The sequence below is a fragment of the uncultured Shewanella sp. genome (assembly GCF_947495455.1).
Lineage (GTDB): Bacteria > Pseudomonadota > Gammaproteobacteria > Enterobacterales > Shewanellaceae > Shewanella.
In genome coordinates this window covers 1-56243 of record NZ_CANLZC010000001.1, presented here as the reverse complement: position 1 = coordinate 56243, position 56243 = coordinate 1, and the positions used below count along the sequence as shown (strand labels likewise).

The following is a 56243-nucleotide window of genomic DNA, read 5'->3' as shown; positions in this document are numbered from 1 at the left end:
GATATACGCCAATGCCACCTCATTTTTAGCCGCATATTGAGCAAGCCAGCGTTTAAACGAGCCGATAGAGGGCAATTCCCAGTTAAATTCAGCCGCCTTGACTAGCGCCATTTCCCGCACTTTTTTGGGCTGATTCAATAAATGGGGCTTAGCTGTGATCAGCGCATTGATAAACTCATTTAACCTGTGCTGAGTGTCTATTTTGTTGGTGTTGGGACTCTTTCTTTTATCAACCAGTCCCATGATCCCCTCTTTCTTATAAGCCGCTTGCCAGCGGTAAAGAACAGGGCGAGTTACTTTGGAAATAATCGGATAAATTTCAGCTACACTGCTTAACTCATTATGATTAAAAGCATTAATAAATGCCTCAATTCCTAGCTTTTTATTTCCTGCGGCTTCGTAAGGTATTAAATAAGAGCCTAAAGCCTGTACTACTTTCTCCTTAGCTTTAGCCTTGTTTTGAACACTTTCAGACAGGCCCATGAAGCGCTGCATAGCCGTGGTTTTAGCCGCAAAAGCGTTTTTTCTTTCTTGCTCTCGAATTGCACCGTCTTTTTGTACGAGATGAGCGATTGATACATTTGTTTCTAAATTGATATCATTAGTACAATTAACAATCATGAATGATTGAGTTTCAGCAGGTAATGATTCTATATAGTATTCTTTTCCTCCACCTTTCCCCTGCCGCTGTCTACTTTTCCAATTTTCTTTTGATGCTTTATAACGCACCCCCTGCACTGTATTAGGCATATGTGGTTTACCCAATAATTCGCTCGGGGTAAACCAGTTATGATTCATTGCTTTCCCCCAACAAATCGAAATCTATAGTTTTACTTAATTCTTCAATGATTTGACGTGATAGTGGACGTTTAGGTTTTCGCTTTTTAGAAGGCGCAAAGGTCTGAATAATATCGAGTACAGTCCTTGGGTGGTATCCATGCTCTATTGACCATTTTCGACTATTTGAGCCTTGCGCCCTGAGAGCTGCATGAATGTGATCTGGATCATGTATTTTCATTTTACTATTCCATGTTAATATATGTAACTTACGCAATGCGCAACTAACCATTTGCGCGTCTTATTGGAAAGGTTACGATCTTATTAGACGGATTTCAAGTTTTGACTGAGATTATTTAACCTAAAAAGATAATTAAAAACTAACTAACTGATAAAAAAGTAAAATAGGCAATCAGATAAGTGAATAAAAAAACTGGAAAGCAGGTATCGACGTCACAAAAAGAAGTCGAAAACTTCAATTTACGTCTAAAAGAACTGATAGGCGATCAAAGTATCAGCTCTTTTGGTCAATTAATTGATGCATCTGAGGGCGGTATCAGAAAGTGGCTAAATAAGACATCTAAGCCATCTTTTGACAAAGTAGTTAGAATTGCAGATGAATGTAAAGTAAATCTTGAATGGCTCGCAACGGGAAAAGGTGAAAAATACAATAATAACAAATCATTAGAATACTGTGATGAATACGCCTATATTCCTGTATATAATGTGACAGTCAGTACTGGCCATGGCATTTATAGCAAAGATGAAAGTATTACTCGTCACCTCGCATTCCGAAAACGTTGGCTCCAATTTAGAAATTTAACACCCTCTGATCTGGCAGTTGTCTATGCCAGCGGAGATTCAATGGAACCTACAATACATTCTAACAATTCATTGTTAGTCGCCACTAATCAAACATCACTTAAAGATGGGTGTATTTATGTGTTAAGAATAAACGATGACCTTTTTGCTAAGCGTCTACAAAAAGGGCTTGATGGTTCTGTTATTTTAATCAGTGACAATAAAGAGTATGAAAAACAAAGAATTGAAAAAGATAAAATAGAATTACTGAATATTATTGGAAAAGTCGTTTGGATTGGAAAGGATCTAAATTAGATATAGCGCCAACTTGGATGGCATTAGATTTTAAACTCAAATAAGGTATTAAGATTTTGATCGTACATACCAACATCTCGACGCAAAATCGGCGCTTTTCGTCCAGTATTAAAAGTCGATTTTAAATGAAAATAGTCACGCTGTCCGCACCTTTTTTCATTACCTACTGTTTTATTTACTCTTTTTCTCATGAGATAACCCGCTCGCTCTAAATTTCTTAAGTAAGCATTAATGCTTTTAATCGATGCGGATGTGGTTAATTCGATTTGTAAATTGGTGAAATGCCGATGAACACGTATCGCGTTCCAAATAGTTTGCTGACCAGGGGCTGATTGATTGGTTATTTGATTATAATTCCCCTTGCCGACTCTAGCCTTGGACGCATCCACGACACGATATACATAGGGTCGCCGATGAAATCCTAACCCATCGATAATCGCCACAGCTTCTTGTTTAACGAGTTTATTGATAAAAGTGCGGCATTGTTCCAATGGCATACTTGACTCATTGGCTATCTCAGAGACTTCAAAAGCATCTCTTTCAAGCATCAAATTCCATGCGATTTGAGTTTTGGATAATTCAGGCATATAAATACATCATATTTAAAACATGAATGAATTATGGCATTAACAACTATTCTTACAACTTCGGCTAATTTCAATAAATCTCATTTCATCCGATCTCTTTGGCAATATGAGGATAATCTGTCTCATTTCATCCGATCTCAACAAAGAATATGAAATTTTAATCTTCACAGCTTCAAACCCGCATTCACACTGGAAAATCTCAGCAAATTTCATCTAATCTCGCTTATTCTCGGTTTCTCATTTCATGTGGTCGGTTACAAGAGTTCGCATGAAATGATGTAGCGGATCGCCCAACTTTGGAAAAGAAAACGGCTAACTCTGGAAATTTCATTTTTACTAAGTTTAACAATTAAGTTGTATTTTTTCATATAGTTAAAATAAATACTAAAGCAAAAACCTTTATATTTACTTTCTAGTTAGTATTGCCTCCTTATTGGTTTTAATGACTTTATCTTATTGATTTATAGTTATATTACCTAACTAGAAAGTAAATCTTCCAACTAGAAAGTAGCTTTCTAGTTAGCGTACTTAAACTAGAAAGTAAATTTTTCTCTTTGTTATAAATTTAAACACACCTCCTTGATTAATTTACCATCAAAAGCCGTTTAATGTGAGTTAAACGGCTTTTTAAATCGTCATTAAATCATCTTCAAATCGTGATTAAACAAGTTAAATCGTGGTTATCTCCGTGCTTTCTGTGGCTGTGCTGTACTCGTCTAAGGTTTTAAGGTAAGAATACGCCGCCTCTCTGGGGGTCATGTCTATGTATAACTCATCCTGTAGCTGATCGCGCGGTTTGGGAAAATAAATCGGCGGGTTTGGGAATTGATACTTTAACAGTTAATCTTTATTTTTTATTGACTATTCAATTAGATAGCTTAGGTTTATTACTCTACAACACTCAAAATAGTTTATATTCTCAGCGGTTGCTTTATGTCCTCCATGTAAAATAACACATTGATATAAAACAAAAATAAAGAATATACACCAAGGTAGTGAGAATATGAACTCGGTTAATATTCTCCTTTAGAGAAAATAAACCAAATTTATTTTAATTACCTTCAAAAAATACAAACACCTTATCTTTTCACTGTTCAATTTACCATCAAAAGCCGTTTAATGTGAGTTAAACGGCTTTTTAAATCGTCATTAAATCATCTTCAAATCGTGATTAAACAAGTTAAATCGTGGTGATCTCCGTGCTTTCTGTGGCTGTGCTGTACTCGTCTAAAGTTTTAAGGTAAGAATACGCTGCCTCTCTGGGGGTCATGTCTGTGTATAACTCATCCTCTAGTCTGATTTGATAGATATGAATGTTATAGCCGTCACGCACTTGGTCTATGGGTGGCCTGTCCTCGCCGATGGCTTGCTCGCTGACAAACACACTTAACTGAAAGGTACAAATGTGTGCACCGCCTTCGACTATCGCCAGCTCATTGCTATTGTCTAGGGTTTCACTCAATGACAAATTATTGCTGGTTGATAACTGACTGATGACTAAACAGGGATTATTAACGGTTATTCCGCTGGCCATGTCGATGCTGGGCATATTTAGCGCCATGTTGCTCTCCTTTTATTGCTCTATTGCTATGATGGTTAAATATTGTTTTGTGACGTCCGTATCGCTGTGGTGACGGGCATAGCTGGTCACTTTTATTCTGTAGGTAAAGTCTTCGGTGCTTGAGCTAGTGTCAGTATAAGTGGTTGAGCCGCTGCATGATTCCGATGTCGCGTATTGACTAAACTCAGGCATATAAGTAGAACCACTGGTACCGTTAAAGGTGCCACTGGTGCGCGTTGACCAACTGCCAGTGCCTAAACGGCGCTGTAACTGCCAGCCCAGTTTTGGGGTGGTCACACTGCCTGAATTGGAACGCCCCGCCCCTGACATGTCATAAGAGAACACCACAGATTTAGTGCGGCCGGATGTGGAAAACGGCCCCACAGTGAGCGGATATGAGTTCACTGTATAGCGAGTTTTAACGCTGGTTGTGCCCTCGTTTTTCAATGTGCCTGACGACAAAGTGCCACCAAAGTGACAGTTGCCTCTGTCGTCCTTGTAATTAATGGCGTTAGATTTTTTAAGGGCGTTCCAGTTCGGGTTTGAGCCGCTCATGAGCTTAGGGCCATACCATTGAATAAGATCGTCAGGGCCGAATGGCGTGGCGGCGGTGACTTCCATGTGGGTGCTACCGATTAAACGAATTTCCCCACCTTCCAATATGGGACTCGTTATTTTTTCACCCGCTTTGATGTGCTCACCAAGGATGGCCCCCGCGGCAATACTGTTGGCTGTGAGGCCGCCGAATACGGCTAAGCGGACTTGCAGGCTATTAAATAAGCCTTCGTTGGCCAGTAGTTTATTAATGAGGGCACTGTCGGCCTGAATTTCATTGGCGGTTAAGCCGCCAAAGGCGGCTAATTTCACTTTTAACGCATTAAATAAGCCTTCGTTGGCCAGTAATTGATTGGCGGAGATCACTCCGCTACCTATTTCAGTGACCGACGGGTTCACCCAATAATCAGTGGTTTGTGTGCCGTCATTAGAATAATTGAGCATACGCAGGCGCACTTGGGTGGTATCGGCTTTTAACTGAATAATATAGGAGACATTTTGCGTGTCAGGTACAGTGACAGGGTCTACATTGGCGCCGATAATATAGGTTTTCATGACTCGCCACTGGCCCGTGCTGATATCTCCCCCCCAAAAATAGGGGTTATTGGTTTCAGAATGAAGCATACGGGTGCTGGCATAATACCGTACTACAGTATCATAACTCTCTGTGCCACCTCTGGCATGTATGCCCAAATAGCGACTCCCCGTGCTACCGCCCGATGCTCGGTATACACTGATATTCACCTCATAGACTTTATTGTGATCTATATCAAAATAATCCGAATACCTAATCGTGTTTCCAGATGAGACAATTTTTGCGCCTTTTACAGACCGTCCTAAATAATTCACCGATACCAAATCACTGTTAGCAAACGACCAGCCCTCACAATGGTCTGTCATGGTGAAATTATTCACTAAGTTCCTAGCCGTCACATGGAGCTTTTCAGTGGTAATGGCATTGGCGGCGATGGCCTCGGCGGCTAGGCCACCAAACATGGCTAATTGCGCTTGTAATGTTAAAAAGAGGCCATTTTCGGCAATCAGCTTTTCAATTAACGCATTATTAACGTACAACTGCTCAGCCGCAATCGCATTGGACTCAACCATTCCTGCACGAACAAGGTTAGTCGAGACACAATCCCATTCCATGGCCACTGAAATGCGATAGGTGCTGTTATGCCAAGTCGCGACCACAGGCGCAGCGCTGCCATTAACGATAATGCGCGGATGATTTGATACTGAGCCTAAGGCTGAAATTAATGTCCATTGCCACGCCGATCCCGTCCATGACAACACGCCCACGGTTTTAGTCACAGTCCCCGTTCCCACTGTCACTAAAGTCACTGAATATTGTGCCTTCACATTACTAGTATCGGGGTAAAGGGTGGGCAGACTGCTGCCGTCATGAAAAAGCAAAGGATCATGGTTCGTTAAAGACGCACGATACTCTCGCGTCCATTTTTTGGTCATATGATACGTATTTACATTTGCGGCCGCTTCCGCGACATCCGCTTTCTCTGTGGCATCCTGCGCCGCAGCATTAATGGCCGCTTGTTTCGCCGCTTCCGCCTTAGCTGTGGCATCGGCAATGGCTCGCTGTTCAGCTGCATCCACTTTGCCATCGGCATGGGCTTTTGCTGTGGTTTCGGCCAAATTGGCTTTGGCAAGCGCATAGCTTTCAGCCGCACTTTGCGCAGCATTAGCCTTAGCGGCAGCATCTAACGCCGCAGTATCAATGGCGGCTTGTTTAGCTGCGTCGGCCTTGGCGGTGGCATCGGCAATGGCTCGGGCTTCTTCTGCATCCACTCTGCCGTCGGCATGGGCCTTGGCTGTGGTCTCTGCCAAGTTGGCTTTGGCAAGCGCATAACTTTCAGCCGCACTTTGAGCCACTTGAGCTTTGGCCTCGGCATCTAACGCGGCGGCATTAATAGCGGCTTGTTTGGCTGCTTCGGCCTTGGCCGTCGCATCGGCAATGGCGCGGGCTTCTTCGGCGTCCACTCTGCCGTCGGCATGGGCTTTTGCCGTGGTTTCAGCAAGGGCCGCTTTGGCAAGCGCATATTCTTGCGCCTCTATTTTGGCCGTCTCCGCCTTTGCGCTCGCATCATCCTTAGCAGTACTTATCGCCGCTTGTTTGGCCGCATCGGCTTTTGCGGTGGCATCGGCTATTGCTCGGGCTTCTTCGGCATCCACTTTGCCGTCGGCATGGGCCTTAGCAGTAGTTTCAGCAAGGGCCGCTTTGGCCAGTGCATATTCTTGCGCCTCTATTTTGGCCGTCTCCGCCTTTGCGCTCGCATCATCCTTAGCAGTGCTTATCGCCGCTTGTTTCGCCGCTTCTGCCTTAGCTGTGGCATCGGCAATGGCGCGGGCTTCTTCGGCGTCCACTCTGCCGTCGGCGTGGGCTTTAGCTGTGATTTCAGCCAGATTGGCTTTGGCAAGGGCATAACTTTCAGCCGCACTTTGCGCCGCTTGGGCTTTCGCTTGCGAGCCGCTGACGGTTTCCATACCTATGTCAATGAGATCCCCTTGTGCCGTCATCTCATAAAAGCTCAGCTCGTCAATATCGGCGATGCCTGTGCCATTACGATAATTGACGATAGCCACCAAGCGCACATACACAGTGCCCACTCTGAAATTATCGTGTGCATCGCCAATGCCTGTGATGCTACCTTCAAATGTGCAAAAACCATCACTTTCATGGATCACACTGGATATGCCGCAATACCTATGAGTGCCTGCGCCACCTGAAATAAATGCATAGTTCGCATCCAGTGTCACGACACCCGCATAGATTTTACTTTGATCACTGTCTTGATGCTGGCGCACGGTAAATTTCACTTTATAACGTTTGGCCGTATCCACAGGAAAGGTGCCAATGGTGAACACATATTGCTCTCCCGTTAAGCGCAGGACATTGCCCCCATATTGCCCAGCCTTTATCACTTGCGCGGTGTCAGACTCAGGGATCGACACTAACTCATTAGCAGGCCCCACAAACCCATGGCTATAGCCCGTTAAGCCGGACTCCATATAAAAGTCGGCTTGAGTGCGCATATAGGCCACATTGCTTAAAAGCGGGTTATCTAGGGCCGCTTGATAAACCGCGTCGGCTTTTGTGGTGGCATCCAGTGCCGCAGCGGCTATGGCCTGTGCTTTGGCGGCCTCAGCTTTTGCCGTGGCATCTTCAATGGCTCGCTGCTCTTCGGCATCCACTTTGCCGTCGGCGTGAGCTTTTGCTGTGGTCTCAGCCAAGTTGGCTTTGGCTTGTGCATAACTTTCGGCGGCAGTCTGCGCAGCCTGAGCTTTGGCCTCAGCATCCAGCGCGGCAGCATCGATGGCTGCTTGTTTCGCCGCATCGGCCTTGGCGGTGGCATCTTCAATGGCCCGCTGCTCTTCGGCATCCACTCTGCCGTCGGCATGGGCCTTGGCGGTGGTTTCGGCAAGGGTCGCTTTCGCCTGTGCATAGCTTTCTGCTGCCGTTTGTGCAGCCTGAGCTTTGGCCGCAGCATCCAGCGCGGCGGCATTAATGGCGGCTTGTTTGGCTGCTTCGGCCTTGGCGGTGGCATCTTCAATGGCGCGCTGCTCTTCGGCATCCACTCTGCCGTCAGCATAAGCGGCGGCGGTGGTTTCAACCAGATTGGCCTTAGCTAAGGCATAACTTTCGGCGGCGGCTTGGGCAGCACTGGCTTTTAATTGAGCCATATCACTGCCGATAATGTTATCGGTCACAACATGCTGCACGTTATCAAACTCGCTCACTTGTGATACCTGCCAACCTGCTTGCCACCGTGTGATCTCATAACTGGAATAACCCGCTTGCACATCACGCACGGCTACTTTTGGATAATAAAACAGACTGTTAGCGTCCCCTATCCAAATGCAGCATTTTTCCCCATCGTCACCAAAGCGCACCGCATGATCACTTTGACTGTCGCCAATAATTTTGGCCGTGTGCTGTTTCCATGTTGGCGTGGCCCCATAGTTATAACCTGCTACATATAAAGAAAAACTTTTACCTTCTCGGTAATCGTATACATCCACATAAAAGCTCAGCATGGTACTGCTGTACCACACAGGCAGAGTGATCTTAATGGCTCCCAGAGCATTATATTCACGCAGGCTATAAGTCCCCCCTTGGGGCCGTGCAATACGAGTGACGTTATTTTCCGTCACGTTATTGCTTAATAGCGGATCGCCTTTAGCGGTTTCAAGCGCCGTATTCACAGCATTAGTTTCCGCGGTTTGGGCTTTAAGCAGCGCGCCTGCGGGGGTTTCGCCACCCAGCTCAAAGGCACTAATGCCTTGATTAAGTAATTGCTGAGCATTGAGTAAGTTATTAGATAAATTGCTGTTATTGAGCGCCGCTTGCAGAGCTAACAAGTCATCACTGCCATCGGGCAAGCGCCCGGCCATAATATTATCCAGCTGGGTTTCTTCTTCGGGGGTAAATACCGGGGGGATCTCGGTTTGGATTTTACTCCAGGTATAATCCTGCCAATTGCCTGACGCCGTCGGCGTTTCTTTATCTGTGGCTATGCCCATCCAGGGCTTATTTTCACCTTGACTCTCATTGGTCGTAAAGCCTGTGCCTTGGTTATCATCGGCCCAAGCAAACCAAGAATAACTTTTAAAACTGTCGCCCAAGAGCGCCACTAACGAGGTATTATCAGAGCTGGTTTGCACGTTTCGCGGGCCAAAGTAACTGCTCACGCCATAATTATTCTTGCTGCGCGCCCAGACAAAATAGCCAGTATTAGGGTGCAAACTGGGCCAGATGATTTCTTTTCCTGAGCCTATATAGGCGGCCCCTGCAAAATCATTGCTAATCGAACCCAACAACTCAAAGGTGGTGGTGTTAGCAATGAGTACCGCCGTTTGGGGTTTAAGCACTAGCTCCAGCGCCCCTGCGATCACTTCTATGCCGACTACGGGCGGCGGCGCATCGCTGCCGATACTCAGCTCGGCAGGCACATTGGAGCGATTGGAAAACAAATTCACCGCCCACACTTTGCAGGTATAGGTACCCACGTCCAGCTTAGGCACATAATGCTGACTGATATCTGGGCTTGCTTGATACACTAGCCTGTCGCTTGTGTCGGTAATTTCTAATCGATAGCGATAACTGCTATTGCCGCCGGGTGCACTCCAGCTTAACAGCCCTTGCCAGTTGGCATCATCCCCCATGGCCTCCCAGCTTAAATTCGCCACTGTGGGCACATTACTGGCATTGGGTAAGTTTAGCGGCGGCGTGAGTTTACGGGCGGTATAACTGCCCTTGTCATAATCAAATAAATCCGGGTGAGTCTCTTTAAGCACCACCTTAATAGGCTTGCCAAAATCAAAGGCCCAATCCACCACTGAATAGGCTTTGTTAATGCCTAAGCGAGGCAAGTTCACATTAACCACTTTGCCCACGGCCAGCCCAAGGCCTATCATGTTGAGGCTCAAGGTTAACTGCTGGCCTGCACGGTTTAGCTCTAAATAGAGTTTCGCCAGTCGCTGAGCGGTATAGATAGACTGAGTAAAGGCTAAATCGATATCATGATCGATATACTCGCCGTTATCTTGAGCTTGATAATAAGACGACTCATAAGGCGGAAAATCTGTGGGCTGAAAATGATTATCAGGATCCACAAAAGTGCCGCGCACCGCATTACACAAAGAGGCTCTAGGAGTAAAGGAGCGAATAGACACCTCACCCGCTAAATCATCCTCGGTAATATCCATCACCGCAGGCCCTTGATACACGCCCGCATATAAGTGGTATTGGCCGCTCACATAGGTTTGCATGCCTGCGCCCGCCAGCAGTAATTTATCTAAAATCGATGCCGGGGTCATGGACTGAGTAAAAGTGCCGTTGCAAGTATAACGGGCCTCGCAATTGCCTTCGTCGTCATACTCTACTAACTCATCGCTGTCATTGGCCGCCAGCGCATAAGCCGTTAAATTTATCTCGCTGATATCCGCGCCAATGCCCGATTCAAACAAAGTAAAATCCAGCACACACAAGGCCCAGTTATTCGACCACTCCCAGGTGCTGCTATCATGCCAGCGATGACTCCCCATGCCGCCCACCGTACTGTCTTTGCGGGGATCATACACAGGCTTACCCCGCACTATGGCCTTAACGTTAGGCACACCACTGGAGAAGACTTCTTGATCATGTTTTAAGCGCACCGCCAGATACGTGATCCCACGGCCCACATGGCGCTCAGTCCAGTTGACACACTCATTCACTAAATCCGCATCGGCGCTCAATTGATTGCCTAAATGCACATTAATGCGCGCATGATCAACAAAGGGCGCTCGCACCACATTATTTTCAAACGCCAGCTCATCATTAAAATAAATGGCGTCTACCGCCTCGCATTCATGGCTCGCCAGCGGCAGCACAAGGTGCAAATATTCGTTATCGTTCCCCGTTTCTTCACTAAACACGATAGGGCCAGACACCATGGCGCGGCCATAAATACTGCGGCGCGCCTCGGTGCTGGAGCGCAGCATTTGCTGCTGTTGCATGGCCTCGTTTTCAAAATCATCGGGCATGGAGGGCATCATGGCCTCACGCAGGTATTTGCCTACGCCGATTTCCCACCAAGCATCTATGCCTACCGCATCAAAAACCAGCTTGCCCAGCGGCGTGCCATCAACAAGCGCATCGACGACTTTACCCATGACGACCTCCTAAGCGTGATTGAACCAGCGGTGATGCAAGATGCAATGACCATCCCCATTGAATACTGCTTGCGGGTAAACTCACTACCCCCTTTTGACTTAAGCCCCACACGCCATCGCCCCCTGCAATGCCAAGCGCGCTCTTTTGAGGATCTTGAGTATGTAGCTCTTGCGTATTTTGAAGCTCTTGAGTATGAGGCCCTTGAGTATGTGGCTCTTGAGTAAAATCAGGTTTAATAAGCACGACATCGCCGCGGCGGCATAACAGGGGCGGCACATGTGGCCCTAACAGGGCATCAAACAACGCCGTTAAATCATCAAACCCAGCCGCTTTAACTGCTCGCATTGCGCCTAATGCATTAGTGTATTGGCCGCGATAGTCAGCGCCAATATCCCCTAAATCCGCCCTGTCACCCCGCGCCAAAATCCAGTCAGCAATAAACAAACAGCAATCATGCTCACCCCAGTGAAAGTCACGGTGTCGATGTTCATCAATAAAGGCGATTAATCTATGGGGTAATGGATGACTTATATTGATACTCATACTCGATTCACCCTACGCCCGCTGCTACTGCTGCCACTGCCGCCCCCGCTTGAGGTGGTGGATTTGCCACCCGGCACGCCCCATTGCAACTCTCGCTCTGTGCTTTCACTGACAAACTCAAAAAAATCATCCGCCGACTCACGGGCTTGATGATCCGCATGGGTATAACGGCCATTGCGAGCATTTTTCCAATCCACGCCGCGAGAGTTAATTTCAAGCTTAATACTGGCCTTAGCGCCGTCACTCACTGTCATCACATCCATGCGGCCTTGAAATAAAATATCGGCGGCCTGAACCCGCCCAGTAGTCATATTTAAAGCGGCTAAATAAATCACTCCGCTACGGTTTTGATACTCTTCGGTCAGCGCCGTAGAGACCAATGAGGGCGGAATGCCTGATAACGTTAAACTCAATTTATTGGGCTGCACTTTGCCGTTTTGGGTCACATTACCGATTTTGCCTAATGCGCCGACGCCCAAATAAATCTGGCCGTCATATTCCACTTGGCCCACACCGCTGTGCACGCACACATCCCCTGAGACAAAATCAAGTTTGGTTAATAGCAAGCCGCTAATATGGGCCTGTCTTAAATAGGTTTTCATGGTCTCGGTGGCAAAGTTAATCATGTGCTCACATCCTCTATAAATTCCAAACTAAAGCTGGATAACACACGGCTTTTGGTTGAACGCCGCAGGCCTTGATTGTCATCTTTTAACTGCATAACAGCGCACGGGCTTTGCACAATAATGGGGCTGCCATCGGCAGGGGCGCGCCTAAGTGCGGCTTGAAAATTCAGTACACATTCACCATCACTGCTCGCGGTGGCGTCAGAGGTTAAAATCACTAATTGCTCACCAATTTGACAATAATCGCCTGCTTGCAAAAAAGTGCCTGACTCAACCCCATCAATCGCCAATTGATTGCCTGTTTGGTTACTGCCTTTCACAAACGGCGTGCCGCGTCCATGGCCCCTAGGCGTACTAAAGGCATGATCAAAGAGTTTTACCCGCCCCGCCATGCCCTGCATGTTTGACACAAAGGCATGCAAGGTTTGGCCTTGAGCACGAGTCAGATTGGCAAACTGCAATTTGGCGTGCCAGTAGGCACCGGGCAAACTTAAGGTTTGTGTTTGATTGCTATAAGGGTTAGTAAACACTTTAGTGCGATGCACTAAGCGCCAGTCACACGATGTAGGGTAAATTCCCTCGGGAAAGGTCAACAAAAAAAAGCCCTCGCTGCTACTGAGTGAGGGCTTAGTGTGGCGTGATTTTATCGCCTTAAGGATATGAAAGGTTTCGGGACTCTCGAACGCTTACTCTCGAACGCTTATAAAGAAAAAGCCGCGTTCAAGAGACAATGGCGCTCACGCGCCGAAAAGCAACATAAATGAAAGAGCACTAGCCCCCCCTTTGCTAGCCCCTTTGCGCCTGCCATACATCGCCGCGATTGTTGAGATCGTCAATGACTGCCGCCTTGGTCATGGCCACCAGTTGCGGCAATACATCATTGAGGTTTTCAGCTTCGGCTTCATTTGATACCACTATGGTATTGTTTTGCTGCATATTCATACCACGAGCGCCGCTACCTCGGCTACTGGCTTGCATGGCGTTCATCATCACGGCGTGCTGCTTACGCGTGTATATGGTCTCGCCGCCGTCCAGTAAATAGGTGCCTTCTCTGGGGATAGTGCCGCCGCCATGAAACTGGCCAATAATAGAAGGTAATAGCGCCATGCCCGCCACCATGGCCGCCATGCCCACGATAGCCGCAGTACCAAAAGACGCGATAGATGAGGTGGCCGCCGCGGGGGCCATGGACGCCGCCATAGAGGCCCCAGTGGTGGCTGCTGTGCTTTGGGCCACCGCCGCATTGGTTTGCATTATGCCTCTGTCTAGTGCTGCCGCTGCCAGCTTTTGCACCCCGTATTCTACTAACATTTTCACCACAGCCTTAGCCGCCCCTCTGGCCGCTTGCTGAACCCCATCACTGAGGCTCTTGGCTTCAAACATGGCGTCTGCGGTGGCGCTACCCACGCCCGCGCTAAATTGCTGGAAAGTGGTCGTCCACATCTCTTTATAATCCAGCGTCAACTCGCCGTTGATTTCACGGATCGCATCACTGTGACGCTGGGCTTCATCTTCGATCCGCTGGTGAATCTCCATGCGTTTGGCCAGATCATCCTCTGGCGTTATGGCTAATTCATTATTCAAAATCGCCATATTGTCTTGGTGTTTTTGATTTTCGGCGCGGGTCGGACTTAATTCATTACTGAGCCGTTCATAATCACTCTCTATTGCATATTCATCCCGCAATGCGGCCATGAGTTCGCGGCGCTTTTCCAGCGGCACATTGGCCTGCTCAAAATAAGTTTTGAGTAAACGTTCTTTATCGGCTAATTCGTTAGCCGCTGTGGTCACAGGATCGATAGCAGAGAGTAATTGCAAAATGCTGTCTTTTTGATCTTGAATTGCATCGGCGGCGGTTTTACTGGCATCTGCGGCTTTTTTTGTGGCGTCTATCTCTTTGGCGGTTTGCAAAATCTTGGCATTCACCACAGGATCTAACTCTTTTAATTTGCCGTGCTCAATTTCATAACGCACTTTGGCCGCTTCGCTCACATCACCGAAAAGGGCTTTTTGTTTGGTCAGGCTTTCAAGTAAGGTTTTTTGCTCATTATTGATCACGCCCGCTTGAGGTTGGCTCGTTTTTGTTTGAGTCTCTGCTTGCTTGGCTTTTAACGCCGCTAAATCATCATTGGCTTTTTTTAACTTAGCATTGACTTCATTGATTTCTTTGAGCTGGGCTTTGGCCGCCTCGCCTTGCTCTGCGACCAATGCTTTAATCCCATAATATTCGGCTTGATAAATTGAAGTGAATTGTGTCGGCTGATAACTTTGATCTAATAAATCTTTTTTTTGTTCCTCAAGCTTGGCTATTTTTGCCATTTGCTGCTCAATCACATTATCCAGTTTACGGCTGGCAATTTTTTCGGTGCGGCCTAAGAGTGAGTCCACTTCATCATCTAATCCAGCAATATCAGCTTTAGCATCCCGTGCACTGAGCGCTAATGAACCTAATGCCGCCGCGCCCATGAGTAATAATCCCGCTGGGCCGCCCGCCAGTGACATGGCTCGATTAAGCGCACGAGTGGCTAAGGTGGTGCGGGCCGTGGCGGCGGTAACGGCATTTCGCGCCGCCACTAAGCGCTGCTCGGCCACCACAGCTTGGCCGGATGTGAGCACTGCCCCCCGCTGTATGGTCGCTCTCTGTAATTCGGCTTGGGCCGTAGTGAGGGCGGCAGCCTGCGCGGCCCGTTCGGCATTAGCTTTTGTGATGAGACTCGCAGTATGAGTGATCGCCGCTTGAGTGGCGCGAGTGAGGGCCATCACAAGGCCTACTTGCATGAGTTGAATGAGGTTTTCGGCATTTTCCCCCGCCCACGCCATGCTGTCTGTCATAGCACTTAATATACCGCTAGCACTGGCATTAATGGGCTGCTCAAAGGCCACTAACATTTGCTCATAACTGTTTTTCATGTCACGGGTCTGCGCGCTGATATTCTCCGCTGTGGCCGCCGCTGCACCGTCATATTCTTTTAATGCCTCAATTAACGTCGTGCGTAAAAAGGTACTGGTGACTTTGCCCTCAAGCACCATTTGCCTAAAGCCACCCGCACTGAGACCTGCGGCCTTATCCATTTTATTGAGCAAGCCCGGCAGTGGCTCAACTAACTGATTAAGTTCTTCGGCTCGTACCACAGGAGAGGCCAGCCCTTGCGATAAGCCATACATGGCTTGGCTTAGCTGCACACTGCTGGCCCCTAGCGCCGATTGGGCGTTGCTCATGCCCTCTGTAATGCTACGGGCTTGTTTCTGAGTCACTAAGCCTGAATCCTGCAAATTAAGCATAGAGGCGTAACTGCCCGCTAATACGGTGAGTTCTTTGTGATGTTCCTTAGATAACTCAATTAAATATTGCTCGTTATCGGCATAAGCCGCAGCGGAGCCTGACAGCTGGGTTAAGCGAGTGCGCACATCTTGAAACGCGGCTAAATCACTGGCCATTTTTTGACTGAGATTAATGGCAGATAAGCCCGCAAAAGCGCTTCCTACATACACACCAAGGCGCTTGAGTGACAAGCCTGTTTGGTTACTTTGGCGCTCAACTCGGGATAGCCCTTGGCTGGCATTGCTGCCGCTGGCGCTTGTGGCATTGAGCTTAGTATTCAGCTTAGCCACCGCCTTTTCACTGCCGTTGACGGTGGAGATTAATTGACGGCCATCGGCGGTGAGGGTCAGGGCTATCTGTAAATCACTCATGGCGTTTCCTTTTCCTTGTTCACGTTATATAAACCTGCGCTCAGGGCTGTTTATGTGCTCAAGGCTGCACTTTATATAAGCCTGCGCTCAAGGCTGTTTCATTAACTGCTCATTAGCTTTTCATTAATGAGGCCCGTCACGGTATGGCCGATGAGGCGTAGCTTTTGATAATCTGTTGAGTCAACCTGTCGGCCCGACATGGCCACATCTGCTTGCACTGCCACCACGTCTAATCCTTCACAAATCGTTATTTGATTGTGGCTGTAACGCATGAGATCTTGCACTTGTAGCCACCAGATAAGGGCGGTTTCATGCTCTGACCAAAAGGCAATGGGATCATGTTTAGCCGGTATATCGGGGGTGATATTCAAAAGGCGCATCTCATCATCCATGGCCTGCTGCTCTTGGGGATTGAGCCTAGCATGCTGCACGTCATATAAAGCGCGCACCCCCTCTATGAGTTTTTTCTTGCCGCCTCACCGCTGTTGGCTTGACGATAGGCTGTCACTAGAGCCTCAGTAAAGGGCACATGCTGATACAAGGCGGCGCGATTATCAGGCGTATCAGTTAGGGGCGAGCCATCGGCGGCTTGAATGCCGCTAAAACCTGTCATAATGCGGTCAAACACAGCTGCATCGCCTTGCTGCATGGTTTTGATGTATTCATCATTGGGCAGTAGCACTAAGTCAAGATAAATCTCATGTTCAATCACTTGCCCGCCATCGCCAGCTATTTTAATCACGGCGGGCCACTGCTTAACATGGCGCTTAGGCGTAAAAATAAAGGCGGGCTTATTGGTGTTCCCGTCAGTTGTGTTCCCGTGGGTGGTATTAGTGGTTTGGCTCATAATCTTAAGACTCTTAATAAAGGGGTTAAAACAAGTTTAAATTCGGTTTAACTGGCATTTAAATCGGGCTATTTCGTACAGGTTATTTCGTACAAGCTATTTCGTAATCAATAAATCGCTATTGCCGATGGGGCGAATAGGGATTTCATAAGTTAAAATGCCGTCTTGATCGCCATATTCGGCGCGGCCCAATTGCAGTTCATTGCAACTAAAACTAATGGTATTGCCCGCCACGCCATGGGTCAGTTCAAACTCAAGGATTTTCGTATTGGCCGCGAAAGGGTCAAAATCAGTGAGACTCGCTGCTTCCAGCACGATTTTACCGCTGGGGGCATAATCAGAAATAATCACTTCCTCATGGCCCACGTATTCTATGTATTGCACTTCATTGCCTTGGTCATACTCAAAGCTAATGAGCTTGGCGGCACGACCATCCAGCATACACGCCGTATTAGCCGCGCCGACTTTAAGCGGTGTTTGCCAGGCGGCAAAGTTAGTGGCAGGAATGGCCGCTGCGGTAATGGCCACAAACAGCCCAGTAAAGGTAAAGCTGATTGTGGGAAAGGATTTCGCTTTTGCCTCAACTTTCACGTTACCTCGCGCGCCAGTGAGTGCATGCAAAGCGCCATCTAAGTAAAAATAAAAGGTCACACTGTCACTGCTATCATCATGAATATTGCGCTCAATTTGCCCTGAGCCTGTACTGCTTTGACGCAAACAGGCACTGAGTAAATTATCATAGGGGGCATGGGTGGTGGCCTCACCACTGCCCGCCCAATCAAGGCCAAATTCCAGCGTCACATAGGTCTCGGTGGCGATTTCGGCGCTGTTACCCAGCACGCCGTTATCGTAATCCAGGGCTGTATTTTCCCCCGCCAAGGGCATAATTTTCATCTCACGGCCTAATACGCTGGTTGCGGTTTCCCCCGCGTCGATGGCATCCATGCCGTATTGGGTCTCTTTGGCAAACACCAGCGCTTTTTTTCTAAATTTACGCATGTCTTTCTCCTTTTATTGCGCTGCTTGCGCAGTATATTCGGTCATGAATTTATCCAGCCATGCCACATGGCCCGCATTAATTTTGAGTAAGCCGCCCCCATTGAGCCATAAGGGTTCATAGTCATGGGCAAGGCTTGCATCACTATCATCGAGCGGCACAAAGCCAAATAAGCGTGCTCTAACGACTGCACGCAAAGGCGCGAGGCTTGGGCAAGCGCCGTTGCGTTTTGACATTAAACAAATGACCCCAATCTCCGCTTGCACGCTTTGCAGCGCCGGGCCTGAGCCGCGCACATCCGGCTTGGCCTGCTCCGTCAGCTCAATGACATACAGTTTGGGAAAGCGCTTATTTGACTTATCATCTAGCTCTGATAAATCCAGCAAGCCCTCAACGGTTAACCAAGGATTTTTGCCTGTAGCATCCAAACTGGCATCACTGAGGCGGCTAATAATGGAGGCTATCATTAGAGAAAACCTGTTGATTTATCGCGAGCAAACACGCTGCCCGCGCTAGTGATCTCGGGCAAGTCATCGGCTTGCACTTCTCCCTCATCGCTTAACCCTAAGCTCACTTTGCCCGATGCCAGCAGCTCCAAAAAGCGCATAGCATGCTTATGGCGATTGCTCACTTGCTCACTCACCTGCTCGTCATAAAGCTGATAGCGGGCAAGATCACAGCAAATGGGCACAAGTACTTGAGGGATTGAGGCCAGCGGCAGCGCATAACGCCCCGCCAAATAGCCGTCAATGGTGGCGCTGGCATCACTGAGCGCCCCCTCAAGTACTGCCTGCACTAGCTCACCTGCCTGCCCATCTTTGTCGGTGAGTTCGATTAACTCTTGCTCACCAAAGCGGGCTGTCATTTGCTCAGCACTGGCATACATCATTTAAGCGTCCTTTTCTTCTGTTTGAGCCTGATTGTCTTGGTAGGCTTGCCACATGGCGTCACGTTCGCTGGCGCTGACACTGCGATTTAAGCGCTTTTCAAGCTCCGCCGCCTGCGGCTTGCCGCTAACAGTGAAGTGATCTTTATTGTCAAGACTCAGTGAGGCAATGGCCGAAAACACCTGCGCGCTGTCATCTTGAGCATTGTCATCTTGCTCATTGGTACTCTTGACTGGCGTGTTATCAGGCGCTTGTTTAGGGATTAGCTCGGCTGCACTTGCTGTATTGTCCACGGCCCCGCTCTGCGCTTGGCCGTTATCGGCAAGGGCCGACACCCCAGCTTTTGACAGTAGCTTGAGGCGAGGATCGGCCTCAATTTGCGCCAGCTGGGCCTTATCCAGCTTAGGCAATGCATTCTCACCTTTGGTAAAGGCAATGCCCGCTCGACGGTAGCCGTCGTGAGCCAGATTAAGGATCTTAGTACTCTTGTTAGTACAGGTATTAGCACTGGTATTAGCACTGATATTAGTATCCATGTGTTTCTCTCCATACTCTGCATAACTTGCTCATTCGTGATTGGTTAAATGCTTGCTCATTCCGTTACAGCTCAGGCACAACTAAAAGCTCAAACTTGCCCTTAAGCTCGTTATTCACTGTGGTGCCGTTTTCATCGATAAAGTCACGGGTGAGCAATTTCGTGGCTTGCTTTTCGTCATCCGTAGATACAACTAATAAATTCGGCTTGACTTTGAGCTTCTTGCCACCGTCGCGAGTAAAGGCTTTCATGGCAGAATTGGCGGCCCATACATTAGTGGCATTGAGTTCAATCTTGCCTGCAAATGCTAGCTGCCAAAAGCCAAAGCCAGACTCACAACGCAAATCTGCGCCAAACTGAAACTCGTTTTTAACCCAGGTTGCAGGATCCGTGGGATTAAACAGAGTATTGAGTGCCAGCTTGCGCCGCTCTTGAAAAATCAGCGGCTTAAGTGGGCGGGTGGTGTCCATCAAATACCAAGGCTTACCCGTGTAGGCATCATCCACTAACACATTAGAGACAGAGCTATCTGTGCCTGTGCCGTCATGCTTACTATTCACCGGATGATCCGTATCAAAGAAGTTTTGCCCGTCATAACAGGCGGTGGTGAATCCATTAGCCAGTAATTCATACACCAGCTCGTTAGGGAACTCTTGCCCTTCTTGGGCCAGTGCCTGCACCATAGGCGCATAAATGCCTAGCGTGTCGTCTTCCACATCATCGCGATTAATACCGATAGTGTTCTCGAACGTGCGGTTAGTGATGCTGTAACCGTGCTCTTTGATGGAGTTAATCACCCTATCGCCAATCCACTCACGAAAGGACGGCATACTGCCCAGCCAGCCATAGGTATTGGATTTAGTATTAGACGGCACCACAGTGGCTATTTTTTTATAGCTAGGCTCAGTATTCACTAAGGCGTTTTGAAACTCACTGCGCACCATAGTGCGCAGAGCTTGCAAACTTGCTGCATTAATAATGGCCATTATTTGTCATCCTTTTTCGCTGCTTTAAATTCGTCGTGTGACATGCCCCAGGCGTCCGCCATTTGCAACTCTTCGCTGGATAGGGCCGCCCCTTGCATATCTCCGCTGGACAGCGCAGGCGGGGTCACGGTTGTGGTCTGCTTGGTAGTAAGCGCCGCAATAGGCTGGCGACTATCAAGGTGAGCGCTTAACGCTGCCATGCCTTGCTGCTTGCCCAACTGCAATAAATAGTCTTCTTCACAGGCCAACACTTTGCCTGCATCCAGCGCGTCTTTAACCGCTTGCTCAATAGTGAGCTGGCCATTTTCGGCGCTGAGGCTCACTAGCTTTTCACGCAAGGCATTAAAGGTGGCGATGGGCACATATTGGGTTAAATCCACTGGAGCGCCTGCGGCTTGAGCTTGAGCCGCTTGATTTTGAGCCGCTTGAGTTTGTGCACTCAGGGCCGCCACTTGGGTTTTCAATGGCTCCACCTCAGCCGCTTGCGTCACTAAGCTATCCAATGCACTGAGGGCGGCGGTGGCCTGCTCATCGGTCAGGGCGGCATTGGGATCGCCAATGTCTATGCCCAGTTTCATGAGTAGCTTTTTTAGGGTTTCATTCACGGGAATATCTCCTTTTTGAGGGGTTGGATCAGTTGAATACGTTAAATGATGTATACGGGGGCTTATTTGTGCACTGAGGCTAGCAAGGGGCAACATGCCATCAACGCCCGGTCTGTTAGTGAGCGCGCCGCTATGAATGTACTGGGGGCGGCCCGTGTCAGTGTCATAACTAAACACCAGGGAAAAATATTTGTATTCTCGGGCAGTGAGATGAGCCTGTGCCTTATCGTTAAAGTCCGGCTTAATAAACAGGCCTTGGCCGGGCCGATATTGAATATCTTTGATATTAAAAAAACCTGCGGCGGGGGCGGGTTGGCCGTTCTTTTCTTTATGTAAGGTTTGGTGCTCATAATCAATCACCAAGTCCCCGGCTTGATGGGGCGTGTTGGCTTGCATGGCCGCAAAGGCGATGGCATCCATTAACCATTTGCCAGAGGCCACATCACGAGGGCGGCCATCCACAGCATTAAAGTAACCATCCGGCAGGGCTTGAATATAGCCGTCATCATTGGGCTTAAGGGCAAAGGTTAAACTACTGGTGAGGGCGGCAAGTTGAAACATAGACACAGGGCAATTGAGAGAACATATGGCTATGGTGCAAAAAATAGGAAAGCAAGCGGATCTGAAACGTTTCAGGACTCCCGTTCACGAGTAAAAGCGTTTCGTGATCGGGAGAAGGACGCTGACGCGTCAAGAGCAAAAACTAACGCGGCTTAAAACAACATTAGTACAGCATGATCAAAATAAGTGAAAAGAGAGTCAGGGTCAAACCATGCAATAGTGTTTAAACCCTGTTTAAATCGTCCTGTATGCCACGAACGGCGATTAAGGTATACCATTGCATGATTTAGGCTCATTCGCGACTTAAAATGCGTTTTACTTAAACCTTCATAATACCTTACTTAAATGCTGATTGAGCATGCCCATGATCTCCACCCGCTCAAAGGGGGCCAGCCCTAAAAATGGCCGCGCTACGATATTGGCTTCATCGCGGCCCAGTTGATGGGTGGCGGCGTATTCAAGCGGGCTGCCCAAGCGAAAGTGAGTGGCAGCTAATTGATAATTTAAGGTATCGGCCAGTGTGCTGGACTCAGTTAAAATGCGATCGGCGCGTTTTTTCGTCAGCAGGCTGTCGGGGCTTAAGGGCTGCCAGGGTTTACCGTCTGGAGCTTGTTGATCAACAAAGCGTCCCTGAGTGCTCTCCAGTAAATACTCGGCAATGTCCCCCAATATCGGATTAAGGTTTTGCCCTTGTTTGAGCAATTGATTGAGGGCCTTGGCGACTTTGACCTGACCTCTGGCGGTGATGTCTATGTGGGTGCCTGCCATTGTTATTACTCCCTTATTGAGCTATAAATCGAGCCAAACATCACTTGCCCCGCTTGGGCGCATAGTCAAAGCTGGGATCTATGCCTTTGGGCACCTTGTGTACTTCGCCTGTTTTTTTATTCAACCAGTCGCGATATTCGATCACGGGGGCGTCATTGACTTGCAAGCCTAAGCGCTTGAGGGCGGCCCCACTGCGACCACGAACGCGGCACTTACAGCCCCAGCCATTGGCAGGAAAATGAGTCTGCCACCATGGGTCGTCTTTCGGTAATACAGTGCCATGCCACTTAAGGTGCAGCTCTCTGGGGTAGCGGCTGTCGCCGTGCTGGTACTCCCAATAATCGAATGACTGCAACTGCTCATAGCGGCCCGCGTTATAACTTTGCCGCACGTTAGTGGAATAAATGATATTGGCCCGCCAGTCGCTCTTACCTGTATGACTCCAACCATTTTTGGCGACAATACTTTTAAACTCACGTTGAAACCATGTAATGGATTTTCCCTGACTGATGGCGCTGTCTACCGCCTCACGTAAGTCGGTTAATAGCGCCGCTTCCATGGCCCCTGCCACCACAAAGGCACGATTATGAGCGGCTTGCCAGATATCATCCCACTGGGCGGTGGGCAGGTTCAATTTAGCACGAAAAAAGGCAATGGCTTGAATGAAAAACTGGCTGCCGTATTGCGCCTTTATGTCAACATCGGTTTCATTTTCAAACTCATTGGCCATGCTTTGCCTCGCTCTCTCTTAGCTCGCTTGCACTGACCGCATCACTCTCACTTAGCACATCATGCTGGCCCGCTAAATCGGCACAGGCGATGGCGTATTGCATCACTGCCGTGGCATCATTTAACGGCAAGTTCATGGCGGCTAAGGCGGCTTGCAGTGCATCCAAGTCGGTAGCATTATCGACAAGCGTTTGTAACTCATCAGTAAAGCCTCGCAGCACGGGCTGCATCTGCTGTTTAAGCTGCTCGGTAATAATGTCAGCATTATCCGCCATTGTTTGCTTATTGACCTTTTCAGTGGCGGCCAGTGCCACTAGAGCGGCCTGCTCTGCGGCGCTGTTAGCGTGGGGAGCATGGGGAGCATGGGGCTGGCGTGGCGCTTCTGGGCGCAATACTGGCTCATCGTTAACAGGCTCAGGAATGCGGGTTTTATCGTGTAGCCATTTTTGGGGTACTTGCAGGCCCATGCTGACAAAGGTTTTCAGCGGCGCGGCCAGTTTAGTGAGATCTTCCCCGTCTTGAGTGTCAAACACAAATCGAGGGGCACGGCGCGGGCTGGTGTGACTCTTGCAATTCACAGCATACAGAGGGTAAACCAAATCACGGCTTAAGGTTTCGGCTATTTGCGCTAAGTCGCTATTGCGCAGCTCTTCCCGCACTTCGTTATGAACATTGCCCAATGCATTAGTAGAGCTTTTCCCGTCCGCCTGACTCGTGAGCGTGCCACCCAATATCACTTTGGACATGGTTTTTTCGCCCCACTGGATCATCAAATCAAAGGGATCGGCATGGCCATTAGCGGCGGCGTGAAAGTCCATCACCATGCCTTTTGGCATGATCCCTCCAGCGTTATGACCTATGCTGGTCACGGCTTGCAGTAGCGCCCGTTTTTCATTATTTGTGGCCCCGCTGGGGTATTGGCCAATCCGTAATGGCAAGCCATAAATCTCTAAAAACTCGGCCAAGTCACGCACACTGTAATTTTTAAAGATAAAAGGCCACACTAATTGACGCACTAAGCCTGCGCGGCCAACATAGCCAGACTTGGCCGCATGCACATGGTTGATCCAGCCGAACGCTTGCAGCTCTGTCCCTTCATAGCTGGCATCACGCAAGCGCAACTCATTGCGGCGCTCGGGATGTGTCATAAACCAGGCGGGATCCCGATACTCGGGCACATTAACAAACCATTCGCGCCCTTCTCGGCTCCAGGTTAATTCATGCAGGCTAAAGCCTTTTAACATGGCATCGGCCATGTTTTTAATGAGCGTGGGTAAAAAGTCGGTATCAAAGAGCATTTCGCTTAAGTATTCAGTGTCTTTTATTTCTGCGGCGCTGGCATTGCGCGGCGGCTTTAAAAAATGATCGACACCTAATAGCGCCCGCTTGCGCTTGTCTAACTCTGCATATAAGTGGCCGTCTTTTTCTTCTAAATCTTCCGCCAGCTCACACTGAGAGATTAAGTCCCCTTGCTCGGCGGCCAATAGAATTTCCGCCGCCCGTACAGGCGTTAATCCACTTGAGGGGTGCTCGCTAAAAGTGCGTTTAAGGCCCACCAAGCGCACATCGTCGGTCTGATACTCGCTAGCGGCTTGCCTCTCAAAGGGGCGACCGAATCGATCCACTATTTGCTTATCTTTATTCACTCGTTCTTGCATTGTCTTATCCTTTTACCAGCAGCCTTGATGATGACTGAGCATGTCGTCTTCTTGTTCCTCATCGTCACGCACTTTGGCGTTGAGATCGCCATGATGACCGTAATGTTGATTTAGTGGAATGGCAGTAAACTCGATAGGGCCGCCGTCAAAACTGGCAGCATAGATCATTAAAAATAAACTGATAGCCGCATCGCCATGGCGCTCTTTCTTCTCCCCTGTTTTACCGTCACTTAGACGGGGCGTACCCCGTTGATTAATCTCAAGTGCCCGCAGGTCTTGCATAGTGTCATCGTCACGGGGAACAGTGATCAAGCCGTCCTCAAAGTGACTCTTAAAGCGCGGCATGTTCTCTCGGTAAAAGCTCTCGGTGAGCATGACGCATTCGATGATTTCACTGCCGTATCTGTCTTGTGCATATTCGGCTAAGGATGAGCCATTGCCACGGGCATCCAGCGCGGCACCACGAAAGCGCGGCAGACGATCACAAATAAAAAATAAAATTTGCTCTTGCTGCCTAAAGGGCATGTTTTTCAATTCCACTTGCAGCTTGGTTTTAACATGCAAGTCGCTGGCAATTTCCCCGATATCAAATACCGTTAAATCCCCGGTACGTGCAAAATCTTCACCAAGGCAGTGAGCTAAATCAGGGTTGAGACTATCCAAAATGGGCGCGAGCTGCTCGTTGCACCATTCTTCTATCTCATCAAAACGTAAATGCTCGGGCCAGTGACCAAAAGCGGCATCCTTTTTAAGGCGAACAATGGGCACAGGTTGCATGCAGGACTCAATGAGCGCTCGGTTAAGATAAGCCCCGCCGCCAGACTTGGGCACACAATAATACTCTTCTTGAGCGTCCTCTTTTGAATGAGTGGCCTTAAGTAGCCCGGCCTTCCAGTCATCTTCAGCCCCTTGGCTCCACTGGATGCCCCGTATTTGACAGATACGTTGATACAGGCCCTCGGCGCAAGCATCATCGAGGGTAATACGGTGGACGCTATAATCTTTTTTACCCGCGCGGCTATCATTAATCAGCTCATTAAAGACGTTATCGATGCCATTATGAGTGCTAATGAGGCGCACTTTCGCGCCCCACATGGTCAAAGCAAGTGCGGCTTTTAAGACTTCGGGCAGCTTTTCATGAAACGCCGCCTCGTCGATAGTGACATTGCCTTGCATGCCTCGCAGATTGGAAGGATTCGAGCTAAGCGCCTGAATTTTATAGCCCGATGCAAAGTGAACAGTAAAGATGAGAATTTCTTTGCCGTCTTGGCCATCATCGATAAAGATGCTCTCTTCAATCTCGCCTGCGGCCTTATTAAAGACCTTGGCCCACATGGCGGCGGCATCGATAAACTCCCGCGCCATCTCTTTATTTGAACCCACATAAAAGTGATTGCAACCGCCTTGGCCGCGGGCAGCACTGGCACACAATACCGCATCGGCGGCCTCGGCCCAGGTCAAGCCCGTGCGGCGAGACTTTTCGGCAATTTTGAGCTGAGAATCATCCGCAATCCAGCGCTTTTGATAACCCAGCAGCACCTCTTTTGAGTTAAATACACTGAGTTCATTGGCTGACTCAATGGGGGTTTTGGTTTGACCAATAACAACGTCATTCATGGAAGGCACCTTTATTTATTCCTTTATCGGTTTGGGCTATTAACATATGCTCAGCCAGCATGGTGTTGAGCTGTTCGGGTTCACTGATAATCATGTCATCAAGCAATTTGACGGCTTGGCCCAATAGCACGCAAGACGCCATTAAAAGCATAAAAACACTCATGGCAATAAAGGGATAAGTCATTGACGGGGCAAACAGGCTAAAAAGCACAAGATACCCACTCATACCACAAGCAAGGCGGCTTATTCTGTAATAGCGCCGTACATTGGGCAGGGCCACTAACTCGTCGATCAGCTTAAAATAGGGCGTTTTAATCCACTGAGGTAACCATTGCATCCATTGCATCACACACTCCTTATCATTGGTTTAAAGGGTTTAGGTTTAGGTTCTGGGTTTAGGGTTTAGCTTTTGCCTTGAGCGCTTAGGCTATGCCTAAAATCTCGCGTTTCACTTAGGCTATGCCTAAAACCTCCCGTTTCACTTAGGCTATGCCTAAAATCTCCCGTTTTAGTTCGGCCACTGCTTTGGCAGTCAGCCCCTGAGTTTTAGCCACTTTCTCTGCCGTTTTGGCGGCCTCCTCGGCAAAGGCGCTACGAATGTCTTTTTCCCGCTTATGACTGGCCATGGCGGCGGATTCGAGTCGCTGCACCGCCAGCATGGCATCTTTGATCATGCCCACATCGGCGGCCTCGCCGTCTTCATCTTGATTAAGCAGGGCTTTAAACAGCTGAGACCGAGCCATCTCTAATATGAGCTTGGTCACTTCCCCTGTAGGCTTGTCGCCTAGCTCCGCCGTCCACACTTGAGTGATTTCTCGCATCTCTCGCAGGCTTTTGCCTACCGCCTCCATTTTGCTGGCGTAGCGGTTGAGGCCCGCACGGCTGAGCTTTTGACTGTCGTCGAGTCCCGCCGCACTAATGAGGCCGTTAATCTCAGCCAGTAAATCCACTTGCAGAATGGAGCCGTCCCGCAGGCCCGCATCCAAGCGGCGACGGATATCATCGGGCAACAAGTCCACTTTAGAGCGGCGGCCACGTGTGGGGCTATCAGTATTAGTGTTTTCGGTCACGGCTGCCCTCCTGATCGTTTTGTTTCAGCCCGTCTTTTTTAATACCTTCTGGTTTCAGCCAATCCAGCCACTCTTGATAAATCTCTTGGATCTGTGCTTGCAGCTCTTGATGAGCGGTAAACACACGGGGGCACTCTTTCATCATCTGACGCCGTAACCCTTTGGTATGGGGCGCTAACTCGGCATCCTTTTCCCATATGCCTTTATGCAATTTATCCAGCACAAACATGTCGGCGATGAGCCTGATGCCGTCTTTTTCACCTTGGGTTAATCGTTTTCGATTACGGCGAGTGTGATTGTGAGGGGGTTGTTTTTTAATGGCCATATGCCGTCCTAGTATTCTGATCAATGTTGGCGTTCATCACTGTTGGGCACTAAGCGCGTGATAGTGACACTTTCCAAGCCTCTTGCCTCTTGCTCAAACATGCGCAGTACATTGAGTAGTAACAGCGGGTTATCAAACATGATCGTCTCCTACGCCCAACTTTAAACCGCACTGGGGCGTTTAATGCCCGGCACATGTGCCCGCCCCTGGGCCACATCTTGGCCACGGGCACTGAGTTTGGCGACTTGGGTATTACCCACTTGCTTTAGACTGAGCAAGCCTTGCTCTTCGAGCCAGCTCAGTTGTGTGCGCAATGCATCGCGGCTCACATCTAGCCCATAGGCATTGAGAGAGTCTTGCAAGATGGACTCATTTAAATCAAAGCCGGGGACTTCGTGTAACAAGCGCAGAACGACTAAGCGTTGGTGCTCACTAAGAATTTGTTGTATTGCCATTACTTCCTCTTAACTCATTTTCTAATAACAGATCGGTTTTGCGTTCAAGTCGTGAAATACTGGTTTCAATGCCTTTTTGGGACTCAGCGACCGTGGCCGCGAGCGCACTAATAATATTCTCTAATCGCTGCACGTCACCTCTTTTGGGGAGATGCTCCACATCCCCTTTAAGCCGAGTAATTTCTTGACTCAATTCATCAACGGTTAACATCAATGCTTGGTGCTCTTTTCGAGTGGAAAAGTTCACCGTGAGCCAAGCCACAAAGCCTGCGAACGAGAGTGCCGCCAAGACTGACAATAATTTAAAATGGTTATTAACAAACAGACTGACTTCATCCATGAATCGCCTCATATTGCTCTCCGTGAACCCGATTGAATGGGAACAACTGATTCATAGACGTGGCCCTTTAAATCGGCTAAAGGCGTCGGCTGTGCGCAGGCCCATGTAAGTTAATAGCGGAGTCAATAATATGCTGGCCAGCTCCCAGCTTGCCCCGTCACTTTTATCCAATACCGCGCACAATTCGGTGATAATAATGTACAGCGCGCCGCTGTAACCGCTAAAGCGGGCCATTTTGGGCCGCGTTTGCCGCACATATTCCCCCGCCGCATTATCGCCATTTTGCACGGTTGCTTGGGTTTGTTGATGCAAAGTTTCTGCCGATTGCAGGGTTCGTGCCGCTTTATCGGCATCAATGCGCGCCTTAGTCACATCCAGCTCCTTGGCGATATTTTGCAGCTTGAGCAGGTTTTCACTGGGCATGGTCTTGAGCGCCTGCTCCAGCTCCATCTGTGGGTGAGTGGTTTTGGTGACGCGCTCGGTCAGCTCGGCCACGTTGTTGGCCACAGCGGCGGTGTTATCATCAAACAAATCACCGATACTCCGTATAAGCGCAGGGCCTGATTGAATGAGCGTAGTGGCAAGGGCGGCGAGTGTTAGCATGCTTGATCTCCTGTTTTCTTTTCGGCGGTTAAAATGTCTACTAAGGTGACGGCGTGCCATCCCTTGTTAAAAAAGCTCTGCCTCGTGGCGTGATGGCTGTATAAGCTCGGTGGTAACGGACATTTGATCAGCTCGGCTAAAGATGCGAGATTGGCCGCTCTTAACCTAGTAAGACGCGCCAATTCGGCTTGAATACGTGCGAGGCGTCCGTCTTTCATGCATTGACGATAAACGCGGCTTTTAATTTTTCTGGCCATCCATCACTCCTCCTGTACCGTCAAGCTTACCCGTTTGCAAAATGTGGGCATGACGCTGGGCGCGCTCAGGGGTTTGCTTGGCCCAGCGGCTATCAAGGGCATGCTCGGCGGCCATCACATAATCGCCAATACTCAGGGACGCCAGCATGTTTTTAAACAAACTCAAGCCTTTGACACCTAACTGATAGGCCATAGATAACAGCACCACTTGGCGAGCAGTATTTTGTTCCATGAATACAGCAGCAAGACTGGAATAACTGTCTAGTTGATTGAGGCGCTGAATAATGCCGTGTTTAAGCCACTCACGGGCGGCAGGCTCAGGCAGAGTGAATTGAAAATGGGTTAAGGACTGGTTTTTCTTGCCGATGCGCTGGCCATAGCCCACGGTGGGATAGCCCTCAGAGCAGTGATAGGGGGTATCACGAAAGCCCTCTTCGGCGGCGATAAACTCGCACGCAACGTTTATTAGTGACGGAATAGTAGGCGTGTAGGGGGACTGCTGGGCGTAGCGTTGCTCGTCGTAATGCATATAATGACTCAAATGTGGAATGCTGAGTCTATGATGCAAAAATAAGCAAAGGGGATGGATAGGAAAGGTTTCGGGACTCCCAACCTTGAAAACAGCACTCAAGGTTGGGAGAAAATGACGCTGGCGCGTCAAAGCATAAGACTGGGCTTAAAGCGGGTTTAACTTGGGATTAAATGCGGTTTAAAGAGAGATTAAAACAGAGTTAAACCACGTTTAAACGTCGTGCCATCGCCACTATGACGTGCACAAAGGCCCACCAACACAGGCTGATTAACAATATCCCAGCGCTATATGCTGCCATGATCGGATTAAACTGTTTTTTAATGATCCACTGCTCTGGCAAATATTCATTGCGCACTACAACCCAGCCCAATTTAATAAAGATAAACACAGCTATCACTATGCCCATTATCGCGATCAACTGACCTAAAAAGCTAAAACAGCCTAATGAGGTAAAACCATGGGTTTGAGATGAAGCGGGAGTCTGTTCAGATGAGTTTTGAATGGGCTGTGACATGGGCCGTCCTGGCATTTGCTTTGCTGTATTTAGGTGAATAACATTAGCACAAAAATACAGCGTCACCAATATCAAGCTCTTAGCTTAAGCTTATTTTCTTCCTTTGCTATCTTCAAATGCTAATGTGTAACCAAACCCATTAACCCCGTCGATATTAACAACATCATAAACAGATTTATCTGGCTTAAAGGTCACTTTAAGCTGTCCTTCTTTTACATTACCGACAACGTATTCAAAACCTTCACAATCATTTTCCTTCATAATTTCAAATCCATGTTCAACCACTTTTTCAAGTGTTGCATTGCTTGAATAGATTATCTTATCACTCATACTTTTCATTCCTTTTATTAAAATAACTTGCGTTGTTTGCGAGCGACGAACGCGGCTCGCTGCTCGGCGATGATCTGGCTCACGCGGCGCTCGGTGAGGCCATAGCTACGAGACAATAACTCTAAATTATTGCCCTTAAATTCCCGCCAGATCTGAATATCCCGCAGGGCATCTTTAAGGCGCTCCCCGTTTGGAATATACACATCACGGCCCCCTAAGTAAGTGCTCAAGCTAGTCGCCAGCGCTTCGCTTAACATCAACGCGTTATTCACTTTGTAGCCCTCCAATGTAACTCGCATTAGCTCACACAGACTTTGCAGTGTTGACGGCCAACGATGAATAAAATCTTTACGCTCATCCTCGGTCAGGCTTTGCAATACGGCTAGAGTTTGCTCTAACTCCTCGGCGCTGCTGGGCACTAAGTCCAACTGCTTATCTTCACTCATCAACTCTCTCCAGACTGCTTAATCAGATTTTCATTTTCAAGGTAACGAGTAAGCACCTTGTCATAACCTTTTAGCTCTATTATGCCAAGCTGCTCAAGCCGAACTTGCATGGCTCTTTTATGCCAACTTTTAAGGCTTTCAAGTACGGTATAGGCTTGCTGAGGGTTAAGCCAAGCCACACTGTCTACGCCCTTGGCAATATCGTTAGTGATGTTTAAGCGAGCACTCATGCGGCGCACATAGCTATCGAGGGCGGTTTCGCTGCCATCGCGGACGATATTTTGTTTAAACATGGTGATCCAAATGGCGCGGATTTTATCGATTTCGGCCACCTTAGCTTTGCCGCCTTTGGGGCTTAAACGCCCTTTAGCGCTTTGTTTATTCGGGCTTTTATGAGGAGTAAAGCCTTTTTGTTTAAAGTGGGTTAGCACTTGTTCTAGCTCACTTAATGTCATAACCCTAAGTGAGTTTTTACCGACACAGCTTGTAAGCATGGCGCGATACACATACTCGTCGATGTTTAACTGCTGTTTAGCGATGTTGATCAAAGTGATTAACCGCCGCTTGGCGGGGTTTTTCACTTTGACTCTAACGGGGACTTGTGGATCTGTTTGTGGGTCTGTTTGGGGACTGAACGGGTAAGACATGATTGATTATCCTTATCTTGTGTGTCGCTTGTTTGCCATCTCTTGTTTGCAACCTCTTATTTGCCATCTCTTGTTTGCCAATGAGGGGCCGCATAACGGTTTAAGTAATCGATGGCCCAAGCGCGGCGGGCTGTTGGCGCACTGGTTTTGGCTTGCTGGCTATTTTGGCCGTAAAAAGCGCTGACATACGCAATCAACGCCTCGGCGTAGGGTGTCAGACTGACACCCTATGCGTTAGTCTGAGCCTTGAGCTTAGTCTTATCGGACTTAGCCATGGCTCGCGGGCTTTTGGTTATTGTCAGTCTGCTTGTTAGCGCCTTGGCTTTGATAACCTAGACTCACCAGCGTTAGCCCATCGAGCTTGCTGTACTGACGTTTCAGTGAGCCAAATTGGAAAAAATACGGCTCCAACCATTCGCGTTTTTTATCGATATTAGGAAACCATTCCTTGGCTCGACGCTTGCCGAACCCTTTAAGTAATTCCGCTTTTTTCTTAGCACTGTACAATGCTTTACTGCGCTTACGCCAAACCTGTTGCGCAATGGGATCAAGGGGGTCTGCGTAACAAAGGCCGTGATTAATACTACCGTTAATAAACACTAAAATGCCTAAGCGGTTTTCCGCAATAAACTGCTTCTCTAAGTTGATTTTTGTGCCATTTAATAAGAACTCGGCGCGGCCAAACACGCCGCTCATCTCATTCTCGATTTGTTGCCATTCCTCGGCAGTGATAGCGGCAGTGATACTGGCGTTAGTTGAAATTGTCATGGTCATCATCCTTAAAGTGAGCTGATATCAAGGGGCAATTGTTGGTATTTACCGTTGTTTTTACGCTCGTAAAGGCGCAAATACTCACAAGTGCCCGTTACCTGAATGGCATCGGCAATGGCCTCCATGGCCGTTAACCACTTTGCATCATCAATATTCAGTTGGCGCAGGCTCAGCACTTGATTGACATTAATGCGGCCTTGTTGATCCACTCTAAAGGCATGATCCACCATGGCCATGAGCCTATCATCCGCCCCACCCGACCATGAATGAATACACTCGTCAATTAAGGCTTTGGCGGTTTGAATGCGCTCATCAAACACGCGATGCTCACCGATGGCACGGCGCACTTGGTAGCGACCATCAAAAGAAGTCAACACCACATTGCCCTTGCTGCCACCGTATTTGACCCCATACTCATTGGCAGAGAGATCTACAAAGTCGGTGAGTTGCTGCTGGGCCTGCTGCTTAAAGCCTTGCATAGTCACACGCAGGGCCTGCGCTTGTTGCACGATATTGTGCACCAGATCATCACGGATCAACTCTAACGGCTTGATTTGACTTTCAGGCACTAAATGGCCAAGGGCGTTTTGGCGAAAACCTGCTGGGATTGTGTCTTGATTAATTTGTTTAGTCATAATTTATCCTTAAACCATGTTTAAATAGGCGTTAAATACGCATTCAATGCGATTTACTGTAATCGAGGGCAAACTGTTAGCGGCTGCGACAAATAAGGCGTTTTCGTTTCGGCCAAGACTTCATCACTTAATTGAGGAATAAGGGTATTGAGAGACTCCAGCAATTTAATCGCCATGACATCGCTTAAATCCCGTTGATTTTCTGCATTGATTTGATATTCCACATTTCCCTCTAGCGTTGGGCCATCAATGTTCTCTATTGTTATAATTTCTAAAGTGATTTTTGCCATTAATATTTACTCCAGCAAACTGTAATGCCGTTAAATTGGGTTGCTAAACGCGTGCGTAAGCCTTGGCTGTCGCGCTCGGTGATTTCCACCGCCTTATCGATAAAGTCTTGGCTGGGGTGCTCAATGCAGATCACCCTGTCGCTATGACTGCTAAGCACTTTCATGCCCCTAAGGGCTAGCGCGGCCACAATGCGCGCCCGTTCGGTATCAACGGCCATAGTGTTCTCCTTTTTCTTCTTTGGCGAGCAAGCGGTTGTAACGCATAGCTAGGCTTTGCAGCTCAGCTTTTAACAGCTTGACAAGTTGCGAGAGACCGCCGTCGTCGCTGCGCACTTGTCGCTCAAGCCTGCCGATAGTGGCCTCGGCCTGATAAGCTGGAGCTATTTGAGCTTGCTGTGCCTTAGCCTCAAAAGGTTTAAAATGCTGATTGACAGGCTGAGACGAATGGGGGCAGCCCCCTCGACACGCTCGGTATAATTTCAACCGCGTTGGATGACTGGTTAGGGTATTACGCTGATATTTATCGCATTGGTGTAGTGGAATATCCCCCATGATTGGGCACGATACGGTTTTGGCCATATATGCCCCCTCAACTAACGCTTGCATGCGGTTTAAATCACCGGGGTATTTACCATTAATCAGTTGACTCACCACAGTTTTAGAGACCCCTAACTCATTGGCCACCGCCACTTGGCCACGGGCTTTAGCCTGCTGACTTAATATTGTCGTCCATGTCATTTCGCGGCTTCCTTATTATTAAAGGGGTAGAAGACTTGCTGATTTTGATCGTACACACCGTTATTACGCACTTGGGGCGCTAATCGGCCTGAATTACGGATTAAGCGATAATGAATACACTGGCCGCGCGGCCGTCCTTTGCGCGGATTAAGAGCCTTTAAATAGCCCGATTTAACCAGTTGCGTTAAATAGCGATAAATGAGGCCTGATTTCACGCTGGTTGTGGTCATAATGAGGCGTTTATTGGCCTTGTTATGAATACGCAACACGTTCCAGACTTGCTGCCTGTCTGTGTGTAATTGACTGTTTTGTTGAGCAGGTTTAACCACATGTAGCTTGTGCTTATTAGCGACTCCCTGCTTAGCTGTTAGCCCTTTATTCTTGGCTGTTAGCCCTTTATTCTTGACTGTTAGCCCTTTACTCTTGGCTGTAGGCACCTCACACGCCGTAGCTAGATTTATATTGTTTCCCATAAAGTAAAATTCCTTTTATTATTATAAAATTAACGCTTTCCTTGGTGTATTCCATGGTTAAGAAACAATTGCCCATCGCCCCAAATTTCTTTATCCACATAAGGCTGATCATTGACCTTGGCAAAACGTTCGATTTTCTCCAGTGCAATCAATATTCGCCGCACTTCGCCCCCTGAGCGCACGCGAATATAATCAAGCAAGTCTTCCCCAACACTGATCCCATCTTCCAGTAACTCGGTGGCAAACATGTGCACGTCTTCCGCATCGGCGGGCTGAAACTCGACCCACTCTGAAATGCGGTTAAATAGCTGTTTGCGATGACTAATACGGCGGGCAATTTCTTCCATGCCGATTAAAATGACTGGTTGCTCTGTGGCGTCGTAAATATCCCGAATGGTTTCCATCGTCTTGGCTTGGCCGACAATGTGATCCACCTCATCGACAAACAGCGCAATTTGTAGCTCATTCATGGTATTAATAATAAAATCAACGGACTTACGCAGAGGATACAAAGGCTCACTGCCTAGCTCTTTGGCCACACGAGCAAGAAAAGAGCTGGGCGTGTCGGTGGCGCAACAACGCACATAAATAGGTAAACTGCCACCGCTGGTTAACTGGTTAATGATATAGGCTACTGTGGTGGTTTTACCGTTACCCGCTGGGCCATGAATAAGGCCACCTCCAGGGGTGATTTGACTGCGCCCCAGCAAATTAGAAAACATGTCTTGAGTGCGCAAAACGTTTTTTACTTCTACGGTTTTATATTTCATAATAATCCCTCATGTTGTGAATAAGGCTATGTCTATAGCCCAATGTGATAGGCGGACTCAGCGAACTTGGCGGCTGGCTGAGTCTGCCGATTTCAAAACCCTGTCTAGACGACTTCTCTGTAATACATTGTTTAAACGGTATTTTTTAAGCCACTTCTCCTCTGTTTGGGTTAATGTTCGATTTAATGATTCTTTGGTTAACATCATGGCTTTTTCGTGATCGGTACGGACTATGTGGCTTTCATGCTTGGCGGCCCGCTGTTTACGCTCAGCCATTTCAAGGCGTTGGCGCTCTATCATGGCTAACTCGTTGGCGCTCAATGAGTCTTGCCTACGCTGGCTGCCCGCCTCTAACCCTTTGATACTGGCATTGTTATGTTCGATGGGACGCTCGATATGACGTAAGCTATCGTTAAGGGCCTTTTTCTGAGCCAGTTCATCGGCGTATAAATTGTCGATGCCAAACTCTTCTTGCAGCTTTTTGGCGGTTTTGCGCATGACGGCTAAGTCTTTCTGTGCCTGCTTGCGGCGTTCGCGATATAGCACAGGGGATATGCCATTGTTCACTAGCTCGTGGTTTACCGCTTCAACATAGGTCTCAAAGTCCTCGATGGGGTATAAGGTGGCGCGGCCAATATCATTAGGATCCACAAAGACGCGCACTTTTTTACGCTGCCAGGCGACTTCCATCAATTCTGGTGCGGTATATCTAACATTACCTGCGCGCACTCCACCCCGCGCCACTGTGCTGGTGCCGATGTAATTAAGTAGATAATCAAGCACATGCTCGTTAGTGATGGCGCGCTTTTTGTAGCCACTTTCTGCATACAGCTCAAAAGGTGTTTTTTGGGTTTTATCGTGGGGGACGTGGTTATAATCAAACTCAAGATAATCATTGAGCGCTTCTTGCAACTGGTGTGGCGTTAACGCCAAGCTTAATCGCGCTTGCTGCACTTGCTTTTTACCTTCGCCAATTCGCATAGCAAAAGTGTGCATGGCTTCAATTTGCTGACGATCATTCACGCTATGGCCGATATAACCGGGCATTTTTTCCATCAATACGCGGCTCATGGTGCCAAAGAAGCGCTCAATAAAAGGTTTTTCCCAGCCTGAAAAGGCCGCCGCCCGCGATTGTTTAAGCTCTAACATCTCAAAAATCGTGGTGGTGCGTTTTGACACGTAATCGCTACCATTGTCCGTACGCATAATGGCCCCCTCTTCGGGTATGCCCCACTCAAGCAAGCACTTACGCAGCAACAAACAAATCGCTTCGCTATGTGATGCAGGCGAGACAATCAGCTGTACACGACGGGTATACACATCAATAGCCGCGACGATACAGTGACGCTTAAGCTTGCCATCCACATTTAACTCAACATCGGTGGGGGTAGAATCAAACTCCCAAACTTGGTTCGGGCCATCCACTTGCGGGTACATGGTGCTAAATAGCGGCCTGTATTTGTCTGTGTATTGAGTAGGATTAGTGATATACGCCAGTGCCACCTCATTTTTAGCCGCATATTGAGCTAACCAGCGCTTAAACGAGCCGATAGAGGGTAACTCCCAATTGAACTCAGCGGCTTTCACCTGCGCCATTTCTCGCACTTTTTTGGGTTGATTCAATAAATGCGGCTTAGCTGTGATCAGCGCATTGATAAACTCATTTAATCGGTACTGAGTGTCGATTTTGTTTTTTTGAACATTCTTATGTTTATCAATTAGCCCTAAAATCCCATTTTTCTTATATTCAGCTCTCCAATTATACAGCGATGATTTTCCTACTTTTGGAATGTAATTACGTATTTCATTGATAAGTAATATTATTTCATCGTTATATTTTTTAATGAATAATTTTACTCCATTCATCCTATCCCCAGCCGCTTCGTAAGGTATTAAAAAATTTTCAAATTCAAGTACTATTTTCTCTCTAGCTTTAGCCTTGTTTTGAACACTTTCAGACAGGCCCATGAAAAACTGAATAGCAGTGCTTTTTTGTAAAATACTCTTTTTTCGTTCTTGAAATTGACTTGATGCGTCATTTTTTTACGCGATCACTAATAGATACATTTGTTAATAAATTATCACCTCCTGTATTTTTTACCCGTATAAAAGCTTGAGTTTCCAAAGGCAATGAATCTATATGATATTCAAAACCTTTTCCCTTTTCACACTTTCGTTTACTCCAAGATTTACTTTGAGCTTTAAGCCTCACACTCCTTCCACAATTAGGTGTATAAGGTAAAGCTGCAATTTCATTCGCTGTAAACCATTCTTTAATAGTCATTTTCACCACCCAACAATTGAACTCCAATCGTTTTTGAAAGATCACTCATTATTGAATTGGCAAGTTTTCGCTTAGGTCTACGGCCAGTATCAGGCGCAAACCACTGAATATACTTTTGTACAGTTCTCGGCTTGTAACCATTTTCAATTGCCCAGGAACGGCAACTCATCCCTTGTGCGAGTAAAGCAGCATGAATATGATTCGCTTTTTCTATCTGCATATTTGATTTCTCGTGTTACAATTTAAATGTTACGCACTGCGTACACTTTCCATATAAGCAACATATTACGCATTGCGTAATATATGAACAATATAGGATCGTTTTTAACGCATAGCAACACTTTTAACGCGATCAAGATCAACTTTTGGCGCAAAAGGAAATGATTAAAGAAGTAAAAACTTGATTTTATTGAAAATAAAAAGTAGAAAAATCTATGAATAACAAGACCAGTGTTACATCTGAATTAACAGACAGCACTCTTCATAAAAGAATAAAACAAGCAATAGGCTCAGATAGTAATAGGAGTTTTGCCTCAAAAATCAATATATCAGAAGGTACATTACGTAGAATATTGAAAGGTGAAGATCCAAAACTATCTATTATTAGTAAAATAGCCAATGAAACAGGCGTCGATTTGAATTGGCTAATTACTGGTAATTCTGATCAAATACGTACTGAGTCTTCATCACTATCTATAGAGAAATTTGATGATATTTTTAGTCTTATCCCTAGTTATAATGTTCGCATAAGCACAGGGCATGGTCACTTTCCATCAGATGAAGCCGTGAATCATCATCTAGCATTTAGGAAAAGATGGCTAAAACACCGAGGAATTAACCCCGAAAAATTAGCAGTCGTATTTGCCCATGGTGACTCAATGGAACCAACGATACAATCTGGCAATTCACTATTAGTTAATACTGAAGATGTTCAACTTACAGACGGTTCAATTTTCGCTTTAAGGTTTGGTGACGAGCTTTATGCTAAGCGATTACAAAAACGATTCGATGGCTCAGTAGAGCTGATTAGTGACAATAAAGAATATAAAGATCAATTGGTTGAAAAAAAAGACATCAATGAATTAAAAATAATAGGGAAAGTCGTTTGGGTAGGGAAAGATCTCTATTAAAATCACTATAACGCCAATTTGGATGGCGTCTCGAACTCAAACAAAACATTAAGATTTTGATCGTACATGCCGCTATCTCGACGTAAAATGGGCGCTTTTCGTCCAGTATTAAAGCTTGCTTTTAAATGAAAATAATCACGCTGTCCGCACCTTTTATCATTACCTACTGTTTTATTTACTCTTTTTCTCATGAGATAACCCGCTCGCTCTAACTGCCTCAGATAGGCGTTAATGCTTTTAATCGATGCGGATGTGGTTAATTCGATTTGTAAATTGGTGAAGTGCCGATGAACACGCACCGCGTTCCAAATAGTTTGCTGACCAGGGGCTGATTGATTGGTTATTTGATTATAATTCCCCTTGCCGACTCTAGCCTTGGACACATCCACGACACGATATACATAGGGTCGTCGATACCAGCCTAGCCCATCGATAATAGCCACAGCTTCTTGTTTAACGAGTTTATTGATAAAAGTGCGGCATTGTTCCAATGGCATACTTGACTCATTGGCTATCTCAGAGACTTCAAAAGCATCTCTTTCAAGCATCAAATTCCATGCGATTTGAGTTTTGGATAATTCAGGCATATAAATACATCATATTTAAAACATGAATGAATTATGGCATTAACAACTATTCTTACAACTTCGGCTAATTTCAATAAATCTCATTTCATCCGATCTCTATGGCAATATGAGGATAATCTGTCTCATTTCATCCGATCTCAACAAAGAACATGAAATTTTAATCTTCACAGCTTCAAACCCGCATTCACACTGGAAAATCTCAGCAAATTTCATCTAATCTCGCTTATTCTCGGTTTCTCATGTCATGTGATCGGTTACAAATAGCATGCACTCTCGCTCACTTTCTCCAAATAGGTTCAAAGCTAATCTTCCCCTCTTAACTCCTTTAATCGTCACACTGACCTAGAGCAATAATCATTACCTAATGAGCTTTAAAATGAAAAATTATGTTTTCTGGTTACAAAACTGTTAAATGCAATGCAAAACTGTTAACTTAGCCCCTTAATTATTTAGGTTAGCTATTTAGGTTAGCCTTATTTTTATAAGAAAATGATGAGCAAAAAAACACCTAAAAAACGAATACACAACAGTTAATTTCAACTCTAACGATATGAGTGATAGATAAGGCCCCAAAGATCCTCACCTCTATCACGGAGCTCTTATGAAAAGTCTCATTTTGATTAGCGCATTACTGCTCAGTACCGCAACACACTCTGTTTTTGCCCAAGCGCAATGCGGCAAAGTCACCATCGCAGATATGAACTGGAGCTCAGCTTCATTAATTGCCAATATAGATCGTTTTATTCTAGAAAAAGGCTATGGCTGTGATGCGCAGTTAATCTCGGGTGATACTATGCCAACCACCACCTCTATGGTTGAAAAAGGGGAACCAGATATCGCCCCTGAACTTTGGAGCAATAATGTTAAAGAACTGATTGATAGAGGACTAAAAGATAAACGGATCATCATTGCTGGTAAGTCACTATCAGATGGTGGCGAAGAAGGTTTTTGGATTCCCAAATACATGGTCGATAAAGATCCAAGTTTAAAAACCATCGAAGGCATTAAGGCCAAAGTTAAGCTTTTTGAACATCATGAAAACCCTGATCGAGGGGCTTTTTATGGCTGCCCAGCAGGCTGGGGATGTCAAATTACTTCAGAAAATCTCTTTCGAGCACTTAAACTTCAACAAGCCGGATTTGAACTTGTCGATCCGGGCTCAGGAGCAGGCTTAGCGGGTTCTATCGCGCGAGCTTATGAGCATAGCGAGCCGTGGTTCGGCTATTATTGGGCTCCCACGGCCATATTAGGAAAATACAAAATGGTTAAAGTTGATTTTGGCAGTGGCATCAATGTCAAAGAATACCAAAACTGCATTTCCAAAGCAGACTGCACCGATCCCAAAGTCACCATGTATCCCCCTTCACTAGTCCAAACCGTCACCACTCGCGATTTTGCCAAAGGCTCTCCCTTAGCCTTCACTTATTTATCAAAACGTTCAATTACCAATAAACAAATGAACAACTTACTCGCTTGGATGGAAGATAATCAAGCCGATGGAAAAACCGCTGCTGAAAACTTCCTCATAGAACATGAAGAGATCTGGGCTCAGTGGCTCCCCCAAGATGTGGCAAACAAAGTCAAATCAGCGGTTAAAAACCTGTAATTTACCATGAAGAATGAGGCCAAATGTGCCTCATTTTTTATACAGTGCCTAAATTACCTAAAATGGCCCGCGACACTTTATTAGCGACACGTCAATATTTAGACGAAAGCTTGAATGATGATACAGGCCTCACAATCCATTATCCCCTATAAAAACCAATAATAGAGGTCACAGAGGTACCCATGACTGATTTTTCTTGGCTAAATACATTTCCTAACTTGCCTAAAATGGCCCGCGACACTTTATTAGCAACACGTCAATATTTAAATAGCAGCTTGAGTGATAATACAGGCCTGAATCTATTATCCCCTATTAAAACCAATAATAGAGGTCACAGAGGTACCCATGATTGATTTTTCTAGGCTAAATACATTTCCTACATTTCCAAAAATAGGTCGCGATACCTTATTAGCCATACGTCAATATTTAGACAGCAGCTTTCGTGATTATACTGTTCCCAATCCATTAACCCCCTATAAAAACCAATAATAGAGGTCACCATGGCTAATTTTTCTTGGCAAAATACATTTCCTAAAATGGATCGCGACACCTTATTAGCCGTACGTAAATATTTAGACGGCAGCTTTCGTGATTTTTCTCGTGAATATGGTGATGCCATTGAATCTTTTTTCGATCCACTACTGAGCTTTCTCATTTGGTTTGAAAAACTGCTAGTACAATCACCTTGGTGGGCTGTTCTGCTTTGCATTACCGTCTTTGTGTATCTCACAGGCCGTTCATGGAAACTGGCCTTGGGGGTTGTATTGTCATTTCTCCTCATCGGTTACTTAGGAATGTGGGAAAATACCATGCGTACCTTAAGCATTATTACCGTTTGCACCCTTATCGCCATTCTCTTAGGGATCCCTATTGGTATTTTGATGGCGCGCAGTAATCGCACTCAAACCTTAGTTACCCCTATTTTAGATGTGATGCAAACCATGCCCGCTTTTGTGTACTTGATCCCCGTAGTCATGTTGCTCGGCATTGGTAAAGTGCCAGGCGTCATTGCTGTCGTGGTGTATGCCATTCCACCTGTCATTCGACTGACCAGTCTTGGCATTCGGCTGGTCGATAAAGAGGTGCTCGAAGCCGCCACTGCCTACGGTGCCAATCCAATACAAAGATTATTGGGCGTACAGCTTCCTCTCGCCTCACCCACTATTATGGCAGGGATCAACCAAACGATCATGATGGCACTTGGCATGGTAGTCATTGCCTCCATGATTGGTGTAAAAGGCTTAGGCCAACCCGTACTTAAGTCCATCACTAATCAATACTTCACACTTGGACTCTTTAATGGCTTAGCCATCGTCGCTTTAGCGATTATTTTTGATCGTACTTCTCAAGCTTATGCGAAACGATCTCAGCAACACATTCAAGGTGCGCATCATGACTGAACAATCATTCCATTCAAAGACACAGAATCAAACCACACAGAGTCAGCCACCAAAAAAACAGCCGCTCATTCAAGTTAAAGAGCTTTATAAAATCTTTGGTAAAAAACCTGCCAAGGTAATGCCTTTGGTTAAAGAAGGATTATCTAAAGAAGACATTCTCGCTAAAACAGGCCATACCCTCGGACTTAAAGCCATCAACCTTGATATTCACAAAGGTGAAATTTTTGTCATCATGGGACTCTCTGGCTCAGGAAAGTCCACTTTAATTCGTCATTTCAATCGACTTATCGATCCCACTGATGGCCAGATTTTGGTTGAAGGTGTGAATGTGATGAAATTCAACAATAAAGAATTAGAACAATTTCGGCGTCACAAAATGGCAATGGTGTTCCAGCGATTCGGATTAATGCCCCATAAAAATGTGCTGGATAATGTCGCCTATGGACTCAATATTCAAAAGGTCGACAAAGCCACGCGCCATGCCAAAGCCACACAATGGCTTGAAACCGTTGGTCTGGCTGGATATGAAGCACAATACCCCACTCAACTGTCTGGCGGACAACAGCAACGTGTCGGACTCGCTAGAGCTTTGTGCACAGATGCAGAAATTCTGCTCATGGACGAAGCCTTTTCAGCCCTTGATCCTTTGATCCGCAGTGAGATGCAAGATCAACTTATGGAGCTACAACAAGCGCTTCATAAAACGATTATCTTTATTACCCACGATCTCGATGAAGCCCTGCGTATTGGAGACAGAATCGCCATTCTTAAAGACGGTCACTTAGTCCAAGTGGGAGAGCCTGTTGATATTTTGCTTAACCCTGCTGACGACTATGTTGAGGCCTTTGTCAAAGATGTCAATCGTCCACGGGCCCTCACCGTTGAAACGGTTATGAAGCCACCCGCCTATCGCCTCACCGCAGATACCATAGGAGATGCACTCAAGCAGATGAAACAAATTCCAGCAAATTATGCTTATTATGTCACTGATGAGGGTTTTCAAGGCGTTGTATGCCAAAGCGCATTAGAACACGCCGTTAAACATGATGAAGATGCCCCAATGGAGGACTTTCAAGTTGAAGCTATCACTCCCATCTCACAAGATGCACAACTTGAAAGTATTATTCCCGCCACCATGGAGTCTAACTTACCCCTGCCCGTTATCGATGCGGAAGGCGACTTGCAAGGAGAGCTGTCACGAACTCACCTCGCCGATGTGCTCTCTGATTTTTACAAAGACGACGAAGCAGGCATTGATGGAACTGATGACGACACCAATACCGAAAAATAAGCAGAAAAATAAAACAAACACCCCATTTAATCAGCCTATCAAAAAAGAAGGATAAATGATGATCCGTTACCCCGCAGCCATTTTTTGCATTGCGATGACTTTGTGCACTACAGTCAATGCAAGTGAAGTCGATGATGAAATAAAAGCGCTCAAAGCCCGTATCGAAAAACTAGAATCAGGCAATGAAGAAGTCGATGCCAATAAAGGTAACTTTGTTGAATTTGGTGGCGCCGCGCGGTTCCAATATTCTTATGAAGACTATAACTCAAAGAATGAAGATCGTGGTGGAGACATGGATTTTGATGTTTTTCGCCTCGATATTGATGGCAGCTTTGAGGAAATGATTTTTTCAGCCCAATATCGTTGGTATCAATACATGAATGTGGTTCAGCATGCTTGGGTGGGTTACAACTTCACTGAACAACAACAAGGCAAAATTGGAGTGACCCAAGTCCCTTTTGGTATTTTAACTTGGGCATCGAACAGCTTCTTTTTCAGCTCTAATTTCTATCTTGGATTAGAAGACGATTATGACTTAGGCCTAAATTACACTTATAAAAGTGATAAAAATCGCTTTGATTTGGCTTTCTTTAAAAATGATGAGCTCGGTGGACTCGATGGCTATGTTTCTGATCGTACTGACAGTTATTCTTACAATATTGTCGGCGTTCGATTACCCGGTGAAGACATTTACGACGCGCCCAGTGCAGGTTACGCCGCAGGTGAAACCAACACAGTCAACGTGCGATATACTCACGATTTTATATTTGATGACCTCTCACTGGAACTCGGTGGCTCGCTTCAAGCCGGTCAATTAGCCATAGAAAATGGTACCGATGGAAAAAATATGGCTGGAGCATTTCATGGTGTGATCAACTATGACCGCTGGAATGTTAAATTACAGTTCACTGAATACCAATTCGATGTCGACGGCATGGACACAGAACGTATGGTCGTGGCGGCCTATGGTTTTTATGATACCATTGCCGCCGAGGCCACCAGCTACATGGCTAACGTGGCGTACAGCCTACCTGTCAATATTGGCCCAATCTCTAACCTTACCTTTTACAATGATTATTCGCTGATCACCAATAAATCGGCCAATCTTGACGATACCTTTATGAATGTTACTGGTATCACCATTACCGCAGGCGATCTATACACTTATGTTGATTTTGTTGTTGCCGAAAACCAACCTTTTATCGGCGGCTCAATGGCGGGTGATGGCGGCGTTAACAAAAGAGTGAATATTAACTTAGGTTATTATTTTTAACACTTAATATTAAACATTTAATATTTATTCCATAACAATATTAAAGATTATCAGCCTTTATATGAAGGTTGATTATTTTACAGTCGCATTTAATCATTAAATAGTCCATATTCACTATTAATGCTGATTGGATTTTACCTTCTTAATTAAATCAACTAATACATCTAACTCTGATTTATTTTCCTCAATCATTTTAATGGCATACTTATCAATTTCAGCGATATTTTCTTTAGAGGCATCAAATGCAGCATTACCCGGTAATTCTGTCACTAATGTAAATCTATTATAATAGAGAAGCCGATTTTCAGGATTATTTTTGATTCTATGCATCGGCGTTGATTTGGCAAAAAATGTTTTTCAAGTTTGTGGCATCGAACACGCATTTACGCCACTTTAGACTTTAGGTTTAACAAAAAAATGCGCATTTATTGTGCCTTTACACGCAAAATGACTCTCTGAGATCTATACTCTAGAAAAAGACCATCCCCATCAATCAAGGTTCAATACCACAATCAAAGAGGTGATTATGTTAGGAGAAAGTCACGCCCTTATTTTTGATTTTCCTGAATACCGAGATGCCATTTCAGCCCTCAATAGCGAAGATAAAGATTTCTCTGACAAAGCTGCCCGCTATCATGAACTTGATCTTGAAATTAGACGATTAGAGCTCAAAGACTCTCCCGTCAGCGACGACACTATGCACCAACTCAAACACGAACGCTCAGTACTGAAAGATGCCCTCTATGAGAAAATGAAAGCACAAACGCAAACCTAGTGACAAAAATAATAACAAACAGATTGCTAAACGACATTCCCCTCATCCCCGTTAAGATTAACGTGTTTTCTGACAATCATAGCGGGGAATAATCACCAGTAGTTAACGTTTATCCCAGTAACAAGGCGAGCCAAATTTTTGGGATAAAAAGTCAATCACCACCCTCACTTTAGGTGCTAGCATTTGCGTATCAAGATACAGGGCATTAATCGTTTGTGCCTCTGTGGTGGTCGATAATTGATAGTCATTCATAATAGACACCAATTTACCAGCCTTTAATGCATCACCAATTAACCATGTTGGAAATAAAATAATGCCTCCGCCTTCAATAGCTGTCGACACCAGTGTATCGGCGTTATTGCAATAAAAGGCCCCTGTCACATGATAAGGCAATGGTTTATCTTTACCGATATACCAAGGTTGTAATCCATTTATCCCTTTAATAACAAGGCAGTTATGCTCCATTAATTCCTCTGGCGAATGCGGTGTACCGTAGCGTTTCAGATAGGAAGGACTTGCAGCCATCACATAATGTTGAGTCGCAAATCGCTTCATTCGCATAGAAGAGTTTTTGATGACGCCAATTCGAATAAGTAAATCAATGCCTTCAGTGACAGGCTCCACAAAACTATCGGTTTGCTGCATCTCTAACTTAATCAAAGGATAGCGAGATAATAACTCGGGAATATAAGGCGCAATATGTAAGTGAGCAAACGCAACTGGGGCACTGATCTTCACTAATCCCCGTGGGCTATTTGAATTTTGCTCAATTTGCTCCGTCACTAAACTGTATTGATGCATAATTTCACCCCCATATCGCGCAAAAGCCACTCCTTCATCCGTTAAAGAAATGGCTCTGGTATGACGATGCAATAACTGGGTGTTCATTTTTGTTTCTAATTGGGCCATTTTTCGAGACACCGATGAAGGTGTCATGTCTAACAGCCGAGCAACCTGTGAAAAGTTCTTGTATTGCTTGGTCATTAAAAAAAGTTTTATTTCAAAAAGCGATACATCATAATTCATAGTGATCTTTCAATTATCCATTTACTTGAAACAATAGTTTAAACCATTTTCTGCTCGACTTTTAATAGATTATTCAAGTCTTTTATTTGATAAATAAATACTCACTAACGCCAACCCAATGCACATAATGGCTAATAAACGCCAATAATTAAATGCAATTGGCGTATTGCCTAACCAACCAAAGGTATCAATCACTAAACTCATGCTCATCTGCCCAAAAATAATCGTCACTGTCGCAATGGCAACCCCTATTTTAGGCACAGCTACCACCATCATTAGAATATAGATAATACCAAATAAGGCCCCCATTAATTGCCATTTAGGCACAGCCAACAAGCTCACTTTATGTTGACCTTCAAAGAAGGCAATTAAGACGGCATTAATAATCAATCCAAAACCAAACGTCACCAGGGCGGTATCCAGCATGCCCACTTTCTTGCCTAACTGACTGTTTATCGCCGCTTGTGTACTCAGTGCCATGCCAGATAACACGGCCAATAACATTAACCCTATCATCATTTCGCTCCCATATAGGTGAACACCAATGCAAGGACAACCCAAAACATGCCCAAAATGCGTAACCGATTAATCGGTTGTTTTAACATGCCAAACCAACCATAAACATCAATCACAAGACTTTTCGTCACTTGACCAAAGAGCACGCCTATCATCGTCATGGTCACGCCTAAAGTCGGTGTCGCCAGTGTTAACACAACCACATAAATAGGGCCTAAAAATCCGCCAATGAATTGCCATTTAGGCACATTTCTCCATGGCTCTCTAGCAGTGCGTCCTCGAGAAATAAACAAACGCGATAATAATAAAATCAATGTTCCTATGCTAAAAATACTAAAACTGGCCCACAGGTGCCCCACTTGCTCACCTAAGGGCCCCAACAGGCCCGCCTCAATTGATAGGCCCATACCTGCTAGGGCCACACACAAAATATAAACAATATACATGGTTAACGAGACACTTTAACAGCAGCTTGGCGCTGATATGCTTTACCATTGGGATAGGTCGCAAACTCTAAGTGCATGCCCCAAGGCGTTAAAAAATATACCCACGTTTCTCCTGCTGTTGGGCCGTCAGTCGACTCGGTAGGCTTAGCCAATACCTTGATATTATGTTCATGCAAATAAGCCACGGCACTGTCCATATCCTCCACATAAAAGGCCAAGTGATGACCCCCTATATCAGCGTTACTTGGAACCTGTTTATTACGCGGAATATTATCGGCATATTCAAATATTTCAAGGTTGATATTATGTGCATTCATCACGGCAATTTTTTTCACTTCTGCGCGAGGATGTACATTTAAATGCGCTGCCATCCAATCATCATCTGATTTAAATGGGCCAAACTCATACAATAATTCAAAGTCAAAGTGCTGCTGAAAAAAAGCAATCGCTTCATTCAAATTAGGCACGGTAAAACCAACATGATCCACTTTTTTTAATCCTGGAATAGCCATTATCGATCTCCTCGTTCATGACGTAATTTATTCAAGGCACCCATAGTCGTCGCCCCCTTATTAAACCCGGTATATACTGAACTAAAAATAATCAGCTCTTCGAGTTCCTCATAAGTTGCGCCTTGCTTTAATGCCATATCCACATGAGCTGCAAAAGGGCTCCCCTCACTGCTAACATTCAATGCCATTTGATCTAGCGCAATGGTAATTAATGCCTTGGTTTTTTGATCTATGTGTGGTTGAGCCCACGCTTCACCCGCCACACGCACGGTAAAATCTCCCCATGCTGGATGGATTGATTTTAATCCCTCGATGAGTTCTGCATCATCTAACACGGCATTGGCTAACGGTTTCATATAAACTCCTTCGATATCAATTCACAGGCTGTATAAAACAGCTCTCTAACGTGGGAAGCATTATTAAAGAAAAACGCGGGTTGAAACACCCATCAAGCCGCAAATCACTTATGCAAAAATCGCACAAGTGCTACAGATGAGTTAATTGAATAAATGAAAACAAAGGGTGGTTCAAATAATAAACAAGAGTAACGGCATAAAAGAAATGATAATAATGCATGCAATAACACGAACATTCACCCTGATATACGCAGGGCATATGGCCAGTAAATGTATCACTCAGGTGCCATTCAAATGCAGAGCTGAATGATGTACTCGCTCAGATTTCACACTTTGCCTTCGTTGACGTAAATAACATCTCAAAACACAGCAAATAGCTTATTTCAAAAAATAACAAAGCGATTATAAGTACACGAAAACTATAGAATGTCGATAGCGGTAATAAACCGAGGGCGTTCACTATTTTGTGTTTATGTCATATTCGATAACATAATGATGGAAGTCTTGACTCTCGCCCGTTTTGTTATTAGTTGTATTATACCAATTCTATTATATAGATGATCAATTCAGAGCTTCTCAGGCTTTTCAATTCAAGACGCATTTATGCTGTAATGGTGATCCCTTTCAAATGAATGCAACGCTGAAGTGGAATGTCTGAGAAGCTCACTTTGTGCGGGTTTCAACATACTTTATGCTACGTTAGATGTTTTCGATATAGAATCACTGTTAGCTTCAATCATCCGCCTTGCCTACAGCATGTTGAATTCCCGCTGAAAGATCACTTATATAGTAGAATTGGTATTAGCCCTATTTTAAATGGTTTGTCAGCTGTTTGACCAGATCCCTGTCAGGTTAGCCGCATTAAACAATACGCCAGTTGCAAGTGGTGCAGTAAATAACACCATTAAACAGTAAACAAAGCATAACTGTTTTTTAGTAAGCCGCTTTAACTGTGTTTGTAAACTTGAGCTACGTAATCTTAAAAAAGAAGTGATAAAAATTAATGCCAGTACAAACCACCAAACACCCTGATTTAATATTGGAGTATGATAAGCTACGCCAAACACCCCCATACAACTCAAAAGAGCAATAAGCCACTCACCAAACCAACTTAATTGAAAATAGCGGTCTCTCACTAACCAATAGCCTCTAAAGCAAAGCGTTATAAAGAGGTAACTCACTAAAATCCAAAATAAATACTTAAATATTTCCATTTTCTTTTTAATAGTTGGCCTTTATTTAGCCTTTTTAAGACACCCTGTCTCACCCATCATTTCTTCACTCTTCATACTATTAAGGATTAAAGCTCAGAATTCCATCAGTGATTACCCTGCAAGATACAAGCTAAATGTAAATAAAACAAGCAGCTTGCTTTAAAAAAGTAGCATTAACCTACTAAAAATATTAATAAAACCAAATTTAATTCAATAAAACAACGCATATCAAAGACAACTGGGCCGTTACAAGCACAATGTAAAATAGAATGTAGGTAGTGAAATTAAAGGCCGTGAAAGCGAATATAACTCATACAAATTAGCCAGTACGGTCGCACCGTTAACATTGATCTGCTAACGATAAAGTGAGCTTGTACAAATCGTCATAGCATATTCCCATTTCATTATTCACTTTAATGCTTCACTCGCTTTTTACTGCTGCGAAGCAAACGTGCCTATTAACCAATTTTTAAAACAACGCACTTTAGCACTGTCTTGATGATGTGGCGAACTCACTAATGAATAACTCAGCCCTGTCAACACTTCACCTTCTGGGTGTGGAACTAACCAACCTTGTTGTAACGCATTTTCTATCAGAAGTTCACTCACCAATGCCACTCCTTGCCCCGCTAACGCCGCTTGAATGACCTGTTGTTCCTGATCAAAAGATCGCACTTTAAGCAACTTAGAATGGCCTTTATCATATTCCGCTTGTGCTTGAAAATAACCTTGCCAAGTTATCGGTTGCAGATCAGGGTTTTTCCATCTTGTTTCAATTAAGCTTGCCGCCGCTAAATTTGGCTGATTATTTAAATAAGTCTTAGTCGCGAACATACCAATACGCTCTGTGATCAATGTCTTAGTATGAGCCTGTCTACTGTCTGTTGACCCATATCGTATTGCGACATCCACTCGCCTATCTTTTAATAAATCATCTAAAGTTTCACCTGTTTTTACCACCACTTTAATGTTCGGATGACTCTGATAAAAAGAGGCCAATTTGGGCACCAGCCACTGCGCGGCAAAAGATGACGTCGTACTGACCGTCAACACTGACTGCTGATACGTAATATCACCAAATACGCCCGCCAATTGTTGCAACGACTGATGTGCCACTTTAGCCAATTGTTGCCCTTCTTGAGTTAATTCAATCGCACGGGTTTTACGCTCAAAAAGTAAAGTTCCTAATTTGTCTTCTAATGCGCGAATTTGATGAGACACTGCAGTTGCTGTGACATTCAATTCTTTCCCTGCCAACTTAAAGCTCAACAACCTTGCTGCAGCTTCAAATACGCGAATTGAATTCAACGGCGGTAAATGAGAAAACATAAACACACTCAGGTTAATTCATAGATGAATAAATCTCATCTATAATAAAATATTCATCTTTTGTCAACTTAACACTTTTCATTCAGTATCGAGTTATTCCATTTTCCCCCTTTAATAAAAATCAGTTAGAGGATATATGAGCACTATTCTTCATATCGATACAAGCGCACGCCCCCTTTCTCCTAAAGAGAATCGTTCAACATCCATTTCAAGAACACTCGCTCAACATTTTATTACATTGTGGCAAAATCAATTGCCGCAAACACAGTTTATTCATCGCGATTTAACCACTAGCCACGTCGGTTTCATTGATCAAAACTGGATTGAAGCCGCATTTACCTCAAAGGAAAAGCAAACCCAAGCACAAACTGCAATATTATCGCTATCCAATAAGCTTATTGATGAAGTGATTCAAGCCAATACCATAGTACTCTCCACTCCTATGTATAACTATGGTATGCCTGCCACGCTCAAAGCTTGGTTTGATCAAGTGATCCGCATTGATAAAACCTTCAGTTTTAATTTAAACCGAGGTGACTATCCACTTAATCCTATACTGTCAGGCAAACGCTTAGTGCTGATCACATCCAGTGGTGAGTTTGGCTTTGAACTTGGTGGGTTAAGAGAAAAAATGGATCATTTACATCCACATATTGAAACCCTCAGCCATTATTTAGGCGCCGAAAGTATGCACACTATTCGCGCAGAATACCAAGAATTTAATGATGAACGTCATCAAGCATCACTCAAGCGCGCCTATAAAGAAATAAAGCTTTTAGTCAATAAATTGACTCGTCAACCCTCACAAAGATCAGTCTAGATCCCTGAGTACTGCTAAGAATCGCCGCATTTGAAGTGCAAGTTATATTTTCAAAGCGGCCTGAAACTAGCTTGTTATCAGTTTCCATAGCGAGTAAAGAGGAGGTATATAGTCAATTTGACCTATTACAGAATTAGACTAAAGTTTAGTAAGAGCGATTCACTTCCGTTCTGTGCCTAAGGGCCATAAAGCCTCAGCTTCATACACTGAGGCTTTTCTATGCCCTATAAAAAATATTATTTATTTTTAGGAATAAAAGTATCACTATTAGTGATGATATGATCCCAATCATAGCTGTCCACTGTGCGCGCTAAATTCCATATCGTTTTAATAGTTGGCACACCTTCTTTAACGCCACACACACCAGACCAAGACGTCACACTCCCATATTCTCCCCAATTGACAGAAAATGATACCACCACCATACGGCTTAAAGTGGGACTCTCCTTCGTTGTCTTGGCTGGCGATGGTTTGGCATTCATCCAGCCAATCATAGCAACACTATTACCCGAAGTACCTGAAGGGGACGTGTAAGTCCCCGATAATTGTCCTGATTTTCTATCAACGCTCGTTATGTTTAACTTCGACCCCAATTCATTGATCCATTCTCCCTTTAATTGCTGACATGTTGGACTAGAGGGCTTAACAGGCTCGGCATACACCTGACCACTAAGCAGAAAGATCAATATAGGGGTAAGAAATCGCATATAAAAATAGTGTTTCATCATTATCTCCTTCCATGAAGTACATGCTACTCTAGAATTATAGGCGTTATTGGTATGTATTGAATGATTTAATAGAAAAGAAATACAAGCGATTTAATTCACTTAAACCGCTTTATCAGAATCCATACTGAGTGACTTGAACCGTCTTATACCATTGATATTAAATAAATGGCTTTTTAATCAAGTTGCCCTAAATGTTGAGACAACCAGTCATCATCAATATACGCATAGCCTTCGCCACTCACAGATTTGATTTTAGACTTGCCGTCTTGATTAAGAGGCAGTTTTTTTCGTAACCGACTGATCCGCACATCAATGCGTCGATTATGTTTATTAAAAACCTCCCCAAATGCCGCCATACTCAAACGATCACGACTGACAATCCCTCCTCGCTCAGAAAGTAACTCCTTCATCATGATCATTTCACAATAAGTTAGATCCTCTCTTATTTTTTTCTCCAAAATTCCCTCTCACACGTTCCCGTTAACATTTACGCTACAAACTTACACAATATTCACGCAATTTAAAATGAAAAACTGACAGATAACGAAAAAAATTCCATAGGATCAATAAAAAGCATCTAAACTTCTTACGATATTTCATGATCACCACTATGACCGTTAGTTTTATGCCTTGTATTGACTTTAGTTGCGCGAGAAAGGGCCACTTTAGAAAGCCAATAAATGGTCAAATTGATGAGAAGCGACTAAACATGATGCCCTATGCCTTAAAAGACATTTTTATTATGATAGGTGACTGACAATCCATGGGCTAATTTGATAAATACTGAATGGTTCTATTGCGTGATATGACTATCACTCACTTGTTATTATCATTTTATTACCTCTCACCTTATGCTTAATATGACAAAAATTAACACTATTTTTTACGAGCAATATTTCAGATATACTAACGTTATCTATCTAGGTTAACACCCTCTTGTAAAATAAATTGCTCAATAACCACTTCTGCCTCAGCATTTTTTTCTGCAGATTTTGTCTTAGAGAAACTGTGTACCATACCCGCCCCCTTTATCATCGAAGGCATCATATTGTCAGGAATTAACAATGAAGATAGCGACACGCCAACCCAAGTTAATGTCATTAACATAATCAAAATCCGGCAACGATATAAAATATAAAAAAGGAGTAAATACATAATGAACGCCAACCATATGTAATCAGTATGTTTAAACAAGGTTACACGAACAACCATAACACAACATCATGCTAAAGTATGAATACATTCCTATCCAAATGGCTATAAATACAAAACACAGTAATACTTTTATACTAATCTCAATATGATTGAAAAATAAGGTTAAGCGTCATATATTGATTTCCATCATAAATGAAATGATTATTGTTCCCATATTTTTATTGGTTTTGAACAATTCACGATCACAATAAGGCCTGCTATGAATCACACCATTGACACTATCCTTGCACATCGCTCAATACGAAAATTTACTCAACAAGCCATTGATGAGTCATTACTCACTACCCTTTTAAATTGTGCAATAGCGGCTTCCACATCTAGCTTTATCCAATGTGTGAGTATCATTCGAATCACAGAAACAGACAGTCGAAAAACCTTGACCCAATTAGCCGGCGGACAAGAGTATGTAGCATCAGCCGCCGAATTTTTCGTATTTTGTGCCGACTTTAATCGCCATAAACAAATTAATCCAGATGCTCAATTAGGCTTTACAGAGCAAACATTAATAGGCGCTATCGATGCCGCACTGATGGCACAAAATACGCTACTGGCTGCCGAATCATTAGGATTAGGAGGCGTGTATATTGGTGGTATAAGAAATAATCCTCAAGCAGTTTCCGATCTATTAGCTATGCCTTCTCATGTCATTCCACTTTTTGGATTATGCCTAGGTTATCCTGATCAAAACCCCGAAATAAAACCGCGATTACCACAGAGTCTTGTGGTCCACCAAGAACGCTATCAGGATAAAGTAGACAAAAAAATCTTAAGTAAATACGACGAACACACACGAGAGTATTATCGTCATCGAACTCAAGGTGCTAAAGACATGTCTTGGTCAGAGCAAATCACTACCACGCTGAATAAAGAGTCAAGGCCTTTCATGAAAGACTTTATCAATAAAAAAGGTTTCAGTACTCGCTAAAATCCTTCTTAAGGGACTGGCTGTCCCTTAGAAGCGCACCAGACTCGATACCATTGTTCATGATTAAGTGATAATGATTGGGACGCTACCGCTAACGCTGTTCTAGCAATATTACCACTGCCTAAAATAGGTAATGGATCAGAAGGATGCCGCATGATCCATGCATATATAACTTGCTCAATGGAGTCGGCATTCAATTCCTCTACTAATGTTTCAAGTACAGCCTTCACTCTGACACTTTGCGGATTATCAAGATTAAAAACTTCGCCTCCAGCTAAACAAGACCACGCCATAGGGCGGCACGCCACTCTTTGCAACTCTTCTAATATTCCGCTTTCAAATATACTTAAGTTTAACGGGTTCATTTCAATTTGGTTCGTCACTAAAGGAAAATCTAAACGTGACTGAAGTAATAAAAATTGCGCGGCAGTAAAATTAGAGACGCCAAAATGCTTGACCTTTCCTTGCTGTCTTAATAGCGAAAAAGCGTTAGCCACTTCATCTGCATCCATCAAATAATCGGGCCTATGTAATAACAATACATCAAGGTGATCAGTCCCCAATAGCCTTAATGAATTTTCCACCTGAGAAAAAATCACCTTTTGACTAAAATTATAATGCCCGATACTATCACCTTGGCTGGGTACAATACCGCACTTAGAGATAATCTCTAACTCATCTCGTAGCCCTTTTTTCAGCCTGAGTGCCTGCCCAAATAACTGCTCACAAGAAGGATTACCATACACATGAGCATGATCCACACTGCTGATCCCAAGTGCTAAATGTGATTGAATGAAAGACAAACATTCCTGAGCAGATAATCCCCACTCATCTAAACGCCAATATCCCTGCACGAAATGAGAAAGATTCAACCCATTAGATTGCATCGGCGTTTTCAATACCCGTTCCAATTTAGTTGTCATCGCGAATTACCTATTTCAATTTGCATAATAAAAGGATCCCAGTAACACTTTATATACCCGTGACTGAGGGATCCCCACTTTTCTGGCTCATAAACAATGAATACTGATTGTGAAGTGAGCCAAGTTATACAGCACATAACTATATTCTTCCAAAGTCACTTCGTACCGCTCATCTTCTATCACTTCCCGACCGACATAAATGATCGACAACACAGGCCTGTACCTCGTTGTATTGGCTTGTAATGTTCGCTGCATATTTTTCATTACCGCAGCTTTACCTATGCACCAAAGACTAAATAAAGCTAGTGCGGCTACCAGTAATAAGTTGTCATATCTTAGGAGCGTTTTAGAGTTTGAGTATTCAATTGCT

68 protein-coding genes and 1 pseudogene (1 of these 69 running past the window's edge) are annotated in these 56243 nt (G+C 45.2%); 11 read left to right on the top strand and 58 right to left on the bottom strand.

The window, feature by feature from the left end; all coding sequences use genetic code 11:
• On the bottom strand, positions 1-798 hold the 5' portion of the coding sequence (locus Q0791_RS00345) for a DNA-binding protein (protein ID WP_299001740.1). Its footprint begins 1428 nt before the window's first position; the window shows 798 of its 2226 coding nt (coding positions 1-798); it begins with the start codon at positions 796-798; its stop codon lies beyond the left edge, outside the window.
• Positions 788-1018, bottom strand: coding sequence for a hypothetical protein (locus tag Q0791_RS00340; RefSeq protein WP_299001739.1), 231 nt, complete (start codon positions 1016-1018; stop codon positions 788-790). Before Q0791_RS00340 ends, Q0791_RS00345 begins: the two co-directional genes overlap by 11 nt.
• 179 nt (positions 1019-1197) lie before the next feature.
• Between Q0791_RS00340 and Q0791_RS00335 the strand changes: the two genes are divergently transcribed.
• Complete coding sequence (locus Q0791_RS00335; protein ID WP_299001738.1) at positions 1198-1893, top strand: helix-turn-helix transcriptional regulator; 696 nt, start codon at positions 1198-1200, stop codon at positions 1891-1893.
• Positions 1894-1916: 23 nt separating this feature from the next.
• On the opposite strand, the gene Q0791_RS00330 is transcribed toward Q0791_RS00335, so the two are convergent.
• From Q0791_RS00330 to Q0791_RS00125, 42 genes are all read right to left on the bottom strand, one after another.
• The gene (locus Q0791_RS00330) at positions 1917-2480 is read right to left on the bottom strand and encodes a hypothetical protein (RefSeq protein WP_299001737.1); all 564 of its coding nucleotides are present in this window, start codon (positions 2478-2480) and stop codon (positions 1917-1919) included.
• Positions 2481-3660: 1180 nt separating this feature from the next.
• Positions 3661-4041, bottom strand: coding sequence for a hypothetical protein (locus Q0791_RS00325; protein ID WP_299001736.1), 381 nt, complete (start codon positions 4039-4041; stop codon positions 3661-3663).
• 12 nt (positions 4042-4053) lie between these two features.
• Positions 4054-11268: a hypothetical protein gene (locus Q0791_RS00320; protein ID WP_299001735.1), complete on the bottom strand. Its 7215-nt coding sequence runs from the start codon at positions 11266-11268 to the stop codon at positions 4054-4056.
• A complete protein-coding gene (locus Q0791_RS00315; RefSeq protein ID WP_299001734.1) occupies positions 11261-11812 on the bottom strand; it encodes a hypothetical protein in 552 nt (183 codons plus the stop codon). The genes Q0791_RS00320 and Q0791_RS00315 overlap by 8 nt, the downstream gene beginning before the upstream one ends.
• On the bottom strand, positions 11809-12438 hold the full coding sequence (locus tag Q0791_RS00310; protein ID WP_299001733.1) for a hypothetical protein: 630 nt from the start codon (positions 12436-12438) through the stop codon (positions 11809-11811). Before Q0791_RS00310 ends, Q0791_RS00315 begins: the two co-directional genes overlap by 4 nt.
• Complete coding sequence (locus Q0791_RS00305) at positions 12435-13034, bottom strand: hypothetical protein (RefSeq protein ID WP_299001732.1); 600 nt, start codon at positions 13032-13034, stop codon at positions 12435-12437. The genes Q0791_RS00310 and Q0791_RS00305 overlap by 4 nt, the downstream gene beginning before the upstream one ends.
• 190 nt (positions 13035-13224) lie before the next feature.
• Positions 13225-16131: a tape measure protein gene (locus Q0791_RS00300; RefSeq protein WP_299001731.1), complete on the bottom strand. Its 2907-nt coding sequence runs from the start codon at positions 16129-16131 to the stop codon at positions 13225-13227.
• A 101-nt stretch (positions 16132-16232) separates the two neighbouring features.
• The gene (locus tag Q0791_RS00295) at positions 16233-16580 is read right to left on the bottom strand and encodes a hypothetical protein (RefSeq protein WP_299001730.1); all 348 of its coding nucleotides are present in this window, start codon (positions 16578-16580) and stop codon (positions 16233-16235) included.
• Positions 16581-16585: 5 nt separating this feature from the next.
• Positions 16586-16978 (bottom strand): hypothetical protein, encoded by a 393-nt coding sequence (locus tag Q0791_RS00290; RefSeq protein ID WP_299001729.1) that lies wholly within the window; start codon positions 16976-16978, stop codon positions 16586-16588.
• A 96-nt stretch (positions 16979-17074) separates the two neighbouring features.
• On the bottom strand, positions 17075-17977 hold the full coding sequence (locus Q0791_RS00285) for a phage tail tube protein (RefSeq protein WP_299001728.1): 903 nt from the start codon (positions 17975-17977) through the stop codon (positions 17075-17077).
• Between the two features lie 12 nt (positions 17978-17989).
• Positions 17990-18442, bottom strand: a complete 453-nt coding sequence (locus tag Q0791_RS00280; protein ID WP_299001727.1) for a hypothetical protein — start codon at positions 18440-18442, stop codon at positions 17990-17992.
• Positions 18442-18864 carry a phage protein Gp36 family protein gene (locus tag Q0791_RS00275; protein WP_299001726.1) on the bottom strand — a complete coding sequence of 141 codons (423 nt, stop codon included), beginning with the start codon at positions 18862-18864 and terminating at the stop codon, positions 18442-18444. Before Q0791_RS00275 ends, Q0791_RS00280 begins: the two co-directional genes overlap by 1 nt.
• Complete coding sequence (locus Q0791_RS00270) at positions 18865-19398, bottom strand: HI1506-related protein (protein ID WP_299001725.1); 534 nt, start codon at positions 19396-19398, stop codon at positions 18865-18867.
• A 64-nt stretch (positions 19399-19462) separates the two neighbouring features.
• On the bottom strand, positions 19463-20383 hold the full coding sequence (locus tag Q0791_RS00265; RefSeq protein WP_299001724.1) for a Mu-like prophage major head subunit gpT family protein: 921 nt from the start codon (positions 20381-20383) through the stop codon (positions 19463-19465).
• Positions 20383-21549, bottom strand: coding sequence for a phage protease (locus Q0791_RS00260; protein ID WP_299001723.1), 1167 nt, complete (start codon positions 21547-21549; stop codon positions 20383-20385). The genes Q0791_RS00265 and Q0791_RS00260 overlap by 1 nt, the downstream gene beginning before the upstream one ends.
• A gap of 327 nt (positions 21550-21876) precedes the next feature.
• Entirely contained in the window at positions 21877-22317 is a 441-nt protein-coding gene (locus Q0791_RS00255) for a phage virion morphogenesis protein (RefSeq protein WP_299001722.1), read from the bottom strand.
• Between the two features lie 40 nt (positions 22318-22357).
• Entirely contained in the window at positions 22358-23047 is a 690-nt protein-coding gene (locus Q0791_RS00250) for a phage minor head protein (protein ID WP_299001721.1), read from the bottom strand.
• A complete protein-coding gene (locus Q0791_RS00245) occupies positions 23037-24704 on the bottom strand; it encodes a DUF935 domain-containing protein (protein WP_299001720.1) in 1668 nt (555 codons plus the stop codon). The genes Q0791_RS00250 and Q0791_RS00245 overlap by 11 nt, the downstream gene beginning before the upstream one ends.
• Positions 24705-24716: 12 nt before the next feature.
• Complete coding sequence (locus Q0791_RS00240) at positions 24717-26321, bottom strand: terminase family protein (protein WP_299001718.1); 1605 nt, start codon at positions 26319-26321, stop codon at positions 24717-24719.
• Positions 26314-26667 (bottom strand): hypothetical protein, encoded by a 354-nt coding sequence (locus tag Q0791_RS00235; RefSeq protein ID WP_299001716.1) that lies wholly within the window; start codon positions 26665-26667, stop codon positions 26314-26316. Before Q0791_RS00235 ends, Q0791_RS00240 begins: the two co-directional genes overlap by 8 nt.
• A 136-nt stretch (positions 26668-26803) precedes the next feature.
• Entirely contained in the window at positions 26804-27391 is a 588-nt protein-coding gene (locus tag Q0791_RS00230; RefSeq protein WP_299001715.1) for a DUF3486 family protein, read from the bottom strand.
• Positions 27375-27716, bottom strand: a complete 342-nt coding sequence (locus Q0791_RS00225; protein ID WP_299001714.1) for a hypothetical protein — start codon at positions 27714-27716, stop codon at positions 27375-27377. The genes Q0791_RS00230 and Q0791_RS00225 overlap by 17 nt, the downstream gene beginning before the upstream one ends.
• A 161-nt stretch (positions 27717-27877) precedes the next feature.
• Positions 27878-28171 (bottom strand): ArsR family transcriptional regulator, encoded by a 294-nt coding sequence (locus tag Q0791_RS00220; RefSeq protein ID WP_299001713.1) that lies wholly within the window; start codon positions 28169-28171, stop codon positions 27878-27880.
• Positions 28149-28523, bottom strand: coding sequence for a DUF2730 family protein (locus tag Q0791_RS00215; protein WP_299001712.1), 375 nt, complete (start codon positions 28521-28523; stop codon positions 28149-28151). The genes Q0791_RS00220 and Q0791_RS00215 overlap by 23 nt, the downstream gene beginning before the upstream one ends.
• Positions 28524-28562: 39 nt before the next feature.
• Positions 28563-29114, bottom strand: a complete 552-nt coding sequence (locus tag Q0791_RS00210) for a hypothetical protein (protein WP_299001711.1) — start codon at positions 29112-29114, stop codon at positions 28563-28565.
• Complete coding sequence (locus Q0791_RS00205; RefSeq protein ID WP_299001710.1) at positions 29108-29371, bottom strand: hypothetical protein; 264 nt, start codon at positions 29369-29371, stop codon at positions 29108-29110. Before Q0791_RS00205 ends, Q0791_RS00210 begins: the two co-directional genes overlap by 7 nt.
• Positions 29355-29900, bottom strand: coding sequence for a lysozyme (locus tag Q0791_RS00200; protein ID WP_299001709.1), 546 nt, complete (start codon positions 29898-29900; stop codon positions 29355-29357). Before Q0791_RS00200 ends, Q0791_RS00205 begins: the two co-directional genes overlap by 17 nt.
• A 202-nt stretch (positions 29901-30102) precedes the next feature.
• The gene (locus Q0791_RS00195; protein ID WP_299001707.1) at positions 30103-30417 is read right to left on the bottom strand and encodes a hypothetical protein; all 315 of its coding nucleotides are present in this window, start codon (positions 30415-30417) and stop codon (positions 30103-30105) included.
• A gap of 90 nt (positions 30418-30507) precedes the next feature.
• Positions 30508-30747 (bottom strand): hypothetical protein, encoded by a 240-nt coding sequence (locus tag Q0791_RS00190; protein WP_299001706.1) that lies wholly within the window; start codon positions 30745-30747, stop codon positions 30508-30510.
• Positions 30748-30764: 17 nt separating this feature from the next.
• Positions 30765-31193: a Mor transcription activator family protein gene (locus tag Q0791_RS00185; RefSeq protein WP_299001705.1), complete on the bottom strand. Its 429-nt coding sequence runs from the start codon at positions 31191-31193 to the stop codon at positions 30765-30767.
• Entirely contained in the window at positions 31193-31840 is a 648-nt protein-coding gene (locus tag Q0791_RS00180) for a gp16 family protein (protein WP_299001703.1), read from the bottom strand. The genes Q0791_RS00185 and Q0791_RS00180 overlap by 1 nt, the downstream gene beginning before the upstream one ends.
• 56 nt (positions 31841-31896) lie before the next feature.
• Positions 31897-32037, bottom strand: coding sequence for a hypothetical protein (locus tag Q0791_RS00175; protein ID WP_299001702.1), 141 nt, complete (start codon positions 32035-32037; stop codon positions 31897-31899).
• Between the two features lie 70 nt (positions 32038-32107).
• Complete coding sequence (locus Q0791_RS00170) at positions 32108-32608, bottom strand: hypothetical protein (protein ID WP_299001701.1); 501 nt, start codon at positions 32606-32608, stop codon at positions 32108-32110.
• An 11-nt stretch (positions 32609-32619) separates the two neighbouring features.
• Complete coding sequence (locus Q0791_RS00165) at positions 32620-33246, bottom strand: DUF3164 family protein (protein WP_299001700.1); 627 nt, start codon at positions 33244-33246, stop codon at positions 32620-32622.
• 53 nt (positions 33247-33299) lie between these two features.
• Positions 33300-33536, bottom strand: coding sequence for a hypothetical protein (locus Q0791_RS00160; RefSeq protein WP_299001699.1), 237 nt, complete (start codon positions 33534-33536; stop codon positions 33300-33302).
• Complete coding sequence (locus Q0791_RS00155) at positions 33536-33754, bottom strand: hypothetical protein (RefSeq protein WP_299001696.1); 219 nt, start codon at positions 33752-33754, stop codon at positions 33536-33538. Before Q0791_RS00155 ends, Q0791_RS00160 begins: the two co-directional genes overlap by 1 nt.
• Positions 33744-34274, bottom strand: coding sequence for a helix-turn-helix transcriptional regulator (locus Q0791_RS00150; RefSeq protein ID WP_299001694.1), 531 nt, complete (start codon positions 34272-34274; stop codon positions 33744-33746). Before Q0791_RS00150 ends, Q0791_RS00155 begins: the two co-directional genes overlap by 11 nt.
• Positions 34271-34747: a hypothetical protein gene (locus Q0791_RS00145; protein ID WP_299001692.1), complete on the bottom strand. Its 477-nt coding sequence runs from the start codon at positions 34745-34747 to the stop codon at positions 34271-34273. Before Q0791_RS00145 ends, Q0791_RS00150 begins: the two co-directional genes overlap by 4 nt.
• 29 nt (positions 34748-34776) lie before the next feature.
• On the bottom strand, positions 34777-35517 hold the full coding sequence (locus Q0791_RS00140) for an ATP-binding protein (RefSeq protein WP_299001690.1): 741 nt from the start codon (positions 35515-35517) through the stop codon (positions 34777-34779).
• A 57-nt stretch (positions 35518-35574) separates the two neighbouring features.
• Positions 35575-37383, bottom strand: coding sequence for a DDE-type integrase/transposase/recombinase (locus Q0791_RS00135; RefSeq protein WP_299001688.1), 1809 nt, complete (start codon positions 37381-37383; stop codon positions 35575-35577).
• 169 nt (positions 37384-37552) lie between these two features.
• The gene (locus tag Q0791_RS00130; RefSeq protein ID WP_299001687.1) at positions 37553-37801 is read right to left on the bottom strand and encodes a DNA-binding protein; all 249 of its coding nucleotides are present in this window, start codon (positions 37799-37801) and stop codon (positions 37553-37555) included.
• The gene (locus Q0791_RS00125) at positions 37791-38021 is read right to left on the bottom strand and encodes a hypothetical protein (protein ID WP_299001685.1); all 231 of its coding nucleotides are present in this window, start codon (positions 38019-38021) and stop codon (positions 37791-37793) included. Before Q0791_RS00125 ends, Q0791_RS00130 begins: the two co-directional genes overlap by 11 nt.
• Positions 38022-38235: 214 nt before the next feature.
• Here Q0791_RS00125 and Q0791_RS00120 point away from each other — a divergent pair, with 214 nt between their 5' ends.
• Positions 38236-38931, top strand: a complete 696-nt coding sequence (locus Q0791_RS00120; protein ID WP_299001683.1) for a S24 family peptidase — start codon at positions 38236-38238, stop codon at positions 38929-38931.
• A gap of 5 nt (positions 38932-38936) precedes the next feature.
• On the opposite strand, the gene Q0791_RS00115 is transcribed toward Q0791_RS00120, so the two are convergent.
• Positions 38937-39518: a hypothetical protein gene (locus Q0791_RS00115; RefSeq protein WP_299001681.1), complete on the bottom strand. Its 582-nt coding sequence runs from the start codon at positions 39516-39518 to the stop codon at positions 38937-38939.
• A 601-nt stretch (positions 39519-40119) separates the two neighbouring features.
• Between Q0791_RS00115 and Q0791_RS00110 the strand changes: the two genes are divergently transcribed.
• The 6 genes from Q0791_RS00110 to Q0791_RS00085 all read left to right on the top strand — a co-directional run bounded on the left by Q0791_RS00110 (position 40120) and on the right by Q0791_RS00085 (position 45088).
• Entirely contained in the window at positions 40120-41124 is a 1005-nt protein-coding gene (locus tag Q0791_RS00110) for an ABC transporter substrate-binding protein (RefSeq protein ID WP_299001679.1), read from the top strand.
• 182 nt (positions 41125-41306) lie between these two features.
• Positions 41307-41477, top strand: coding sequence for a hypothetical protein (locus Q0791_RS00105; protein ID WP_299001676.1), 171 nt, complete (start codon positions 41307-41309; stop codon positions 41475-41477).
• Positions 41470-41613: a hypothetical protein gene (locus Q0791_RS00100; RefSeq protein ID WP_299001674.1), complete on the top strand. Its 144-nt coding sequence runs from the start codon at positions 41470-41472 to the stop codon at positions 41611-41613. The genes Q0791_RS00105 and Q0791_RS00100 overlap by 8 nt, the downstream gene beginning before the upstream one ends.
• An 11-nt stretch (positions 41614-41624) precedes the next feature.
• On the top strand, positions 41625-42524 hold the full coding sequence (locus tag Q0791_RS00095; RefSeq protein ID WP_299001672.1) for a proline/glycine betaine ABC transporter permease: 900 nt from the start codon (positions 41625-41627) through the stop codon (positions 42522-42524).
• Entirely contained in the window at positions 42517-43815 is a 1299-nt protein-coding gene (locus Q0791_RS00090; RefSeq protein ID WP_299001671.1) for a glycine betaine/L-proline ABC transporter ATP-binding protein, read from the top strand. Before Q0791_RS00095 ends, Q0791_RS00090 begins: the two co-directional genes overlap by 8 nt.
• Before the next feature lie 55 nt (positions 43816-43870).
• The gene (locus tag Q0791_RS00085) at positions 43871-45088 is read left to right on the top strand and encodes a carbohydrate porin (RefSeq protein WP_299001669.1); all 1218 of its coding nucleotides are present in this window, start codon (positions 43871-43873) and stop codon (positions 45086-45088) included.
• A gap of 117 nt (positions 45089-45205) precedes the next feature.
• Here the strand turns inward: Q0791_RS00085 and Q0791_RS00080 are convergent, their stop codons facing one another.
• Positions 45206-45358, bottom strand: a complete 153-nt coding sequence (locus tag Q0791_RS00080; RefSeq protein ID WP_299001667.1) for a hypothetical protein — start codon at positions 45356-45358, stop codon at positions 45206-45208.
• A 256-nt stretch (positions 45359-45614) separates the two neighbouring features.
• Here Q0791_RS00080 and Q0791_RS00075 point away from each other — a divergent pair, with 256 nt between their 5' ends.
• Positions 45615-45863: a DUF465 domain-containing protein gene (locus tag Q0791_RS00075; RefSeq protein ID WP_299001665.1), complete on the top strand. Its 249-nt coding sequence runs from the start codon at positions 45615-45617 to the stop codon at positions 45861-45863.
• Between the two features lie 102 nt (positions 45864-45965).
• Here Q0791_RS00075 and Q0791_RS00070 read toward each other — a convergent pair whose 3' ends face one another.
• The 7 genes from Q0791_RS00070 to Q0791_RS00040 form a co-directional block, all read right to left on the bottom strand.
• Positions 45966-46889, bottom strand: coding sequence for a LysR family transcriptional regulator (locus Q0791_RS00070; protein WP_299001662.1), 924 nt, complete (start codon positions 46887-46889; stop codon positions 45966-45968).
• 69 nt (positions 46890-46958) lie between these two features.
• Positions 46959-47408: a DMT family transporter gene (locus tag Q0791_RS00065; RefSeq protein ID WP_299001661.1), complete on the bottom strand. Its 450-nt coding sequence runs from the start codon at positions 47406-47408 to the stop codon at positions 46959-46961.
• A complete protein-coding gene (locus tag Q0791_RS00060; RefSeq protein WP_299001659.1) occupies positions 47405-47851 on the bottom strand; it encodes a DMT family transporter in 447 nt (148 codons plus the stop codon). Before Q0791_RS00060 ends, Q0791_RS00065 begins: the two co-directional genes overlap by 4 nt.
• 2 nt (positions 47852-47853) lie before the next feature.
• The gene (locus tag Q0791_RS00055) at positions 47854-48363 is read right to left on the bottom strand and encodes a VOC family protein (RefSeq protein WP_299001658.1); all 510 of its coding nucleotides are present in this window, start codon (positions 48361-48363) and stop codon (positions 47854-47856) included.
• Complete coding sequence (locus tag Q0791_RS00050; RefSeq protein WP_299001656.1) at positions 48363-48719, bottom strand: carboxymuconolactone decarboxylase family protein; 357 nt, start codon at positions 48717-48719, stop codon at positions 48363-48365. Before Q0791_RS00050 ends, Q0791_RS00055 begins: the two co-directional genes overlap by 1 nt.
• A gap of 824 nt (positions 48720-49543) precedes the next feature.
• Positions 49544-49900: a hypothetical protein gene (locus tag Q0791_RS00045; RefSeq protein ID WP_299001654.1), complete on the bottom strand. Its 357-nt coding sequence runs from the start codon at positions 49898-49900 to the stop codon at positions 49544-49546.
• A 465-nt stretch (positions 49901-50365) separates the two neighbouring features.
• Entirely contained in the window at positions 50366-51262 is an 897-nt protein-coding gene (locus tag Q0791_RS00040) for a LysR substrate-binding domain-containing protein (RefSeq protein ID WP_299001653.1), read from the bottom strand.
• Positions 51263-51398: 136 nt separating this feature from the next.
• Here Q0791_RS00040 and Q0791_RS00035 point away from each other — a divergent pair, with 136 nt between their 5' ends.
• A complete protein-coding gene (locus Q0791_RS00035) occupies positions 51399-52082 on the top strand; it encodes an NAD(P)H-dependent oxidoreductase (protein WP_299001652.1) in 684 nt (227 codons plus the stop codon).
• Positions 52083-52318: 236 nt separating this feature from the next.
• On the opposite strand, the gene Q0791_RS00030 is transcribed toward Q0791_RS00035, so the two are convergent.
• The 3 genes from Q0791_RS00030 to Q0791_RS00020 form a co-directional block, all read right to left on the bottom strand.
• Positions 52319-52810, bottom strand: a complete 492-nt coding sequence (locus Q0791_RS00030) for an avidin/streptavidin family protein (RefSeq protein WP_299001650.1) — start codon at positions 52808-52810, stop codon at positions 52319-52321.
• A gap of 173 nt (positions 52811-52983) precedes the next feature.
• Entirely contained in the window at positions 52984-53268 is a 285-nt protein-coding gene (locus Q0791_RS00025; protein WP_299001649.1) for a helix-turn-helix domain-containing protein, read from the bottom strand.
• 454 nt (positions 53269-53722) lie between these two features.
• A complete protein-coding gene (locus Q0791_RS00020) occupies positions 53723-53917 on the bottom strand; it encodes a hypothetical protein (RefSeq protein WP_299001647.1) in 195 nt (64 codons plus the stop codon).
• Between the two features lie 307 nt (positions 53918-54224).
• On the opposite strand from Q0791_RS00020, the gene nfsA reads away from it, so the two are divergent.
• Positions 54225-54950, top strand: a complete 726-nt coding sequence (gene nfsA, locus Q0791_RS00015) for an oxygen-insensitive NADPH nitroreductase (RefSeq protein WP_299001645.1) — start codon at positions 54225-54227, stop codon at positions 54948-54950.
• A gap of 8 nt (positions 54951-54958) precedes the next feature.
• On the opposite strand, the gene Q0791_RS00010 is transcribed toward nfsA, so the two are convergent.
• On the bottom strand, positions 54959-55873 hold the full coding sequence (locus Q0791_RS00010) for an aldo/keto reductase (protein WP_299001643.1): 915 nt from the start codon (positions 55871-55873) through the stop codon (positions 54959-54961).
• Between the two features lie 87 nt (positions 55874-55960).
• A pseudogene (locus Q0791_RS00005) lies at positions 55961-56243 on the bottom strand (IS4 family transposase); the annotation flags it as partial.

Bases quoted from the DNA above. Each gene is read 5' to 3' on its own strand.
- Q0791_RS00140 (WP_299001690.1), bottom strand. From the start codon at position 35,517: ATGAAATATAAAACCGTAGAAGTAAAAAACGTTTTGCGCACTCAAGAC.
- Q0791_RS00120 (WP_299001683.1), top strand. From the start codon at position 38,236: ATGAATAACAAGACCAGTGTTACATCTGAATTAACAGACAGCACTCTT.
- Q0791_RS00130 (WP_299001687.1), bottom strand. From the start codon at position 37,801: ATGACTATTAAAGAATGGTTTACAGCGAATGAAATTGCAGCTTTACCT.
- Q0791_RS00010 (WP_299001643.1), bottom strand. From the start codon at position 55,873: ATGACAACTAAATTGGAACGGGTATTGAAAACGCCGATGCAATCTAAT.
- Q0791_RS00085 (WP_299001669.1), top strand. From the start codon at position 43,871: ATGATGATCCGTTACCCCGCAGCCATTTTTTGCATTGCGATGACTTTG.
- Q0791_RS00135 (WP_299001688.1), bottom strand. From the start codon at position 37,383: ATGAATGGAGTAAAATTATTCATTAAAAAATATAACGATGAAATAATA.
- Q0791_RS00270 (WP_299001725.1), bottom strand. From the start codon at position 19,398: ATGGATACTAATATCAGTGCTAATACCAGTGCTAATACCTGTACTAAC.
- Q0791_RS00145 (WP_299001692.1), bottom strand. From the start codon at position 34,747: ATGGGAAACAATATAAATCTAGCTACGGCGTGTGAGGTGCCTACAGCC.
- Q0791_RS00115 (WP_299001681.1), bottom strand. From the start codon at position 39,518: ATGCCTGAATTATCCAAAACTCAAATCGCATGGAATTTGATGCTTGAA.
- Q0791_RS00035 (WP_299001652.1), top strand. From the start codon at position 51,399: ATGAGCACTATTCTTCATATCGATACAAGCGCACGCCCCCTTTCTCCT.
- Q0791_RS00255 (WP_299001722.1), bottom strand. From the start codon at position 22,317: ATGGCAGGCACCCACATAGACATCACCGCCAGAGGTCAGGTCAAAGTC.
- Q0791_RS00105 (WP_299001676.1), top strand. From the start codon at position 41,307: ATGACTGATTTTTCTTGGCTAAATACATTTCCTAACTTGCCTAAAATG.
- Q0791_RS00210 (WP_299001711.1), bottom strand. From the start codon at position 29,114: ATGCTAACACTCGCCGCCCTTGCCACTACGCTCATTCAATCAGGCCCT.
- Q0791_RS00055 (WP_299001658.1), bottom strand. From the start codon at position 48,363: ATGGCTATTCCAGGATTAAAAAAAGTGGATCATGTTGGTTTTACCGTG.
- Q0791_RS00265 (WP_299001724.1), bottom strand. From the start codon at position 20,383: ATGGCCATTATTAATGCAGCAAGTTTGCAAGCTCTGCGCACTATGGTG.
- Q0791_RS00070 (WP_299001662.1), bottom strand. From the start codon at position 46,889: ATGAATTATGATGTATCGCTTTTTGAAATAAAACTTTTTTTAATGACC.
- Q0791_RS00215 (WP_299001712.1), bottom strand. From the start codon at position 28,523: ATGAGGCGATTCATGGATGAAGTCAGTCTGTTTGTTAATAACCATTTT.
- Q0791_RS00300 (WP_299001731.1), bottom strand. From the start codon at position 16,131: ATGAGTGATTTACAGATAGCCCTGACCCTCACCGCCGATGGCCGTCAA.
- Q0791_RS00065 (WP_299001661.1), bottom strand. From the start codon at position 47,408: ATGATGATAGGGTTAATGTTATTGGCCGTGTTATCTGGCATGGCACTG.
- Q0791_RS00180 (WP_299001703.1), bottom strand. From the start codon at position 31,840: ATGTCTTACCCGTTCAGTCCCCAAACAGACCCACAAACAGATCCACAA.
- Q0791_RS00185 (WP_299001705.1), bottom strand. From the start codon at position 31,193: ATGAGTGAAGATAAGCAGTTGGACTTAGTGCCCAGCAGCGCCGAGGAG.
- Q0791_RS00290 (WP_299001729.1), bottom strand. From the start codon at position 16,978: ATGAGCCAAACCACTAATACCACCCACGGGAACACAACTGACGGGAAC.
- Q0791_RS00195 (WP_299001707.1), bottom strand. From the start codon at position 30,417: ATGTCACAGCCCATTCAAAACTCATCTGAACAGACTCCCGCTTCATCT.
- Q0791_RS00050 (WP_299001656.1), bottom strand. From the start codon at position 48,719: ATGAAACCGTTAGCCAATGCCGTGTTAGATGATGCAGAACTCATCGAG.
- Q0791_RS00095 (WP_299001672.1), top strand. From the start codon at position 41,625: ATGGCTAATTTTTCTTGGCAAAATACATTTCCTAAAATGGATCGCGAC.
- Q0791_RS00320 (WP_299001735.1), bottom strand. From the start codon at position 11,268: ATGGGTAAAGTCGTCGATGCGCTTGTTGATGGCACGCCGCTGGGCAAG.
- nfsA (WP_299001645.1), top strand. From the start codon at position 54,225: ATGAATCACACCATTGACACTATCCTTGCACATCGCTCAATACGAAAA.
- Q0791_RS00155 (WP_299001696.1), bottom strand. From the start codon at position 33,754: ATGGCCGTTGATACCGAACGGGCGCGCATTGTGGCCGCGCTAGCCCTT.
- Q0791_RS00165 (WP_299001700.1), bottom strand. From the start codon at position 33,246: ATGACTAAACAAATTAATCAAGACACAATCCCAGCAGGTTTTCGCCAA.
- Q0791_RS00220 (WP_299001713.1), bottom strand. From the start codon at position 28,171: ATGGCAATACAACAAATTCTTAGTGAGCACCAACGCTTAGTCGTTCTG.
- Q0791_RS00235 (WP_299001716.1), bottom strand. From the start codon at position 26,667: ATGCAATGGATGCAATGGTTACCTCAGTGGATTAAAACGCCCTATTTT.
- Q0791_RS00060 (WP_299001659.1), bottom strand. From the start codon at position 47,851: ATGTATATTGTTTATATTTTGTGTGTGGCCCTAGCAGGTATGGGCCTA.
- Q0791_RS00325 (WP_299001736.1), bottom strand. From the start codon at position 4,041: ATGGCGCTAAATATGCCCAGCATCGACATGGCCAGCGGAATAACCGTT.
- Q0791_RS00240 (WP_299001718.1), bottom strand. From the start codon at position 26,321: ATGAATGACGTTGTTATTGGTCAAACCAAAACCCCCATTGAGTCAGCC.
- Q0791_RS00200 (WP_299001709.1), bottom strand. From the start codon at position 29,900: ATGCATTACGACGAGCAACGCTACGCCCAGCAGTCCCCCTACACGCCT.
- Q0791_RS00245 (WP_299001720.1), bottom strand. From the start codon at position 24,704: ATGCAAGAACGAGTGAATAAAGATAAGCAAATAGTGGATCGATTCGGT.
- Q0791_RS00225 (WP_299001714.1), bottom strand. From the start codon at position 27,716: ATGGCCATTAAAAAACAACCCCCTCACAATCACACTCGCCGTAATCGA.
- Q0791_RS00030 (WP_299001650.1), bottom strand. From the start codon at position 52,810: ATGATGAAACACTATTTTTATATGCGATTTCTTACCCCTATATTGATC.
- Q0791_RS00340 (WP_299001739.1), bottom strand. From the start codon at position 1,018: ATGAAAATACATGATCCAGATCACATTCATGCAGCTCTCAGGGCGCAA.
- Q0791_RS00275 (WP_299001726.1), bottom strand. From the start codon at position 18,864: ATGATGTATGCCAGTGCTGAGCAAATGACAGCCCGCTTTGGTGAGCAA.
- Q0791_RS00125 (WP_299001685.1), bottom strand. From the start codon at position 38,021: ATGCAGATAGAAAAAGCGAATCATATTCATGCTGCTTTACTCGCACAA.
- Q0791_RS00170 (WP_299001701.1), bottom strand. From the start codon at position 32,608: ATGACAATTTCAACTAACGCCAGTATCACTGCCGCTATCACTGCCGAG.
- Q0791_RS00280 (WP_299001727.1), bottom strand. From the start codon at position 18,442: ATGATAGCCTCCATTATTAGCCGCCTCAGTGATGCCAGTTTGGATGCT.
- Q0791_RS00160 (WP_299001699.1), bottom strand. From the start codon at position 33,536: ATGGCAAAAATCACTTTAGAAATTATAACAATAGAGAACATTGATGGC.
- Q0791_RS00020 (WP_299001647.1), bottom strand. From the start codon at position 53,917: ATGTTAATGACATTAACTTGGGTTGGCGTGTCGCTATCTTCATTGTTA.
- Q0791_RS00090 (WP_299001671.1), top strand. From the start codon at position 42,517: ATGACTGAACAATCATTCCATTCAAAGACACAGAATCAAACCACACAG.
- Q0791_RS00310 (WP_299001733.1), bottom strand. From the start codon at position 12,438: ATGATTAACTTTGCCACCGAGACCATGAAAACCTATTTAAGACAGGCC.
- Q0791_RS00260 (WP_299001723.1), bottom strand. From the start codon at position 21,549: ATGTTTCAACTTGCCGCCCTCACCAGTAGTTTAACCTTTGCCCTTAAG.
- Q0791_RS00250 (WP_299001721.1), bottom strand. From the start codon at position 23,047: ATGGCCAATGAGTTTGAAAATGAAACCGATGTTGACATAAAGGCGCAA.
- Q0791_RS00075 (WP_299001665.1), top strand. From the start codon at position 45,615: ATGTTAGGAGAAAGTCACGCCCTTATTTTTGATTTTCCTGAATACCGA.
- Q0791_RS00190 (WP_299001706.1), bottom strand. From the start codon at position 30,747: ATGAGTGATAAGATAATCTATTCAAGCAATGCAACACTTGAAAAAGTG.
- Q0791_RS00150 (WP_299001694.1), bottom strand. From the start codon at position 34,274: ATGACATGGACGACAATATTAAGTCAGCAGGCTAAAGCCCGTGGCCAA.
- Q0791_RS00285 (WP_299001728.1), bottom strand. From the start codon at position 17,977: ATGCGTAAATTTAGAAAAAAAGCGCTGGTGTTTGCCAAAGAGACCCAA.
- Q0791_RS00100 (WP_299001674.1), top strand. From the start codon at position 41,470: ATGATTGATTTTTCTAGGCTAAATACATTTCCTACATTTCCAAAAATA.
- Q0791_RS00330 (WP_299001737.1), bottom strand. From the start codon at position 2,480: ATGCCTGAATTATCCAAAACTCAAATCGCATGGAATTTGATGCTTGAA.
- Q0791_RS00205 (WP_299001710.1), bottom strand. From the start codon at position 29,371: ATGGCCAGAAAAATTAAAAGCCGCGTTTATCGTCAATGCATGAAAGAC.
- Q0791_RS00040 (WP_299001653.1), bottom strand. From the start codon at position 51,262: ATGTTTTCTCATTTACCGCCGTTGAATTCAATTCGCGTATTTGAAGCT.
- Q0791_RS00110 (WP_299001679.1), top strand. From the start codon at position 40,120: ATGAAAAGTCTCATTTTGATTAGCGCATTACTGCTCAGTACCGCAACA.
- Q0791_RS00315 (WP_299001734.1), bottom strand. From the start codon at position 11,812: ATGAGTATCAATATAAGTCATCCATTACCCCATAGATTAATCGCCTTT.